Source organism: Nocardioides sp. NPDC023903 (genome assembly GCF_040639295.1).
Classification (GTDB): Bacteria; Actinomycetota; Actinomycetes; order Propionibacteriales; family Nocardioidaceae; genus Nocardioides.
In genome coordinates, this window is sequence record NZ_JBEZZS010000021.1 from 1 (window position 1) to 55,861 (window position 55,861).

At 69.5% G+C, this 55,861-nt stretch carries 56 protein-coding genes (1 of these 56 cut by a window edge); 43 read left to right on the forward strand and 13 right to left on the reverse strand.

Translation table 11 applies throughout. The features are described from left to right. The 3 genes from AB0F44_RS20045 to AB0F44_RS20055 form a co-directional block, all read left to right on the forward strand. Nucleotides 1-783, forward strand: a 783-nt coding sequence (locus tag AB0F44_RS20045; RefSeq protein WP_357358353.1) for a hypothetical protein, incomplete at its 5' end; no start/stop codon positions are given. Nucleotides 784-855: 72 nt separating this feature from the next. Further along, nucleotides 856-1,380 (forward strand): SigE family RNA polymerase sigma factor, encoded by a 525-nt coding sequence (locus AB0F44_RS20050; RefSeq protein ID WP_355019886.1) that lies wholly within the window; start codon nt 856-858, stop codon nt 1,378-1,380. Continuing rightward, nucleotides 1,377-2,447: a nitrate- and nitrite sensing domain-containing protein gene (locus AB0F44_RS20055; RefSeq protein WP_357358355.1), complete on the forward strand. Its 1,071-nt coding sequence runs from the start codon at nt 1,377-1,379 to the stop codon at nt 2,445-2,447. Before AB0F44_RS20050 ends, AB0F44_RS20055 begins: the two co-directional genes overlap by 4 nt. Before the next feature lie 106 nt (nt 2,448-2,553). Here AB0F44_RS20055 and rocD read toward each other — a convergent pair whose 3' ends face one another. Then, a complete protein-coding gene (gene rocD, locus AB0F44_RS20060) occupies nt 2,554-3,792 on the reverse strand; it encodes an ornithine--oxo-acid transaminase (RefSeq protein ID WP_357358357.1) in 1,239 nt (412 codons plus the stop codon). Between the two features lie 262 nt (nt 3,793-4,054). On the opposite strand from rocD, the gene AB0F44_RS20065 reads away from it, so the two are divergent. The 5 genes from AB0F44_RS20065 to glmM all read left to right on the forward strand — a co-directional run bounded on the left by AB0F44_RS20065 (nt 4,055) and on the right by glmM (nt 8,374). Further along, the gene (locus tag AB0F44_RS20065; protein WP_357358358.1) at nt 4,055-5,467 is read left to right on the forward strand and encodes a FlgD immunoglobulin-like domain containing protein; all 1,413 of its coding nucleotides are present in this window, start codon (nt 4,055-4,057) and stop codon (nt 5,465-5,467) included. Beyond that, nucleotides 5,464-5,682 carry a hypothetical protein gene (locus AB0F44_RS20070; RefSeq protein ID WP_357358360.1) on the forward strand — a complete coding sequence of 73 codons (219 nt, stop codon included), beginning with the start codon at nt 5,464-5,466 and terminating at the stop codon, nt 5,680-5,682. The genes AB0F44_RS20065 and AB0F44_RS20070 overlap by 4 nt, the downstream gene beginning before the upstream one ends. Before the next feature lie 273 nt (nt 5,683-5,955). After that, nucleotides 5,956-6,399, forward strand: coding sequence for a 50S ribosomal protein L13 (gene rplM, locus AB0F44_RS20075; RefSeq protein WP_350666670.1), 444 nt, complete (start codon nt 5,956-5,958; stop codon nt 6,397-6,399). A 14-nt stretch (nt 6,400-6,413) separates the two neighbouring features. Then, a complete protein-coding gene (gene rpsI / locus AB0F44_RS20080; RefSeq protein WP_357358363.1) occupies nt 6,414-6,914 on the forward strand; it encodes a 30S ribosomal protein S9 in 501 nt (166 codons plus the stop codon). Between the two features lie 104 nt (nt 6,915-7,018). Then, a complete protein-coding gene (glmM, locus tag AB0F44_RS20085) occupies nt 7,019-8,374 on the forward strand; it encodes a phosphoglucosamine mutase (RefSeq protein ID WP_357358365.1) in 1,356 nt (451 codons plus the stop codon). A 122-nt stretch (nt 8,375-8,496) separates the two neighbouring features. Here glmM and coaA read toward each other — a convergent pair whose 3' ends face one another. Further along, nucleotides 8,497-9,462 (reverse strand): type I pantothenate kinase, encoded by a 966-nt coding sequence (gene coaA, locus AB0F44_RS20090; RefSeq protein ID WP_355227017.1) that lies wholly within the window; start codon nt 9,460-9,462, stop codon nt 8,497-8,499. Nucleotides 9,463-9,532: 70 nt separating this feature from the next. Here coaA and glmS point away from each other — a divergent pair, with 70 nt between their 5' ends. The 10 genes from glmS (at nt 9,533) to tsaD (ending at nt 19,571) form a co-directional block, all read left to right on the forward strand. Further along, on the forward strand, nt 9,533-11,377 hold the full coding sequence (gene glmS, locus AB0F44_RS20095) for a glutamine--fructose-6-phosphate transaminase (isomerizing) (protein WP_357358367.1): 1,845 nt from the start codon (nt 9,533-9,535) through the stop codon (nt 11,375-11,377). After that, a complete protein-coding gene (locus AB0F44_RS20100) occupies nt 11,377-11,730 on the forward strand; it encodes a holo-ACP synthase (protein ID WP_357358369.1) in 354 nt (117 codons plus the stop codon). The genes glmS and AB0F44_RS20100 overlap by 1 nt, the downstream gene beginning before the upstream one ends. A 112-nt stretch (nt 11,731-11,842) precedes the next feature. Next, the gene (locus AB0F44_RS20105; protein WP_357358370.1) at nt 11,843-13,210 is read left to right on the forward strand and encodes an NAD(P)H-hydrate epimerase; all 1,368 of its coding nucleotides are present in this window, start codon (nt 11,843-11,845) and stop codon (nt 13,208-13,210) included. Nucleotides 13,211-13,230: 20 nt separating this feature from the next. Further along, nucleotides 13,231-14,418: an alanine racemase gene (alr, locus tag AB0F44_RS20110; protein WP_357358372.1), complete on the forward strand. Its 1,188-nt coding sequence runs from the start codon at nt 13,231-13,233 to the stop codon at nt 14,416-14,418. Next, nucleotides 14,415-15,512 (forward strand): alpha/beta hydrolase, encoded by a 1,098-nt coding sequence (locus tag AB0F44_RS20115; RefSeq protein WP_350666684.1) that lies wholly within the window; start codon nt 14,415-14,417, stop codon nt 15,510-15,512. The genes alr and AB0F44_RS20115 overlap by 4 nt, the downstream gene beginning before the upstream one ends. Continuing rightward, on the forward strand, nt 15,509-16,453 hold the full coding sequence (gene tsaE, locus AB0F44_RS20120) for a tRNA (adenosine(37)-N6)-threonylcarbamoyltransferase complex ATPase subunit type 1 TsaE (protein WP_357358374.1): 945 nt from the start codon (nt 15,509-15,511) through the stop codon (nt 16,451-16,453). Before AB0F44_RS20115 ends, tsaE begins: the two co-directional genes overlap by 4 nt. 10 nt (nt 16,454-16,463) lie before the next feature. Then, nucleotides 16,464-17,144 carry a tRNA (adenosine(37)-N6)-threonylcarbamoyltransferase complex dimerization subunit type 1 TsaB gene (gene tsaB / locus AB0F44_RS20125; protein WP_357358376.1) on the forward strand — a complete coding sequence of 227 codons (681 nt, stop codon included), beginning with the start codon at nt 16,464-16,466 and terminating at the stop codon, nt 17,142-17,144. Next, nucleotides 17,141-17,608: a ribosomal protein S18-alanine N-acetyltransferase gene (gene rimI, locus AB0F44_RS20130; protein WP_357358378.1), complete on the forward strand. Its 468-nt coding sequence runs from the start codon at nt 17,141-17,143 to the stop codon at nt 17,606-17,608. Before tsaB ends, rimI begins: the two co-directional genes overlap by 4 nt. 22 nt (nt 17,609-17,630) lie before the next feature. Next, nucleotides 17,631-18,194, forward strand: coding sequence for a hypothetical protein (locus AB0F44_RS20135; protein ID WP_357358380.1), 564 nt, complete (start codon nt 17,631-17,633; stop codon nt 18,192-18,194). A 315-nt stretch (nt 18,195-18,509) separates the two neighbouring features. After that, on the forward strand, nt 18,510-19,571 hold the full coding sequence (tsaD, locus tag AB0F44_RS20140) for a tRNA (adenosine(37)-N6)-threonylcarbamoyltransferase complex transferase subunit TsaD (protein ID WP_357358382.1): 1,062 nt from the start codon (nt 18,510-18,512) through the stop codon (nt 19,569-19,571). A gap of 15 nt (nt 19,572-19,586) precedes the next feature. On the opposite strand, the gene AB0F44_RS20145 is transcribed toward tsaD, so the two are convergent. After that, complete coding sequence (locus AB0F44_RS20145; RefSeq protein ID WP_357358383.1) at nt 19,587-20,768, reverse strand: class I SAM-dependent methyltransferase; 1,182 nt, start codon at nt 20,766-20,768, stop codon at nt 19,587-19,589. A 99-nt stretch (nt 20,769-20,867) separates the two neighbouring features. Between AB0F44_RS20145 and AB0F44_RS20150 the strand changes: the two genes are divergently transcribed. The 3 genes from AB0F44_RS20150 (at nt 20,868) to groL (ending at nt 23,679) form a co-directional block, all read left to right on the forward strand. Beyond that, the gene (locus tag AB0F44_RS20150) at nt 20,868-21,500 is read left to right on the forward strand and encodes a hypothetical protein (protein WP_357358385.1); all 633 of its coding nucleotides are present in this window, start codon (nt 20,868-20,870) and stop codon (nt 21,498-21,500) included. 187 nt (nt 21,501-21,687) lie between these two features. After that, nucleotides 21,688-21,981 carry a co-chaperone GroES gene (gene groES, locus AB0F44_RS20155; RefSeq protein WP_008362423.1) on the forward strand — a complete coding sequence of 98 codons (294 nt, stop codon included), beginning with the start codon at nt 21,688-21,690 and terminating at the stop codon, nt 21,979-21,981. Nucleotides 21,982-22,059: 78 nt separating this feature from the next. Beyond that, nucleotides 22,060-23,679: a chaperonin GroEL gene (groL, locus tag AB0F44_RS20160; RefSeq protein WP_357358387.1), complete on the forward strand. Its 1,620-nt coding sequence runs from the start codon at nt 22,060-22,062 to the stop codon at nt 23,677-23,679. Between the two features lie 84 nt (nt 23,680-23,763). On the opposite strand, the gene AB0F44_RS20165 is transcribed toward groL, so the two are convergent. Next, the gene (locus tag AB0F44_RS20165) at nt 23,764-24,513 is read right to left on the reverse strand and encodes a GH25 family lysozyme (RefSeq protein ID WP_357358389.1); all 750 of its coding nucleotides are present in this window, start codon (nt 24,511-24,513) and stop codon (nt 23,764-23,766) included. A 20-nt stretch (nt 24,514-24,533) separates the two neighbouring features. After that, entirely contained in the window at nt 24,534-25,211 is a 678-nt protein-coding gene (locus tag AB0F44_RS20170; RefSeq protein ID WP_357358391.1) for a DUF305 domain-containing protein, read from the reverse strand. 180 nt (nt 25,212-25,391) lie between these two features. Here AB0F44_RS20170 and AB0F44_RS20175 point away from each other — a divergent pair, with 180 nt between their 5' ends. The 9 genes from AB0F44_RS20175 to AB0F44_RS20215 all read left to right on the forward strand — a co-directional run bounded on the left by AB0F44_RS20175 (nt 25,392) and on the right by AB0F44_RS20215 (nt 34,961). Continuing rightward, the gene (locus tag AB0F44_RS20175) at nt 25,392-26,858 is read left to right on the forward strand and encodes a hypothetical protein (RefSeq protein ID WP_357358393.1); all 1,467 of its coding nucleotides are present in this window, start codon (nt 25,392-25,394) and stop codon (nt 26,856-26,858) included. A gap of 141 nt (nt 26,859-26,999) precedes the next feature. Then, nucleotides 27,000-27,755 (forward strand): hypothetical protein, encoded by a 756-nt coding sequence (locus AB0F44_RS20180; RefSeq protein WP_357358395.1) that lies wholly within the window; start codon nt 27,000-27,002, stop codon nt 27,753-27,755. Between the two features lie 66 nt (nt 27,756-27,821). After that, complete coding sequence (locus tag AB0F44_RS20185; RefSeq protein WP_357358397.1) at nt 27,822-28,607, forward strand: DUF1684 domain-containing protein; 786 nt, start codon at nt 27,822-27,824, stop codon at nt 28,605-28,607. Nucleotides 28,608-28,673: 66 nt separating this feature from the next. After that, on the forward strand, nt 28,674-29,573 hold the full coding sequence (locus tag AB0F44_RS20190; protein WP_357358399.1) for a GNAT family N-acetyltransferase: 900 nt from the start codon (nt 28,674-28,676) through the stop codon (nt 29,571-29,573). A gap of 128 nt (nt 29,574-29,701) precedes the next feature. Further along, nucleotides 29,702-31,201: an IMP dehydrogenase gene (gene guaB / locus AB0F44_RS20195; RefSeq protein ID WP_357358401.1), complete on the forward strand. Its 1,500-nt coding sequence runs from the start codon at nt 29,702-29,704 to the stop codon at nt 31,199-31,201. 226 nt (nt 31,202-31,427) lie between these two features. Then, nucleotides 31,428-32,396, forward strand: coding sequence for an amino acid ABC transporter permease (locus AB0F44_RS20200; protein WP_357358403.1), 969 nt, complete (start codon nt 31,428-31,430; stop codon nt 32,394-32,396). After that, a complete protein-coding gene (locus tag AB0F44_RS20205; protein WP_357358404.1) occupies nt 32,396-33,157 on the forward strand; it encodes an amino acid ABC transporter ATP-binding protein in 762 nt (253 codons plus the stop codon). Before AB0F44_RS20200 ends, AB0F44_RS20205 begins: the two co-directional genes overlap by 1 nt. A 38-nt stretch (nt 33,158-33,195) precedes the next feature. After that, nucleotides 33,196-34,149: a transporter substrate-binding domain-containing protein gene (locus AB0F44_RS20210; protein WP_357358406.1), complete on the forward strand. Its 954-nt coding sequence runs from the start codon at nt 33,196-33,198 to the stop codon at nt 34,147-34,149. A 17-nt stretch (nt 34,150-34,166) separates the two neighbouring features. Next, nucleotides 34,167-34,961, forward strand: a complete 795-nt coding sequence (locus AB0F44_RS20215) for a DUF1684 domain-containing protein (RefSeq protein ID WP_357358408.1) — start codon at nt 34,167-34,169, stop codon at nt 34,959-34,961. 21 nt (nt 34,962-34,982) lie between these two features. Here AB0F44_RS20215 and AB0F44_RS20220 read toward each other — a convergent pair whose 3' ends face one another. From AB0F44_RS20220 to AB0F44_RS20240, 5 genes are read right to left on the reverse strand one after another with little or no spacing between them, the layout of a single operon-like run. Next, entirely contained in the window at nt 34,983-36,110 is a 1,128-nt protein-coding gene (locus AB0F44_RS20220) for an LLM class flavin-dependent oxidoreductase (protein ID WP_357358410.1), read from the reverse strand. After that, entirely contained in the window at nt 36,107-37,192 is a 1,086-nt protein-coding gene (locus AB0F44_RS20225; RefSeq protein WP_357358411.1) for an LLM class flavin-dependent oxidoreductase, read from the reverse strand. The genes AB0F44_RS20220 and AB0F44_RS20225 overlap by 4 nt, the downstream gene beginning before the upstream one ends. Beyond that, nucleotides 37,189-38,556, reverse strand: a complete 1,368-nt coding sequence (locus tag AB0F44_RS20230) for an NtaA/DmoA family FMN-dependent monooxygenase (RefSeq protein ID WP_357358413.1) — start codon at nt 38,554-38,556, stop codon at nt 37,189-37,191. Before AB0F44_RS20230 ends, AB0F44_RS20225 begins: the two co-directional genes overlap by 4 nt. After that, nucleotides 38,553-39,779: an LLM class flavin-dependent oxidoreductase gene (locus AB0F44_RS20235; protein ID WP_357358415.1), complete on the reverse strand. Its 1,227-nt coding sequence runs from the start codon at nt 39,777-39,779 to the stop codon at nt 38,553-38,555. The genes AB0F44_RS20230 and AB0F44_RS20235 overlap by 4 nt, the downstream gene beginning before the upstream one ends. A gap of 27 nt (nt 39,780-39,806) precedes the next feature. Next, nucleotides 39,807-41,228: an MFS transporter gene (locus tag AB0F44_RS20240; RefSeq protein ID WP_357358417.1), complete on the reverse strand. Its 1,422-nt coding sequence runs from the start codon at nt 41,226-41,228 to the stop codon at nt 39,807-39,809. Between the two features lie 118 nt (nt 41,229-41,346). Between AB0F44_RS20240 and AB0F44_RS20245 the strand changes: the two genes are divergently transcribed. After that, complete coding sequence (locus AB0F44_RS20245) at nt 41,347-42,168, forward strand: helix-turn-helix transcriptional regulator (RefSeq protein WP_357358419.1); 822 nt, start codon at nt 41,347-41,349, stop codon at nt 42,166-42,168. Here AB0F44_RS20245 and AB0F44_RS20250 read toward each other — a convergent pair. Next, nucleotides 42,165-42,962 (reverse strand): helix-turn-helix domain-containing protein, encoded by a 798-nt coding sequence (locus AB0F44_RS20250; RefSeq protein ID WP_357358421.1) that lies wholly within the window; start codon nt 42,960-42,962, stop codon nt 42,165-42,167. The genes AB0F44_RS20245 and AB0F44_RS20250 overlap by 4 nt on opposite strands. Before the next feature lie 63 nt (nt 42,963-43,025). On the opposite strand from AB0F44_RS20250, the gene AB0F44_RS20255 reads away from it, so the two are divergent. Further along, nucleotides 43,026-43,499 carry a DUF3224 domain-containing protein gene (locus AB0F44_RS20255; protein ID WP_357358423.1) on the forward strand — a complete coding sequence of 158 codons (474 nt, stop codon included), beginning with the start codon at nt 43,026-43,028 and terminating at the stop codon, nt 43,497-43,499. On the opposite strand, the gene AB0F44_RS20260 is transcribed toward AB0F44_RS20255, so the two are convergent. Beyond that, nucleotides 43,484-44,149 carry a helix-turn-helix domain-containing protein gene (locus AB0F44_RS20260; RefSeq protein WP_357358425.1) on the reverse strand — a complete coding sequence of 222 codons (666 nt, stop codon included), beginning with the start codon at nt 44,147-44,149 and terminating at the stop codon, nt 43,484-43,486. The two genes, AB0F44_RS20255 and AB0F44_RS20260, sit on opposite strands and share 16 nt — an antisense overlap. 201 nt (nt 44,150-44,350) lie before the next feature. On the opposite strand from AB0F44_RS20260, the gene AB0F44_RS20265 reads away from it, so the two are divergent. The 10 genes from AB0F44_RS20265 to AB0F44_RS20310 all read left to right on the forward strand — a co-directional run bounded on the left by AB0F44_RS20265 (nt 44,351) and on the right by AB0F44_RS20310 (nt 54,245). Then, nucleotides 44,351-45,169 carry a methyltransferase domain-containing protein gene (locus AB0F44_RS20265; protein WP_357358427.1) on the forward strand — a complete coding sequence of 273 codons (819 nt, stop codon included), beginning with the start codon at nt 44,351-44,353 and terminating at the stop codon, nt 45,167-45,169. Between the two features lie 72 nt (nt 45,170-45,241). Beyond that, nucleotides 45,242-46,348, forward strand: coding sequence for a GuaB3 family IMP dehydrogenase-related protein (locus AB0F44_RS20270; protein ID WP_350665549.1), 1,107 nt, complete (start codon nt 45,242-45,244; stop codon nt 46,346-46,348). Nucleotides 46,349-46,571: 223 nt separating this feature from the next. Then, the gene (locus AB0F44_RS20275) at nt 46,572-47,327 is read left to right on the forward strand and encodes an SDR family oxidoreductase (protein ID WP_357358429.1); all 756 of its coding nucleotides are present in this window, start codon (nt 46,572-46,574) and stop codon (nt 47,325-47,327) included. Further along, entirely contained in the window at nt 47,327-48,103 is a 777-nt protein-coding gene (locus AB0F44_RS20280) for an SDR family oxidoreductase (RefSeq protein ID WP_357358431.1), read from the forward strand. The genes AB0F44_RS20275 and AB0F44_RS20280 overlap by 1 nt, the downstream gene beginning before the upstream one ends. Next, entirely contained in the window at nt 48,100-49,083 is a 984-nt protein-coding gene (locus AB0F44_RS20285) for an NADPH:quinone oxidoreductase family protein (protein WP_357358433.1), read from the forward strand. Before AB0F44_RS20280 ends, AB0F44_RS20285 begins: the two co-directional genes overlap by 4 nt. Continuing rightward, entirely contained in the window at nt 49,080-49,715 is a 636-nt protein-coding gene (locus AB0F44_RS20290; protein ID WP_357358435.1) for an HAD family phosphatase, read from the forward strand. Before AB0F44_RS20285 ends, AB0F44_RS20290 begins: the two co-directional genes overlap by 4 nt. Continuing rightward, nucleotides 49,712-50,746: a phosphotransferase family protein gene (locus tag AB0F44_RS20295; protein ID WP_357358437.1), complete on the forward strand. Its 1,035-nt coding sequence runs from the start codon at nt 49,712-49,714 to the stop codon at nt 50,744-50,746. Before AB0F44_RS20290 ends, AB0F44_RS20295 begins: the two co-directional genes overlap by 4 nt. A gap of 3 nt (nt 50,747-50,749) precedes the next feature. After that, nucleotides 50,750-51,982 (forward strand): acyl-CoA dehydrogenase family protein, encoded by a 1,233-nt coding sequence (locus AB0F44_RS20300; protein ID WP_357358439.1) that lies wholly within the window; start codon nt 50,750-50,752, stop codon nt 51,980-51,982. Next, a complete protein-coding gene (locus tag AB0F44_RS20305; protein WP_357358441.1) occupies nt 51,979-53,166 on the forward strand; it encodes an acyl-CoA dehydrogenase family protein in 1,188 nt (395 codons plus the stop codon). The genes AB0F44_RS20300 and AB0F44_RS20305 overlap by 4 nt, the downstream gene beginning before the upstream one ends. Next, the gene (locus AB0F44_RS20310; RefSeq protein ID WP_357358443.1) at nt 53,163-54,245 is read left to right on the forward strand and encodes an acyl-CoA dehydrogenase family protein; all 1,083 of its coding nucleotides are present in this window, start codon (nt 53,163-53,165) and stop codon (nt 54,243-54,245) included. The genes AB0F44_RS20305 and AB0F44_RS20310 overlap by 4 nt, the downstream gene beginning before the upstream one ends. 20 nt (nt 54,246-54,265) lie before the next feature. Here AB0F44_RS20310 and AB0F44_RS20315 read toward each other — a convergent pair whose 3' ends face one another. Beyond that, a complete protein-coding gene (locus AB0F44_RS20315; RefSeq protein WP_357358445.1) occupies nt 54,266-55,408 on the reverse strand; it encodes a helix-turn-helix domain-containing protein in 1,143 nt (380 codons plus the stop codon). A 228-nt stretch (nt 55,409-55,636) separates the two neighbouring features. Here AB0F44_RS20315 and AB0F44_RS20320 point away from each other — a divergent pair, with 228 nt between their 5' ends. After that, on the forward strand, nt 55,637-55,861 hold the beginning of the coding sequence (locus tag AB0F44_RS20320) for an ABC transporter ATP-binding protein (protein WP_357358447.1). It continues 594 nt past the right edge of the window; the window shows 225 of its 819 coding nt (coding positions 1-225); it begins with the start codon at nt 55,637-55,639; its stop codon lies beyond the right edge, outside the window.

Sequence of the window (55,861 nt, forward strand, 5' to 3'; positions counted from 1 at the left end):
TGGACCGTCGAAGGCGAGGACGGTCTCGGGATGGTTCAGCTGGCCGTCGGGCCAGGTTGGGATGGAGCCGGCCTCCTGTGCGAGGACCCCGGTTGGACCTGTGAGGACGTCGACCACCCGAGGGCGAAGGTGGCGAGAATCGCGACGCACGACGGTGCACGCACCTATGCCGTCGAGCGATCCGACGGGACGGTCGTCGCGATCACGCTCGACTCGCTGTTCGGCAACAACTCGACGATCCCCGTCTCCGGTGTCGACCTCGGGGCGAAGGAGGTCATGGAGGCCGCAGCCGACCCCCGGCTGGTCGTACCGGAGCTGGATCTGCCGCCTGAGGTCGACGCCAAGGAGCTGGGCAAGGCCGCACTGAAGGCGCTGGTCCCGCCCGGAACCCCGGCGAAGTCGTACGACGGCATGCCGACGCGCTTCGACCACGAGGCCTACGTCGTTCTCACCGACGTCAAGAAGGACATGGCGGACGGCTACTCCAGTGGCGAGCCGGGAACTGTCGACGTGCGGCTGGAGGAGACGCTCAACCCGATCCAGATGGACAAGGCGTGCGATCGCGCGGTCTACAAGCGCTGCATCATCCGCACCGTCGATGGCAGCGAGGTCTTCATCGGGCTCGGCAAGAAGCGTCGCTGGATGGGCAAACCAGCTGACCCGGTGAACCTCGTCGTCTTCCAGGGTCCCGTCTACACCGTCAGCGTGTACGGCGACGGCGCGATCCCGGTGGACCGCGCCGTCGACTTCGTACTCGATCAGAGGTGGCAGCCGAAGGGCTGAGGCGCCCCCAACCGATCGGCGACCGGTTACGTCAATAGGGCGTCGGGGGTTGGAATCGGAGGAGGAGAGACGTTGAGCAGGGACGAGGAGTTCACCGCCTACGTCAGGGACAGACGCGCGCACCTGTACCGCGCGGCTTACCTGCTGTGCGGTGACGAGCATCGCGCCGAGGACATCGTGCAGCTGACGCTGTCGAAGGTGTACGCGGCATGGCGAAAGGTGCGGAAGGCCGACAGCGTCGATGCCTACGTGCGCAGGGTGCTGGTCAACAGCCACCTGGACGAGGGCCGTCGTCCGTGGCGGCGTGAGCGGGCCGGCGAGATCGTCGACCGGCCGGCGCCGAGCGGCCCGGACACCGAGGACCTCGACGAGCTCTGGACCGCGCTGCGTGCGCTTCCCGCAGGTCAGCGCCGAGTCGTCGTGCTCCGGCACTACTGGGGTCTGTCGGTCGAGGAGACCGCTGCCGACCTCGGCATCAGCACCGGGACGGTCAAGAGCCAGACCTCGGCCGCCCTGGCCAGCCTGCGCCGCGCCCTCCGTCCCGGCCTCGCTGTCCCCGACGTTGCCCCCGACGCTGCCCGAGGAGGCCGGCGATGAACACCTTCGACGACGACACCCTGCTGCGCGAGCGCCTCTACCGCATCGGCGCCACGGTTCCGGTCCCGCTCCCGGACCCCTCCGAGGACGTACGCCGCGGCCGCCGCCGCGTGCGCTCGGCGCGACTGCTCACCGCCGCCGGGACCATCATGGCGGCCGGGATCATCGCCATCGCCGGGGTCGCGCTGCGGCCTCTCGTTGCGGATCGGGCCACCGACCCGGCCGTGTCGCCCACCTCCACATCTTCCTCGTCGGTGCGCCGGGCCGAGTCGGTCGCGCAGGCGCTGCCCAGCACGTTCGGCCTTGCGGTCAACCTGATCTTCGAGCGCGACGCTGCCCTCGCGGACGTCCCTGACGTGGTGATGAAGCCGATCCAGGAGCAGACCGACGAGGCCGTCGTTACCTGGACCGCGAAGGCAGAGCAGATCGACGGCGGGGACCAGGAGCTCGCTGACCTCGTCTCCGAGATCCAGCAGTCGTTGGCCGCCTTACCGGAGACGCGATCCATGATGCGTACGGAGGAGACTCGGCTGCAGGGGGCGCTGGCCTTGTCGGCACTCTCCAACGACCTCCTCGCGATCTCGACGCTCGTGCCGTATGTCGGTGACGCCGAGATCGACGCCGAGATCGAGGCGCTCGGCCACCTGGGCCCGGTCTTCCGGTCGCTCGGTACGCAGCGGAACATCATGATGCCTGCACTCGCCAAGCGTGAGGCCATGCAGAGTGCGGGCGCTGCGGGCGCGGATGCTCTCAGCAAGGAGGAGTTCGCCGAGCTTGCTCGGGCCGAGGCTGAGTGGCGACTGTCGCTCTCGGCGCTCTACACGTCGAGCTCGGAACCTCAGCGCGACTCCCTCGACGAGATCACCAAGAAAACTGCCACCAACGGGGCCATCGGGGTCCCCGCGCAACGGGCGGTCAACCAGGTCCTGGCCAACGGCAACCTGGACCGGGTCACGATGACGCCGGACCAGCATGTGGCGTCCTGCACCGAGCTGATCCGCGGGCTGCAGAACGTGGCCGTCGCTGCGGCGAACGAGCTCATCGACGACCTCGCCGAGGTCGACTGAGCCCGGCACGGCGAAACGGCCGAGATGGTAGTTGTGGGCGACGAAAGTAGAGTTTCGTCGCCCACAACTACAGATTCGGCCTGCCAGAACTGCAGGCTCGCTTGGGTCAGGCCGAGACTGCCGCCTCGAGCTGGTCGAGGGCCCAGTGGAGGTCCTCCTCGGCGATCACCAGGGGCGGCGCGAGGCGGATGGTGGAGCCGTGGGTGTCCTTGGCGAGTACGCCGCGGGCCAGGAGGCGCTCGCAGATCTCGCGGCCGGTGCCGACGGCCGGGTCGATGTCGACGCCGGCCCACAGGCCGCGGGAGCGGAAGCCGACGATGCCCTTGCCGACCATGGCCAGGAGACGATCGCGCAGGACCTGGCCGAGCGCCTCGGCGCGGGCCTGGAACTCGCCGGTCTCGAGCAGGTCGATGACGGCGGTGCCGACGGCGCAGGCGAGCGGGTTGCCACCGAAGGTGGAGCCGTGCTGGCCGGGACCGATGACGCCGAGCACGTCGCGGTCGGCGACGACGGCCGAGACCGGGACGATGCCGCCGCCGAGCGCCTTGCCGAGGATGTACATGTCCGGCTTTACCCCGGCGTGGTCGCAGGCGAAGGTGTAGCCCGTACGGCCCAGGCCGGCCTGGATCTCATCGGCGGCGAAGAGCACGTTCTCGCGGGTGCAGACCTCGCGCAGCCCGATCAGGAAGTCGTCGGCGGGGATGACGACGCCGGACTCGCCCTGGATCGGCTCGACCAGCACGGCCACCGTGTTGGGGGTGATGGCGGCCTCGATCGCGGCGAGGTCGGCGTAGGGGACCATCACGAAGCCGGGGGCGAACGGGCCGAAGCCGTCGCGCGCGTCGGCGTCGTCGGAGAAGCCGACGATCGTGGTGGTGCGGCCGTGGAAGTTGCCGGCCATCACGATGATCTCGGCCTGGTCGGCGGGGACGCCCTTGACGTCGTAGCCCCACTTGCGGGCGACCTTGATCGCGGTCTCGACCGCCTCGGCGCCGGTGTTCATCGGCAGCACCATGTCCTTGCCGCACATCGCGGCGAGGCGGGCGGTGAACTCGGCGAACTGGTCGTGGACGAACGCACGCGAGGTGAGAGTGACCTTGTCGAGCTGCTCACGGGCCGCGGCCAGCAGCGCGGGGTGACCGTGACCGAAGTTCAGCGCGCTGTAGCCGGCCAGCATGTCGAGGCAGCGGCGACCGTCGACGTCGGTCACCCAGGCGCCCTCGGCGTGGCTGATCACCACCTCGAGGGGGTGGTAGTTGTGCGCGGAGTGCGCCTCGGCGGCCGCGAAGGCGGCGGGGGTCAAGCTGGTCGCAGCGGTGGCCTGAGCCTCGTTGAGCAGGGTCATCGCACTCCTCCATCTGTGGGGCGTTCTCGGTGATCTGAGCCAAGATCATCTGATTGTCAGACAATCCTACGATCAGGCTACGCCAGATGTCTCATCGTTGTCGTCCGGTCGGCAACGCGACAGAGAACACGGTTGAAAATACGGATGCCGACGTTGCGCCCGGGGGTATAGGTTCCGTCAGCCATCTCGGCCCCGCCTCGCGTTCTCTGGCAGCGAAGCGACCCAGACACCATCTCGGGCAAGAGACTCGGAGGAACCACAGATGCGCATCCGCGCCCTGGTGGCGGCTGCTGCCGTCGCCCTGATCGTGCCGGCAGTGCCGGCCTTCGCGACGGAGACCCCGTCGCCCACGACGGACCCGTCGGAGGCGGCCACCGTCGAGCCGGCGCCGACCCCGGACGGGGCCGAAGAGACGGTAGAGACCGGCGAGACGGACGAGCGGCCGCCGGCCGAGACCCAGCCCGAGCCTGACACCGAGGCGCAGCCCGAAACCCAGGCGGAGACCCTGGTCGAGGAGCCGACCGAGCCCGTACGCACTGGCCTGGTCATCACCGTCCCGACCCCGACGCCGGCTCCCGGCACGACGTTCACCGTGACGTACGACGTCGAGGACCCGACCGTCCTCGGCACCACCATCAACGCCACCTGGTGGATCCTCGCCTCGGACGGCACCACGCAGGACGGTCCGCAGACCACGCCGATCACCCTCGACGCTGACGGCGTCGGGACGATCCAGGCCACGATGCCGGCCGCGATCGGGGCGTACCGCTTCTGGGGTTACATCGAGGGTGACACCGGCGCGACCGAGTCCTACTCGGCCGACCTGGGCTCCAACGACGTCACCAAGCCGGGCATCACCCTGAGTCGCAGCCTCTCCACCTTCTACCCCTACCCCGACGGCTACCGGGACACGATGTCGGTGAAGATGACCTTCAACGAGGTCGTCAGCTACACCGCGAAGGTGGTCACCGAGGGCGGCACGCTGGTGCGTACGCTCGGCTCCTCCTCGAGCTTCCAGGGCGCCAAGACCTACACCTGGAACGGGTACAACAACGCCGGCAACCGGGTCTCCGGCATCTACTACATCCGCGTCGACGCCAAGGACGTGGCCGGCAACGCCAACGCCGCCCGGATCTCCGTCGGCGCGTCGGCCAAGAAGCTGACCTGGAAGACCTACAGCAAGACCCTCACGGCCAGCGACGCCCTGAACTACAAGTACGTCGGCTCCTGCTCCACCCTCAAGGCGCCCGCCCGCAGCGACTGGACCGGCTCGCGCGGCCTGCGCTCGAACGTACGCTGCAAGGCCCCCGCCACCAGCGCCCGGGCGACCGTCCACACCGAGAACGTCAAGTGCCTGCCGAAGTCGGTCGACGGCAACTACCGCAACCTGTCCCTCAAGCACTACGGCGGCCGTCCGAAGGGCTACACGAAGGACGTCTACCTGGTCACCCACGTCCTGCGTCCCTCCGACTGGACGTCGCGCCAGCGTCACCAGTTCGGCAACTCGATCAAGTGGAAGACGATGGCGTCCGTCTCCACGCCCAACAGTCTGATCCAGAACCGTTTCTCGACGCAGTACTGCCCCGCCGTGTGGTGGACCGCCGGGCTCAACTCGAGCTCGCGCTACGACGTCTGGAAGTACTCCGTCGGCATCCAGTACCGCGTGCTCGCGTGACCATGTCGAGCAAGCTGATCCTGGCCGGCGCCGCGGCGGTGCTGGTGGCCGGCGGCGCGTTCGGCGGCGCCCTCGCCCTCACCGGCGAGGACGAGCCGAAGCAGCCGGTCGTCGAGAAGAAGCAGTCCACCCCGCCCGGCCCCGAGAAGCACGCGGACCCGGAGGAGGCCACCGACCTGTACGCCCCCGAGGGTGAGGTCGGCGTCGACCACTAGTCGACATCGAGCAGAAGAAGACGTACGCCGCCGGGCACGGTCCCGGCGGCGTACGTCTTGATTTGTCTCTGCCGTGCGGGGGCTCGTAACCTTGTGAGGTCGTGACTCCTGCCGCGTCCTGATCATTTCGCACGGTCAGGGACGCAGATCCGGATGACTGCCACTGGGAACACACCAGAGGACAGGGCAAGCCGGGCCGTGTTCGTCAGAAGCCACGCAGCACCATCCCGGTGCGCATCCGTGCGCCGGGTCCAACGAACTAAGAAGGCACACGTGCGTACTTACGCTCCCAAGCCGGGCGACATCGAGCGCGCCTGGCTCGTGATCGACGCGGCCGACGTCCGTCTCGGCCGCCTCGCTGTCCAGGCCGCTGAGCTCCTCCGCGGCAAGCACAAGGCGATCTTCGCGCCCAACGCGGACACCGGCGACTTCGTCATCATCATCAACGCCGAGAAGGTCTCCCTCTCCGGCAACAAGGCCAAGACCAAGCTGGCTTACCGCCACTCCGGCTACCCGGGTGGTCTGACCGCGACCCCGATCGGCGAGATCCTCGAGAAGGACGCTCGCAAGGCGATCGAGACCGCTGTGTGGGGCATGCTGCCGAAGAACAAGCTCGGCCGCCAGATGCTCAAGAAGCTCAAGGTCTACTCCGGTCCGACGCACCCGCACGCCGCGCAGCAGGCCGTTCCGTTCGAGATCAAGCAGATCGCCCAGTGAGCCAGGACCAGGACATGACTGAGAACACCGTAGAGGTCGAGGAGACCTTCGAGACCGACGAGCAGGGCCTCGCGTACACCTCCGAGAGCTCCCCGTCCGCCGACACCCCCGAGCGTCCGGCGACCATCGCCCCGGCCGCCGCCACCGGTCGCCGCAAGGAGTCCGTCGCCCGCGTCCGGATCGTCCCGGGCACCGGCGAGTGGACCATCAACGGTCGCACCATCGAGGACTACTTCCCGAACAAGCTGCACCAGCAGATCGCGAACGAGCCGTTCGCCGCGCTGCAGCTCGAGGGCCGCTTCGACGTGATCGCCCGCATCGACGGCGGCGGCATCGCCGGCCAGGCCGGCGCGCTGCGTCTCGGCGTGGCCCGCTCGCTCAACATCGTTGACGAAGAGGCCAACCGCCCGACCCTGAAGAAGGCCGGTCTGCTGACCCGCGACGCCCGCGTCGTGGAGCGGAAGAAGGCCGGTCTCAAGAAGGCCCGCAAGGCCTCGCAGTTCAGCAAGCGCTGATCGCCCAGGCGATCGCCTAGCATTGTTGGGGTGCCTCGGCTCGCCGAGGCACCCCGACTCATTTTTCGGGCGGGGGCCGACGTACGAAAGAAGGTCACACGGACGTGGCACGCCTTTTCGGCACTGACGGAGTTCGTGGTCTCGCGAACGGCGAGATCCTCACCGCCTCGCTCGCCCAGAACCTGGCGACCTCGGCGGCACTGGTCCTGACCGAGGAGCTGCGTGACTCCGGCAGCGGACGCAAGCCGCTGGCGGTGGTCGGCAACGACTCGCGCGTCTCCGGGCAGTTCCTGCAGGCGACGGTGGCCGGCGGCCTGGCCTCGGCCGGCTGCGACGTGATCGACGTCGGCGTGCTGCCGACGCCCGGCGTCGCCTACCTGACTGCGGCCCTCCAGGCCGACCTCGGCGTGGTCATCTCGGCCTCGCACAACCCGATGCCCGACAACGGCATCAAGTTCCTCCAGCGCGGCGGGCACAAGCTCGACGACGTGCTCGAGGACCGGATCGAGGCCCACCTCGACGAGCCCTGGGACCGCCCGACCGGCGCGTCGGTGGGGCGGATCTCCTCCCACGAGAACCCCGTGGAGACGTACGCAGCCCATCTGATCTCCACGCTGGAGCGGCGCCTCGACGGGCTGACCGTCGTCGTCGACTGCGCCAACGGCGCGGCCGCTGCCGCAGGCCCGCTGGCCCTGGACCAGGCCGGCGCGAAGGTGATCGCGATCAACGACGTCAACGACGGCCTCTCGATCAACGACGGTGTCGGCTCGACCCACCCCGAGATGCTCCAGAAGGCGGTCGTCGAGCATGGCGCCGACGTCGGGTTCGCCTGGGACGGCGACGCGGACCGCTGTCTGGCCGTCGACGGTGAGGGCAACCTCGTCGACGGCGACCAGCTCATCGCGATCCTCGCCCTCGGGCTCCACGACGCCGGTCGTCTTCCGGACGACACCGTGGTCGTCACCGTGATGAGCAACCTCGGTTTCGTGAAGGCGATGGACGCCGCGGGCGTCCACGTGAAGCAGACCGCCGTGGGCGACCGCTACGTGCTCGAGGAGATGCGCCGGGGCGGTTACGCCATCGGCGGCGAGCAGTCCGGCCACATCATCATGAGCGAGCACGCCACCACCGGTGACGGCATCCTCACCGCGCTCCACGTCCTGCAGCGGATGTCTCTCACCGGGCGTACTCTCGCCGACCTCGCCTCCGTGGTCACCCGCCTCCCGCAGGTCCTGCTCAACGTCAAGGGCGTCGACAAGGCCCGCTGCAAGACCGACGACGGCCTCCTCGAGGCCGTCGCCACCGAGGAGAAGGCCCTCGGCGGCTCTGGGCGGATCCTGCTGCGCCCGTCGGGCACCGAGAACCTCGTACGCGTCATGGTCGAGGCCCCCACCCACCACGAGGCCGAGGCCTGCGCCGAGCGGCTCGCCGACGTCGTGCGCGTGCGGCTCGCTCTCTGATCATTCGTCACACTGGCCACAGGAATACCCGGTTAACAGGGTATTCCTGCACTTCTCTGGCAATGCAACACCCATTAAGTGCAGGGATACCCGGTTAACCGGGTATCCCAACAACCCCGACCCTAGATCTTCCGCAGACGTACATAGCGGACGGAGTGGTCGCGGTCCTTGCGGAGGACGAGGGTGGCGCGGGAGCGGGTGGGGAGGACGTTCTCGCGGAGGTTGGGGCCGTTGATCTCGTTCCAGATCTCGGTGGCGCGGGTGATGGCCTCGTCGTGGCTCAGGGCCGCATATTTCGTGAAGTAGGACGAGGGGTCGCGGAAGGCGGTCTCGCGCAGCCGCAGGAACCGCTCGACGTACCACTGCTTGATGTCGCGCGAGTCGGCGTCGACGAAGACGGAGAAGTCGAAGAAGTCCGAGAGGGCGAGGGAGATGGTGCCGTCGGCGCGGACCCGCGAGGGCTGCAGGACGTTGAGGCCCTCGAGGATGACGATGTCGGGCTTCTTGACCAGCACGGTCTGGTCGGTGACGTCGTAGGTCAGGTGTGAGTAGATCGGCGCGCGCACCTCGTCCTCACCCGACTTGAGGTCGACGAGGAAGCGGAGCAGGGCCTTGCGGTCGTACGACTCCGGGAAGCCCTTGCGCTCCATCAGACCGCGACGCTCGAGCTCGGCGTTGGGGTAGAGGAACCCGTCGGTGGTGACCAGGGCGACGTTGGGGTGCTCGGGCCAGTGGGCGAGCATCTGCTGGAGCACACGAGCCGTGGTCGACTTGCCGACGGCGACGGATCCGGCGACCCCGATGACGAACGGCGTACGTTCCGGCATCGTCTTGCCCAGGAACAGCTCCTGCTGGTCGTGGAGCTTGTCCGAGGCGCTCACGTAGAGGCTCAGCAGCCGGCTCAGCGGCAGGTAGACCTCCTCGACCTCCTTGAGGTCGATCTGGTCGCCCAGGCCCCGCAGCGACTCGATCTCTGCCTCGGTCAGCGGACTCTCGGTCTCGGTCGCGAGCTCGGCCCACGCGCTACGGTCGAGCTCGACGTAGGGCGAGGAGCCGCGGTCATCGCCGTGTGGCCCGGGGTGTGACATGGCAACGATTGTTACGCACATGCGCCGCCGCTTCCTGCTGGGGTCCACGAGAGCCGTAGGATCATCGGCCATGTGCGGCATCGTTGGGTACGTCGGAGACCGGTCGGCGCAGGACGTCGTGATCGATGGCTTGCGGCGGTTGGAGTACCGCGGCTATGACTCGGCGGGGATCGCGTTGATCACTGCCGATGGGCTGGCGGTGGACAAACGGGCCGGCAAGCTCGCCAACCTGGAGAAGGCGATCGCGGACACGCCGCTGCCGGCGTCGACGACCGGGATCGGCCACACCCGCTGGGCGACCCACGGCGGCCCGACCGACGGCAACGCCCACCCGCATGTCGGCCGCACCGGCCGCGTCGCGGTCGTGCACAACGGCATCATCGAGAACTTCGCCGAGCTGCGGGCCTCGCTGGAGACCGACGGACACGAGTTCACCTCGCAGACCGACACCGAGGTGGCCGCCCACCTGCTCGAGCGCGAGGTCGTCGGCGGGGCCGACCTGACCATCGCGATGCAGAAGGTCTGCTCGATCCTCGAAGGCGCGTTCACCTTCGTCGCGATCGACGCCCAGGACCCGTCCCGGGTCGTCGCCGCCCGGCGCAACAGCCCGCTCGTGGTCGGTCTCGGCGAGGGGGAGTCGTTCCTCGGCTCCGACGTCGCCGCCTTCATCGAGCACACCCGCGAGGCGATGGAGCTCGACCAGGACCAGGTCGTCACCATCACCCGCGACGGCGCGACCGTCACCAACTTCGACGGCACCCCCGCCGAGGGCCGCCGCTTCCACGTCGACTGGGACCTCGCCGCCGCCGAGAAGGACGGCCACGACTGGTTCATGCGCAAGGAGATCCTCGAGCAGCCTCGTGCTGTTGCCGACTCGCTGCTGGGGCGGCGTACGCCTTCGGGGTCTCTGCACCTCGACGAGATGCGGCTCGACGACGACGAGCTGCGCGAGGTCACCAAGATCATCATCATCGCCGCGGGGACGTCGTTCTACGCGGGCATGGTGGCGAAGTACGCCATCGAGCACTGGTGCCGGATCTCGGTCGAGGTGGAGCTGGCCTCCGAGTTCCGCTACCGCGACCCGATCCTCGACAACTCCACCCTCGTGGTGGCGATCTCGCAGTCCGGCGAGACCGCCGACACGCTGCAGGCGATCCGGCACGCGCGCTCGCAGCGCTCGAAGGTGCTGGCGATCTGCAACACCAACGGCTCCACGATCCCGCGCGAGTCCGACGCGGTCATCTACACCCACGCCGGCCCGGAGATCGGGGTCGCCTCGACCAAGGGGTACCTCACCCAGCTGGTCGCCTGCTACCTGCTCGCGCTCTACCTGGCCCAGGTCAAGGGCACCATGTACGGCGACGAGATCGACGGCGTGATGACCCAGCTCGAGGCGATGCCCGCGGCGGTCGAGAAGGTGCTGGAGACGGCGCCGCAGGTCTACGACCTGGCCCGCGAGTACGCCGACCGCCGCGCCTTCCTGTTCCTGGGCCGCCACGCCGGCTACCCGGTCGCGCTCGAGGGTGCGCTCAAGCTCAAGGAGCTCGCCTACCTGCACGCCGAGGGGTTCGCCGCCGGCGAGCTCAAGCACGGGCCGATCGCACTGGTCGAGGAGGGCCTGCCGATCTGGTGCATCGTGCCCCCGCGCGGCCGCGACTTCCTGCACGACAAGATGCGCTCCGGGATCATGGAGGTGCGCGCCCGCGGCGCCCGCACCATCGCCTTGGTCGAGGAGGGCGACGACTCGGTCGACTCGGTCTCCGACACGATCATCCGGCTGCCCAAGGTGCCGGTGCTCCTGCAGCCGCTCGTCGCGGTCGTGCCGATGCAGCTCTTCGCCTGCCAGCTCGCGACCGAGCTCGGCTACGACGTCGACCAGCCGCGCAACCTCGCCAAGTCCGTCACGGTCGAGTGATGGCCGTCCTCGGAGTCGGCATCGACGTCTGCGACCTGGAGCGCTTCGAGGAGTCGCTGGAGCGTACGCCGCGGCTGCGGGAGCGCCTCTTCACGCCCAACGAGGCGACGAAGCCGATGGCCTCACTGGCTGCCCGGTTCGCCGCCAAGGAGGCGCTCGCCAAGGCGCTCGGCGCGCCGCAGGGGATGGAGTGGCACGACGCCGAGGTGATCTCGGAGTCCTCCGGGCAACCGCGGTTCGAGCTCCGCGGCACGGTGCTGGCGCAGGCCACGAAGCTCGGCGTCGTCACCGTCCACCTCTCGCTCTCCCACGACGCCGGCATCGCCTCGGCGATGGTCGTCCTGGAGGACTGACGGGGCTTGTTCGAGCCCTTCGGCCCAACCCAGCCAGCGCATTGGCGCGTAGGCTTGGACCATGCGGCGTGCGCACTCGGTTGAGCAGGTCAGAGCGGCAGAGAAGGCCCTGATGGCGAGCCTGCCGGAAGGGGCCCTGATGCAGCGTGCGGCAGCGGGCCTGGCGTACGCGGTCATCGGTCACCTTCGCGGGCGGGGTCTCGGCGGGGCTTACGGGAAACGAGTCGTCCTGCTCGTCGGCAGCGGGGACAACGGCGGAGACGCGTTGTACGCCGGGGCGATGCTCGCGCGTCGAGGGGCGCGGGTCGAGGCGTGGTTGCTGTCGGATCGGGCGCATGTTGGCGGGCTGGCGGCCCTGAGGGCGGCCGGAGGGATCTTGTCCTCGGGGTGCCCCACCAGCCTGACGGCGAATGTCGCCGCCGACGTGGTCGTCGACGGGATCGTCGGGATCGGCGGAAAGCCCGGGCTGAGGCCGGACGCCGAGGAGGCGCTGGCCCTGCTCGCCGGGATCCCGGTCGTCTCCGTCGATACGCCGAGCGGGGTCTGCGTCGACACCGGAGAGGTCGATGGCGCTCATGTGACCGCCGACCTGACGGTCACCTTCGGGACGTACAAGCCGTGTCATCTGCTCGATCCGGCCGCTTCGGCCTGCGGGAAGGTGGAGCTGGTCGACATCGGCCTCGATCTCCCGGCCCCGGTCATCGAGAGCCTCGAGGCCGCTGATGTGGCCGCGCTGATGCCGCGACCTGCGCCCGACGTGCACAAATACAGCCGCGGGGTGGTCGGCCTGCGGGTCGGCAGCGCCACCTACCCCGGTGCCGCGCTGCTGGCCGTCGCCGGCGCGAACACCGGACTGGCCGGGATGGTCCGCTACGTCGGCACCGCCTCGGAGTGGGTCAAGCGGCACAACCCGGAGGTCGTCGGCGACGGCCAGACACAGGCGTGGGTGGTCGGCTCCGGGAGCGCCGACGGCGCCAACAGCGCGCTCGCGTTCGCCCGAGCGAGCGGCGTACCTCTGGTCATTGACGCCGACAGCCTGCGCGCGCTGAACGGGCCGCTCGGGGTGCCCGCGATCCTGACGCCGCACGCGGGCGAGCTCGCGACGCTGATCCGGGAGGATCGCGGCGACGTCGAGGCACGTCCGCTGCACTACGCACGGCTCGCGGCCCAGCGGTTCGACGCGGTGGTGCTGCTCAAGGGGCGGCGTACCACGATCGCCTCGCCCGACCCCGACACGCCGGTACGGGTCAACACGACCGGCACCTCCTGGCTGGCCACCGCCGGCTCGGGGGATGTGCTGGGTGGGCTGATCGGCTCGCTCCTCGCCGCCGGGCTCGCTCCCATCGACGCCGCCTCGGCCGGCGCCTGGTTGCACGGCGCGGCCGCCACTCTCGCCAGCGATGGCGGGCCGGTCACCGCGAGCGGGGTCGCCGCGGCGATTCCCGCCGTTATCCGGTCCCTTCCTGCTGTCTGTAGTTAGCACGAACTATCCTTGACACCATGTCACCGAGCCCAGCGCCTCGGGCTCCGCTTCGGCGAGCCGAGATAGTCATCGACCTCGCCGCGATCCGGCACAACGTCTCGCGGCTGCGGGAGCACCTGCGTACGCCGATCATGACGGTGGTCAAGGCCGACGGCTACGGGCACGGCCTGGTCGAGGCCGGACGGGCCGCCCGCGAGGGCGGCGCGGACTGGCTCGGCGTGGCGTCGGTCGACGAGGCGCTCGCGCTGCGCGCGGCCGGCGACGAGGGCCGGCTGCTGGCCTGGCTGATCATGCCGAGCGAGCCCGTCGAGGAGCTCGTGGCCGCGGACATCGACATCACCGCCTACACCGTGTCCGACCTGGAGAAGTTCGCCGCCGCGGGCGATGCCCTGGGCCGTACGCCGCGGGTGCAGCTCAAGGTCGACACCGGACTCTCCCGGGGCGGCGCGGCCTTCGCGGACTGGTCGAACCTGGTCGCGCTGGCCCGCATCCTGGAGGCCGAGGGAGCGATCCGGGTCACCGGGATCTGGTCGCACTTCAGCGCCAGCGAGAACACCGCTGACCCGGCCAGCGCTCTCCAGGAGAAGGTCTTCGGCGAGGCGCTCGCTGTCGCCGAGGACGCCGGGCTCCGGCCCGAGGTGCGTCATCTCGCCAACTCCGCCGGAGCGCTGCTGCGCCCCAGCGCACGGCTCGACCTGGTGCGGGTCGGGATCGCGACGTACGGTATCGACCCGGCGCCCGGCGTCGACGGGTCGCCGTGGGCCGAGCTCGGACTCGTCCCCGCGATGACCGTGCGGGCCGAGCTGGCGCTGGTGAAGCCGATCGAGGCCGGTGCGGGCGTCTCGTACAACCACACCTGGGTGGCCGAGGAGCCGACGACGATGGGGCTGATCCCGGTCGGCTACGCCGAGGGGATCCAGCGTAGTGCCGGGAATCGCGCCGAGGTGTGGGTCGACGGAGCCCGATACCCCGTGCGCGGCACCATCTGCATGGACCAGATCGTCGTCGATCTCGGGGACGCCTCGGTCGAACGCGGTGCCGAGGTGCTCCTGTGGGGCACCGGCGCCGATGGCGAGCCGACCGCCCAGGACTGGGCCGAGGCGAGCGAGACCATCGCCTACGAGATCGTCACCAGAATCGGAGGACGGATGAAGCGCCGTTATGTTGACACAGACGTCGACACCGAGCAGGGAGACGACACATGAGCAGCATCGCAGCACGGATCGGCCAGATCGCGGCAGGGACCCTGGGAGCGGCGGCGGTCGCTGCCGCGGCTCGCGGCGCGGTGGTGGTCAGGAAGCGCCGCCGCGCGATAGAGGAGCGCCCCGAGGACCGGACCCCGCTCGGTACGCTGCGGTCCTGCCCGGTCACCGTGGTGACCTCCGACGGCGTACCTCTTCATGTCGAGGTCGATGAGGTCGACCCGGCCCACTCGCACCCCGGCGGGGCGAGCGGGGTGACGCTCGTCTTCGTGCACGGCTACTGCCTCAACCTCGACTGCTGGCACTTCCAGCGCGCCGCCTACCGGGGCCTGGTGCGGTCGGTCTTCTACGACCAGCGCAGCCATGGCCGCAGCGGCCGCTCCTCGCTCGGCAACGCCACCATCGACCAGCTCGGCGACGACCTGCTCCGGGTGCTGGACGCGGTCGTGCCGGAGGGTCCGGTGATCCTGGTCGGACACTCGATGGGCGGGATGACGATCGCCGCGCTCGCCGAGGACCACCCCGAGCTGTTCGCGCCCTACAACGAGGGTGGCCGCATCATCGGCGCTGCACTGATCTCGACGACGGCCGGTGGTCTCGACCCGAGCCGGCTGTTGATCCCGGTGCTTCCGGCCAAGCTGTCCGGCGGGATCGCCAACAGCACCATGCGGACGCTGGCCAGGGGGCATGGGATCGTCGACCGGTTCCGCGCCATGGGGTCCTCGGTGGCCACCGTCTTCACCGACGTTTTCGCCTTCGGGGACGAGGTGCCGGAGGCGTACGTCGACTTCGTCGACGGACTGCTCTCGCAGACGCCGTTCGAGGTGGTCGCGGAGTTCTTCCCGAGCTTCCGGAGCCTGGACAAGTTCGCGTCGATCACCATGCTCGGACGGGTGCCGACCACGATCATCTGTGGCACCGACGACCGGCTCACCTCGATCGGCCACAGCCGCAAGCTGCACTCCTACATCCCGGGCTCCCGGCTGGTCGAGTGCGAGAAGGCCGGACACATGGTCATCCTCGAGCGGCACGGTCAGGTCAACGCCGAGCTCGACCAGCTGCTCGCCTCGGCCACCCGGGATGCGGCTTCGGCATGACGCTCGTCTTCGAGCGGGTCGGGCCGGAGGCCGCGACCGAGGTGCTCGGTATCGTCCGGGCCGCCTTCTCCGCCCGCCCGCCGCTGGATCCGCCCGCGGATGCGCTCGGCGAGACCGAGGGGTCGATGAAGGAGCGCCTCGGCGGCTTCGGCGGAGTGGTGGCGCGGTTGGACGGGGTCGGTGTCGGGACCGTCCTGATGGATCCCGCGGACTCGACCCTGTGGCTACGTCGTTTCGCTGTTCTGCCTGATCAGCAGGGTCATGGGGTGGCGCACAAGATGGTGACGTACGCCGCCGGGGTCGCGCGCGCGGAGGGTTTCGGCGATCTCGCGGTGATCGCTCGCGAGGAGCTCCCGGAGACGTTGCGGTTCTGGGAGCGGCAAGGATTTCGGGAGATCTCCCGGGAGTCGCCCGCGGTGCGGCTCCATCGTCCGCTGAACGAGCATGTGGTCGAGGCGCTCGACGCCGACGCCATGTCCGAGCTCGGCCGACGGGTGGCCGGCTTGGTCGCCGCCGGTGACGTACTCGTCCTCTCCGGCGGTCTCGGCGCCGGCAAGACCACCTTCACCAAGGGCCTCGGGGCGGGCCTCGGGGTACGCGGCGAGATCACCTCGCCGACCTTCGTGATCGCCCGGGTGCATCCCTCGACAGTCAGCGGCCCGGAGCTCGTCCACGTCGACGCCTATCGGCTCGGCGGGATCGAGGAGCTCGACGACCTCGACCTGGACACCGATCTCGACGACGCGGTGACCGTCGTGGAGTGGGGCGAGGGCCTGGCCGAGGGTCTCTCCGAGTCACGGTTGGAGATCCGGATCGTACGCGCCGAGGCCGACGAGGCTCCGCTGGATCTGGTCGAGGCGCCCGACGGCGCGGATCCTCGGCGCGTGGAGATCGTCCCGGTCGGGGCCCGCTGGCGCGGCGTGGACCTCAGCGCGCTCTAGGGTGTGAGTTGTGCTTCTCGCCTTTGACACCGCCACGCCCCAGGTGACTGTGGCGCTCCACGATGGCGACGACGTCGTCGCCGAGGTCGTCTCCGACCGCACCATGAAGCATGGTGAGCAGCTCGCGCCGCTGATCTCTGACGTCCTCGCGGAGGCCGGGATCGTACGCCAGGATCTGACCGCCATCGCCGTAGGCGCCGGCCCCGGGCCGTTCACCGGCCTCCGGGTCGGGTTGGTCACCGCCCGGACGCTCGGCTTCGCGCTGGAGATCCCGGTCTATGCGGCCTGCACGCTGGACGTGCTGGCGGTTGAGGCCGTGGTCTCGACAAGCTCGACCACCAAGGACATCGGGGGCGGGTTCTTCGTGGCGACGGATGCGCGGCGCAAGGAGGTCTACCTGGCCTCCTACGACCCCGAGGGCGTACGCCTCGAAGGCCCCGTCGTCGCCCGCCCTGCCGAGGTCGCCACCTCGATGCCGGTCGTCGGGGAGGGAGCGTTGCTCTATCCCGACGCGTTCCCGACACCGCTCGGCCCGGTGCGGCCGTCCGCCGGCTGGCTGGCGCGGGCGGTTGCCGACGAGCAGGTCGAGCTGATGGATCCCGAGCCGCTCTACCTGCGCCGGCCCGATGCGGTGGAGCAGGCTGCCCAGAAAAAGGTTCAGCAGAACGTCCAGAAGAAGGTCTCCCAGTGAACGTACGCCCGGCCGGCCCGGACGACGTCGACGCGATCGCCACCCTCGAGCTCGAGGCGTTCCCCGACGATGCGTGGACGCCCGAGTACCTGCAGGTGGCGATCGACGGGAAGATGCCGACCGTCCGGATCCTCGTCGCCGTCGATGATGCGGGAACGATCGTCGGCCATGCGCTGGTGAGCGTCGTCTACGAGATCGCCGAGCTCCAGCGGATCGCGACTGCCGAGGAGCAGCGCCGCCGCGGGATCGGCGGGTCGCTCCTCGCCGCGTCGATCGACCTCGCTCGGAGCGAGGGAGCCGAGCGACTTCTCCTCGAGGTGCGCGAGGGCAACGTCGGGGCCATCGAGTTCTACCGCCAAGCCGGGTTCGTTGAGATCGACCGCCGCGAGCGCTACTACCGCGATGGGGCGACGGGGATCGTTCTGGCTATGGAGCTCGCCGGGCCGACCGCGACTTCCGGCTGAAGTGTCGGTGGTCTGTGGTGCGATGAGCGCCATGGGCTTCAACCGCAACAGATTCGAATCCAAGACTGCCGGCGTCGCTCTGGCCAGGACGATCGGTCGCGATGGCTTGCGTGCCCCGACCCTCAAGGTGGTCGCCGAGGAGGCGAACATGGGGGTGTCGACGCTGCACCAGTGGTTCGCTGGGCAGCAGAACATGGTGCCCCACGCAGCGGCTGGATTCGCCGGCATCTTTTGGGAGCAGGTCGCTCAGCGGGTGAATGGACAAGGATGGACCGGCTACCTGCCCGCGACCGAGGACGAGCTGTTCTTTCTCCGGGCCTGGTTGGGGATCGAGGAGCTCGCTCGGTCGAACGACGATGTCGGCGAGGCCGTCCGAGACCTGTGGCACGACGTGAGGTTCTGGCTCCATTCCTCGATCGGCCGCGATCTCACCGACTTCGATTCGGAAGGACTGGTGATCTTGCTTCGTGGGCTGTGGGACAGCCTCTGCTCCGCAGATCCGATCGAGTCTGGCATTGCGCAGCAACTCTGGGCCGCCGCCTACTCAGCGCTGCGCGACGATCAGGGCAGCGGCCAGGCAGCCTGACCAACACTTCGAGAGGGAGCATCGGTCGGGCATGGCCTTGCGAGCGGCGAACGAAAATTCGTTCGTCCAGGGCGATCGCCTGGCGTTGATGTCTCGGCATCGGAGGCTTGGACCCAGGCGAACGAAAATTCGTTCGCCTGCCAACGTGCCCTCTCGACGTGGTCCAGGACACGGTGTTCGCGGGCGAACGAAAATTCGTTCGCCCAAAAGGCAGGGTTGGCCCAGCGGTGGTTCGTGCCCACGCCATGCGCGGCAAGCAGCCCGGAATCCAGGCTGCTACCGAGTCCCGGATCGGCGGGGAGGCAGAATGAGCTCATGACTGCTGGTGCCCTCGTTGATGAGCCCTTGGTCCTTGGCATCGAGACGTCCTGCGATGAGACGGGGATCGGGGTGGTGCGCGGGCACACGCTCCTGGCAGATGCGGTGGCGAGCAGCGTCGAGGAGCATTCCCGGTTCGGTGGGGTCGTGCCTGAGGTCGCCAGCCGGGCGCACCTGGAGGCGATGGTGCCGACGATCGAGCGTGCCTGCGAGGAGTCGGGCATCAAGCTCCACGACGTCGACGCGATCGCCGTCACTTCGGGACCGGGCCTCGCGGGTGCCCTGCTGGTCGGGGTAGCAGCGGCCAAGGCGCTCGCCCTCGGGCTGGACAAGCCGATCTACGGGGTCAATCACCTGGCCTCCCACGTCGCGGTCGACCAGCTGCAACACGGGCCGCTCCCCGAGCCCTGCGTCGCCATGCTCGTCTCCGGCGGTCACTCCAGCCTGCTCAAGGTCACCGACATCACCGAGGGCGTTGACCCGATGGGCGCGACCATCGACGACGCCGCGGGCGAGGCCTTCGACAAGGTCGCGCGCCTGCTCGGCCTCGGCTTCCCGGGCGGTCCGGTGATCGACAGGACCGCCACGTCGGGGAGCTCGATCGCGATCGACTTCCCCCGCGGGCTCAGCAGCCGCCGCGATCTGGAGCGACACCGGTTCGACTTCTCCTTCTCCGGCCTCAAGACCGCGGTCGCCCGCTGGATCGAGGCCAAGGAGCGCAGTGGCGAACCCGTCCCGGTTGCCGATGTGGCCGCCAGCTTCCAGGAGGCCGTGGTCGACATCCTGGTGCGAAAGGCCCTCGACGCGGCGTCCTCAGAAGGCATCGAGGACATCATTATCGGCGGCGGGGTCGCGGCCAACAGCCGGCTCCGGGTGCTCGCCGAGGAGCGCGCCACTAAGCTCGGCATCCGCGTCCGGGTCCCGCGCCCGGGACTGTGCACGGACAACGGCGCGATGGTGGCGGCTCTGGGGGCGGAGATGGTGGCCAGGGGACGTACGCCTTCGGCACTGGACCTCCCGGCGGACTCCTCCCAGCCGATCACGACCGTTCTGGTCTGAAGCTCGGTCTGATCCTCAGAAGGGCCGCACCAACAGACACGTCCCCTCGCCGGCAACCCGGGTGAGCACGATCGTGGCCTCCTCGGAGCCGGACAGCGCGAGTCGCTTGCGGAGCTGCTCGGGGACGACCTGTACGCCGCGCTTCTTGATCGTCAGCTTCCCGATCCCGCGCTCGCGCAACGCCGCCTTGAGCTGCTTCTCCCGGTAGGGGAGCTCCTCGAGCAACTGATACCCACGGGCGAACGGTGTCTCGAAGGAGGCGGAGGAGGCGACGTACGCGATGTGCTCGTCGACCAGATGACCCTGCACCCCGGCGGCGACCGCGGTGACCAGCCCGGCACGGATCACGGCCCCATCGGGCTCATAGAGGAAGTCCGCGACCGGGCCGACCTCGGCGCCAGGGTCGTCCTCGGAGGTGAGCGTCGCCAGGCCGCGCTCGCCGATCACGGTGGCCCGCCGGTGCGTGCTGGCCAGCGAGCCCGACCACAGCGCGGCCTCCTTGACCTCGCCGCGGTCGCTGACCCATTCGGCCTCGACCTTGTCGGGTACGAGGTCGTGCGGGATCCCGGGTGCGACCTTCACGCACGCATCGCGCGCGAAGAGGGTCTCGACCCACGACCACGGCGGCGTCCACCCCTCCGCGGAGAAGACCCGGCCCTTGGCGCCGCGACGTGCCGGATCGGCGTACGCGACGTCGAAGGGGGAATGGTCGACGCCTGTCGCGTCGGCAACGGTGACGGCCCCTGGCAGCCCGAGGGCGTCGAGGTTCGCCTGGGCGACGGCGACCCGCTCCGGGTCGTTGTCGACCCCGGCGGCGGTGAGCCCGGCGCGTGAGGAGGCGATCAGGTCACCGCCGATCCCGCAGCCCAGGTCGATGACGCTCGCCGCGTCGAAGGCACGTAGCCGCGCCGCTCGGTGGTGGGCGACGGCGAGGCGGGTGGCCTGCTCGAGTCCGTCGGGGGTGAAGTACATCCTCGGCGCCAGGTCGCCGAACTTGGCGGCCGCCTTCCGGCGCAGGTCGACCTGGGTCATCGCCGCGGCCACGCGCTCGGCCGCCTCGTCCTTGCGCAGGGCGGTCTGCACCGCCAGGTCCGAGTCCTTGCCGTCTGATTCCGCCGAGAGCGACATCTCGGTGGCCCGCGCCAGCAGCCGCTGCCCGTCATCGGTCAGCAACCAGGAGAAGGCGTCGAGGTCCATGCGACCGATCCTCTCAGGCCGGTTTCCGGTCCGGGCAAACTCCATTACCCCACTGGGTGTTTGTGATCTAGGATCCGCCGGGTGCGTAGATCCCCCCGCATGACCTCTCTGACCTTCTCGGCGGCCGCGGCCGTCATCACCCTGCTGTCACTGCTGCTCGCCGCGCCGGCTTCGGCCGACTCCGCGACTCCGGTGGGCCAGTGCTCCTCCGGGGACCGCACCTACTCGTCGGTGGGCGCCACCTCGGCCACCGCGACTGCCCCCGAGGGCTACCGGATCGCCTCCTTCTGCGTGGTGGGCCGCGGCAACGCGGGCGCGGAGATGCACACTCTGTCCGCGCCGCAGCGGACCGCGGTCGTCGCGCACAGCTCCGGCAAGCAGCTGGAGAGCTACTCGGTGACGTACGTGCAGGCCCCGGTTGCGAGCGTGCCCGAAGCGGCCGAGGAGACGGCGACGGAGAAGGAAGAGGCGAAGGCGGAACGTACGCCGAAATCGGAGGAGTCGGAGCCGGAACCGAGCCGCTCGGCCCCTGCCGAGAAGTCGGCCGCCCCGGGGGAGACGACGCTGTTGCCGTCCCAGCTGAGCGACGGGGAGGAGCTCCAGATCACCACTTTCGAGGAAAAGGACGACAGCGAGGATCGCTGGTCGTTCCTGGTGGTCGGCGGGATCATCGTCGTCGGTCTCATCGCGGGAGCGATCGCGCTGCTGGTGAGGATCCCGGGGCAGCGATAGACCGGCCTTGCTGGCACTCATTGCGGGCGAGTGCTAACGTCTGCACTGGCACTCTCCCCCTGAGTGTGCCAGCGCTTGCGAGCCGGGTGCGACCCCCGCGACGGCGTACGTGGCAGATCGCAAGCACAGACGTAGCAACACCCACCGAAGTCTGACTCCGTAGAAAAGAAATGGGGAGGTCGACACAGTGTCGGTCAACATCAAGCCTCTTGAGGACCGGATCGTCGTCAAGGCCGTCGAGGCCGAGCAGACCACCGCCTCCGGTCTGGTCATCCCGGACACCGCCAAGGAGAAGCCCCAGGAGGGCGAGGTCCTGGCGCTCGGCCCGGGTCGCATCGACGACAAGGGCAACCGCGTCCCGCTCGACGTCGCCGTCGGCGACAAGGTCATCTACAGCAAGTACGGCGGCACCGAGGTGAAGTACGCCGGCGAGGAGTACCTCATCCTTTCCGCCCGCGACATCCTCGCGGTCATCGCCTGACGATCATCCGTCTCGCACATCTGACGCGGCCGGGCCAGCCGGCCCGGCCGCGTCCGTGCGTACAAGGGAGTATGTGAAATGCCGAAGATCCTGGAGTTCGACGAGAACGCCCGCCGCGCCCTCGAGCGTGGCGTCGACGCCCTCGCCAACGCCGTCAAGGTGACGCTGGGCCCCAAGGGCCGCTACGTCGTCCTCGACAAGAAGTGGGGCGCTCCGACCATCACCAACGACGGTGTCACCGTCGCTCGTGAGATCGAGCTGGACGACCCGTTCGAGAACCTTGGTGCTCAGCTCACCAAGGAGGTTGCGACCAAGACCAACGACATCGCTGGTGACGGTACGACCACCGCGACCGTCCTCGCCCAGGCGATGGTCCACGAGGGTCTGCGCGCGGTTGCCGCCGGCGCGAACCCGATGAGCCTCAAGCGCGGTATGGACGCCGCCGCGGCCGCCGTCGGCGACGCCCTGCGTGCCGCCGCCCGTGAGGTTGTCGACGAGTCCGACATGGCCTCGGTCGCCACCATCTCCTCCCGCGACGCGAAGATCGGCGAGATCCTCGCCGAGGCCTTCGCCAAGGTGGGCAAGGACGGTGTCATCACCGTCGAGGAGTCCAACACCACCGGCACCGAGCTCGAGTTCACCGAGGGTATGCAGTTCGACAAGGGCTACATCTCTCAGTACTTCGTGACCGACCAGGAGCGGATGGAGGCCGTCATCGACGAGCCGCTGATCCTGCTCGTCCAGGGCAAGATCAGCTCCATCCAGGAGCTCCTGCCGCTGCTGGAGAAGGTCATCGCCGCCGGCAAGCCGCTGTTCATCATCGCCGAGGACGTCGAGGGCGAAGCCCTCTCGACCCTGGTCGTGAACAAGATCAAGGGCACCTTCAACGCGACCGCCGTCAAGGCGCCCGCGTTCGGTGACCGCCGCAAGGCCATGCTGCAGGACATCGCGATCCTCACCGGCGCGCAGGTCGTTGCCGAGGAGGTCGGCCTCAAGCTCGACCAGGTCGGCCTCGAGGTGCTCGGCACCGCTCGCCGGATCACGGTCACGAAGGACAACACCACGATCGTCGAAGGCGGCGGCGACGCTGCCGCGGTCGAGGGTCGCGTCAACGAGATCAAGTCCGAGATCGAGCGGACCGACTCCGACTGGGACCGCGAGAAGCTCCAGGAGCGCCTCGCCAAGCTCGCCGGTGGCGTCTGCGTGATCAAGGTCGGTGCTCACACCGAGGTGGAGCTCAAGGAGAAGAAGCACCGCATCGAGGACGCTGTCTCCGCGACCCGCGCCGCGATCGAAGAGGGCATCGTCGCCGGCGGTGGCTCCGCGCTGATCCACGCCGTCTCCGTTCTGGAGAAGGACCTCGGCCTCGAGGGCGACGAGGCGGTCGGCGTACGCGTCGTCCGCAAGGCCGCCGACGAGCCGCTGCGCTGGATCGCCGAGAACGGTGGCGACAACGGCTACGTCATCACCACCAAGGTCCGCGAGCTCGGCGTCGGCCAGGGCTTCAACGCCGCCACGGGTGAGTACGGCGACCTGGTCGCCCAGGGCGTCATCGACCCGGTCAAGGTCACCCGCTCCGCGCTGATCAACGCCACCTCGATCGCGGGCATGCTGCTCACGACCGAGACCCTGGTCGTCGACAAGCCGGAAGAGGACGAGGCGCCCGCGGGCGGTCACGGCCACGGTCACGGCCACTGACGAATAGCCGAGTCGGCGCATCTTGCCCCGTGCTTCGCGAAAGCGAAGCGAGCGAAAGGGGCGGGATGCGCCGATTCGGCCATTTCAGCGAAGGGTGAGCTCGGCGAGGTCCACGTCGTCGGAGAGCACGTTCATATCGACGTACGCCTCGTCCTCGCTGCCCACGCCGTCGAGCCGGTCGCGGTTGGAGTACTGCCAGACGGTCCAGTCGCGTCCGTCGGGGACTCGGGGCGGCCAGGCGACGGAGCGGAACCAGATGGGGTTGTCGGGGTAGAGGTCGACCAGATAGGCGCGGTAGGCCGACGGGGTGGTGTAGATGACCGGCGCGATGCCGTAGTGCTCCTCGAGCGTGGACAGCAGCGGGTCGAGGATCGCGCGGACCTCGGTGGCGGGCGGCAGGTCCCCCTTGAAGGAGCCGTACGGCTCCAGGTCGACGACCGGGGCGAGCGTGCCGGTCACGCGCGGCACCGTGGCGATCATGTTGTGCGCTTGGTCGGCGCCGGGGCTCTCGAAGCTCATGAAGTGGTAGGCACCCGTCGCGATCCCGGCCCGCTGCGACTCGGCCCAGTTGGCGGCGAAGCGTGAGTCGACGTGCGAGGAGCCCTCGGTCGCCTTGATCCAGGCGAAGTCGATGTCCTGCTCGGCGACCCGCGGCCAGTCGACGGTGCCGTTGTGGTGGGAGACGTCGATGCCGCGTACGTCGTACTTGGCCGCGAACATTCGGGTGGGCATCACGACGCCGGTGTAGACCAGCGCGGTCGTGATCAGGGCGAGGCAGACGACGACGGCGGAGCCGATCAGCACGCGTCGACGACGGGCGGGGGCGAGGGGCACCCGCCGAAACGTACCGGTTCTCACAACTCCGCGAGCAGCTTCTCCATGATGTCGATCTCGACCGACTGTGTGGCCTCGACGTCCATCGCCATCTCGATGGCCAGCGCATCGCTGCCCTTGGAGGCCATCGGCTCGGCCATGGCCAGGGCGCCCTGGTGGTGCTGGATCATCCCGGTCAGGAAGAGCCGGTCGAACTCCTCGCCACGGGCCTCGCCGAGCTCGCTCATCTGAGCCGGGGTGAGCATCCCGGCCATGGTGTGCGCCGGGTCAGAGGCGCGCGGCACCCGTAGCCCGCGGGTGTTGAGCCATCCGCTCATCGCCACGATCTCGGGGCCCTGGGCCGACTCGATGCGCTTGGCCAAGGACACGACCTCGGGGTGCACGCCACGCTCGCGCGCCAGCCGGGTCATCTCCAGCGCCTGGGCGTGGTGCGGGATCATCATCGTCACGAAGTCGGCATCGGTCTGGGTCCACGGGTCCGTGGCAGCGGCCGAAGGCGAGATCGTCGCCGCGGCCTCACCCGGCGCTCCGCCCTGGACCACGGGTGCCGACTGGGTGGCCGCCTCCGGGCTGGGCGAGTGCCCGCCGTGCCCGCCGTGCTCGCCTTGCGCGTCGTCCGAGGAACCTCCGCAGCCGCCGAGCGAGATCGCCGCGAACACGACACCCGCCGTGATGACACCCAATCGCCTATCGCGCACGTGTCTCCTTCCGAGATCCCGCAGAGGTGAACAATTTATTCATATTCCATGCCTCCCGTGTACGACTTTTACTAAAGTTGAGAGGTCCTGCCCGTGCCACCCCACGGCGGCCGACTCGGAAGGCTTGCGAACATGAGGCTTAGACGACCCACCCAATACCTGGCCCCCATCGCGGTGGTCATGGTTGTCGCAGGAGGGCTGGCCGTCGCCGCCCCGTCCTCCGCAGACGAGTCCCACACCCACGGCACCGAGACCACCGAGGCTCCCGAAGCCCAGACGAGCTGCACGGCCGAAGAGAAGCAGGCGATCACCAAGCTCGGTGACAACTTCGCCTCCGCCTGCGTCGCCGGCAACGACCTCGCCCAGCTGGGCGCCAACAATCCGGTCGTGCCCGCCGGCGAGTCCGACGGCACACCCAACCTGCACCTGATCGCCAACATCCCCAAGTCGGGTGCCTTCACACCCACCAACGCGCTCAACAGCGACCTCGCCTTCCAGGGCAACTACGCCTTCGCAGGCAACTACAACGGGTTCAACGTCATCGACATCAGGAACCCGGCCAGCCCACGACTCGTGAAGCAGTACGTCTGCCCCGGGTCCCAGAACGACATCTCCGTCTATGACGACCTGCTGGTCCTCTCCGTCGACTCCAGCCGCAGCAACAACACCTGCGACAACGTGGCCCAGTCGGCCGAGATCAAGGAGTCGTGGGAAGGCCTCCGCGTCTTCGACATCAGCAACCCGAGAGACCCGGAGTACGTCGCGGCGGTCGAGACCAAGTGCGGCTCACACACCCACTCGCTGGCACCGAGCAAGGACGGGCGATCGGTCTACGCGTACGTCTCCTCCTACGGTCCCCGCGCGACCTACCCCGACTGCCAGCCCCCGCACGACAAGATCAGCATCGTGAAGATCCCGAAGCGGGCGCCCGAGCGGGCCGCGGTGGTCAACGAGCCGGTGCTGTTCCCCGACGGCGGCTACACCAACACCGCTGGCTGCCACGACATCACCACCTACCCGTCCAAGGACATCGCCGCCGGCGCCTGCATGGGTGACGGCATCCTGATGGACATCTCCGACCGCGAGAACCCGGTGGTGACCGAGCAGGTCACTGACACCGCGAACTTCGCGTTCTGGCACTCGGCCACCTTCAACAACACCGGCACCAAGGTCGTCTTCACCGACGAGCTCGGTGGCGGCGGTGCGCCGACCTGCAACCCGGAGACCGGGATGGAGAAGGGCGCCAACGGCATCTACGACATCGAGGGCGGACAGCTCGTCTTCAAGTCCTACTACAAGATCCCGCGCACCCAGTCCAACACCGAGAACTGCGTCGCCCACAACGGCTCGCTGATCCCGGTCAAGGGCAAGGACATCATGGTGCAGGCCTGGTACCAGGGCGGTGTGTCGGTCTACGACTTCACCGACTCGGCCAACCCGAAGGAGATCGCCTGGTTCGACCGCGGTCCGTTCGAGGACACCACGACCATCGCCGGTCCCTGGTCGACCTACTACTACAACGGCTACATCTACTCCAACGAGATCCAGCGCGGCTTCGACGTCTTCGACCTGCGCGACCCACGGGTCGCCTCGGCGAAGCGAGTCAGGTTCGATGAGCTGAACGTCCAGGCTCAGCCCTCCTACTAGGAAGCTGAGTCGGCGCATCTGACCCCGTGTCTCGCGAAGCGAAGCGAGCGAGAGGGGTCGGATGCGCCGACTCGGCGATTTCAGCGAATGACCAGCTGGTCGCAACCTCCTGGCCACCAGGAGACGCCATGGTTCTCCTCGATGACCGAGACCGTTGCCGCCGCCCGGACCGGCTGGGCACACGTGACCCGGCTGACCAGGCGCGGTCCGCTCGAGTGGCTGGCGGCAGGCGTGCTCGCCCTCCTTCTCCTGAGGGTCCTGTGGAGCCTGATGAGGAACGAGAACCTGCTCCCGGACGCAGTGGTCGGCTATCTGCTCCACGCGGACGTCCTCGCCGGGGTCTGGCTCACGATCCGGCTGACCGTGCTGGTCTTCGCGGCGGCCTGGGCGATCGGGCTCGTCGCGATCTGGATGGAGAGGTCGGGCAACCTGCTGCTGGGTGGGATAGCGGCGGCGTACGTCTGGGTCTTCGGCAGCATCCCGGTGCTCGTCCAGCTGCTGCTGTGGAGCAACATCGCGCTGATCTTTCCCGACATCACCTTCGGGATCCCGGGTGTGCACATCGACGCGGTCCGGCTGGTCACGCCGGTCTACGCGGCGATCGCGGGGCTGGCGCTGGCGATGGGAGCGTACGCGGCGAGGGCTCTCCCGAGCGGTGACCGGCTCGCCGCGCTGGGCGATCTCCTGGTGACGACACTTCAGGCCACGAGCCTGGTCTCGGTGCTCTCGATCACCGACCTGCTCGGCGTCGTCCAGGCGCTCGAGGAGCGCAACCATCTGATCATCCCGCTGCTGGTGGTGGCGGCGATCTGGTACCTCGTCCTGGTCACCGCGGCGCGCAGCGCGATCCGTCTTGCCCGGCTCGCACGCGGGAAGGGTCAGGCGCCCCGACGGTGAACCCGAGGGTAAAAGTCGACGACCATTGCAAGACCTGGCAACGCAACTCTTTGTAGAGTGCAGCGCGTGACTTTCGAGCGGGCTTGGCAACGGTGGCGCGATGAGCGGGAAGCCGAGCTGAGAAGCCCCGAAGGTTTCCTGGCGATCACCGGCCTGCACTGGCTGGGCCGCAGGCCGGTTCGGTTTCCCGGAATCCCGGGCGTCTGGTCGACCGGTCCCGAGGGCGCCGTCGTCGAGCTCGGTGAGGGTGAGTGGCTCGAGCTCGGCGGTGCCAAGCTCGCCGGTCGACACGTCTTCGGTCACGTGGATCCCGTCGGCGTGATCGCGACCTTCGACGGCGGGACGGTCGAGGTCGCCGACCGCTTCGGCACCCCGGTGCTGCGGCCGCGGCAGCCCGACGGACCGTTCCTGCGCGACTACACCAGCACGCCGACGTACGCTCCGGACCCGTCGTGGCAGGTCAGTGCCACCTTCACCGCATACGAGACGAGCCGTCCGATCTCGGTCGGCTCCGTGGTCGAGGGCCGGTCGAGCGTCATCGACGCCGTGGGGGAGGTTGCGTTCGAAGTCGGTGGTCGGCCGCAGCGACTGATCGCCTTCGATGGCGGCGACGACGAGCTGTGGCTGCTGTTCACCGACGAGACCAGCGGCGTGACGACCTACGCGGCCTGCCGCCAGCTCGCCGTCGAGCCACCGGTCGACGGCACCGTCGTCCTCGACTTCAACCGCGCCAAGAACATGCCCTGCGCCTACACGATCCATGCCACCTGCCCGCTCCCGCCCGCGAGCAACCACATCGACGTGCTCGTCGAAGCCGGCGAGCAGACCCCGCCGCGTCCGCCCGCGGACTGAAGGTTTAACCGTGAGTAACGGACCAGAAACAGCGAAACAGGCAGACTAGGGCTCATGGTGGGGACGATGTTGTGGAGAGTGCGTACGACGCTGCCGGACCGACCAGGCACACTGGCGGCGCTGGCACAGCGCTGCGGTGAGGCCGGGGTCAACATCCTGGGGATGCAGATCTTCCCAGGGCTGGCGCAGGTGACCGACGAGTTCGTGCTGCGTACGCCCGAGGGTTGGGGCGAGAAGGAGATCTGTGACCTGATCTCCTCCGCAGGTGGCGGCGCGATCGTGATCCAGACCGCCACCGAGGCGGCGCTGGCCGACCAGCCGACGCGCTACGTGCAGGCGGCCCGCCACGTCCTGGAGCGGCCGATGGCGTTCCCGGAGGTGGTCGCCCAGCTCTTCGACGCCGAGGCCGAGGCCCCGCCCGGGGTCGTCCACGACACCATGGAGCTGCGGGTCGCCGATGTCGACGTCCAGCTGCACCGCACCGCCCCCTTCACCGCGACCGAGCACGCCCGCGGCTCCGCGATGGCCGACCTGGTCAACGACGTCCTCGACCGCAGCCGCGAGTCGGCGGCGATCGGCACCACCCCTCCCGTACGCCGCCTGGGCACCGGGAGTACCCCCGACCTCGTCGTCACCGGCGAGGCCGTCACCGCCCTGATCGACGGCGTCGCCGTCGGCATCGGCGAGGTCCTGGCGCCGACCGAGGAGGAGAAGAACGTACGCATCGTCAACCTGCGCGTCGACCCGGCCTGGCAGCGCCGCGGCATCGGCACCCGGCTGCTGGTCGACACCGCCAGGCTCGCGCACATGCTCGGCGCCGACGAGATCCTGCTCACCACCCAGTCGGACAACCAGGCCGTCCTGCCCATGGTCCTCGCCGCCGGGATGCGCGGACGGATCCGGATGGCCGGCGACCTGCTGACCGTCAAGGTGCCGGTGCGGGACCTCAAGCCGCTGAGCAGGTAGTGCAGGAATACCCGGTTAACCGGGTACTCCTGCACTTCTCTGGCGTTGCAACACCCGAGAAGTGCAGGAAAAGCCAGAGAAGTCTCGCCGTTTCGGCGATCTCCGGGGCCCGGCCGTAACATTTCTCCATGGAGATCCCGGAGAAGTTCGCGACGCTCGGCCTCACCTACGACGACGTACTCCTGATGCCTGGATACTCGGATCTGGCGCCGTCTGACATCGATACGACCTCCCGGCTGACCCGCGAGATCAACCTGCGGGTCCCGCTGATCTCCGCGGCGATGGACACCGTGACCGAGTCCCGGATGGCGATCGCGATGGCCCGCCAGGGTGGGATCGGGGTCCTCCACCGGAATCTGAGCATCGAGGATCAGGCCTACCAGGTCGACCTGGTCAAGCGCACCCAGACCGGGATCATCTCCAACCCGGTCACCATTGGGCCCGACGCGACGCTGGAGCAGCTCGACAAGCTCGCCGGTGAGTACCGGATCTCCGGGTTCCCCGTGGTCGACGTCGACCAGAAGCTGATCGGCATCATCACCAACCGCGACCTCCGGTTCACCCCGGTCGCGGAGTGGGCGACCACGAAGGTCAACGAGGTGATGACCTCCAAGGACCTGATCACCGGCCCCGCCGAGATCTCGCGCGAAGAGGCCACCAAGCTGCTGCGTCAGCACAAGCTCGAGCGGCTTCCGCTGGTCGACACCGGCGGCCGCATCACCGGCCTGATCACCGTCAAGGACTTCGTGAAGTCCGAGCAGTTCCCCGACGCCTCCAAGGACGCTCAGGGCCGGCTGCTCGTCGGTGCGGCGATCGGCTACTTCGGCGACGCCTGGGAGCGGGCCACCACGCTCATCGAGGCCGGTGTCGACGTGCTCGTCGCGGACACGGCCCACGGCAACGTACGCATGCTGATCGACATGGTCCACCGCCTCAAGACCGACCCGGCGACCAAGCACGTCCAGGTCATCGGCGGCAACGTCGCGACGAAGGAAGGCGCGCAGAGCTTCGTCGACGCGGGCGCCGACGCGGTCAAGGTCGGCGTCGGCCCGGGCTCGATCTGCACCACCCGCGTCGTCACCGGCGTCGGCGTACCGCAGATCTCCGCGGTCTACGAGGCCTCGCTGGCCTGCAAGCCCGCCGGCGTCCCGGTGATCGCCGACGGCGGTCTGCGCTATTCCGGCGAGATCGGCAAGGCCATCGTCGCCGGTGCCGACACGGTGATGCTCGGCTCGATGCTCGCCGGCACCGAGGAGACCCCCGGTGACACGGTCCTGATCAACGGCAAGCAGTTCAAGGCCTACCGCGGCATGGGCTCCATGGGCGCGATGTCGAGCCGCGGCAAGAAGTCCTTCTCCAAGGACCGCTACTTCCAGGCCGAGGTCACCGACGACGACATGATCGTCCCCGAGGGTGTCGAGGGCCAGGTTGCCTACAAGGGCTCGCTGGCCACCGTCGCCCACCAGCTCACCGGCGGTCTGCACCAGACCATGTTCTACGTCGGCGCGCGCACCATCCCCGAGCTCCAGACCCAGGGCCGCTTCATGCGGATCACCTCGGCCTCGCTCAAGGAGTCGCACCCCCACGACGTCCAGGTCACCGCCGAGGCGCCGAACTACCACGTCTGAGGCAGCGCCCGCGAGCTTGCTCGCGGTCGCGTCGCCGAAGAGATCGAGCAGCGGCGCGGCTGAGCTTGCGAAGCCGCGACCCGCGTGTCGAGGTCTACGCCCCCCGCCGTCGAGCCCCGAACCCCTTGGGTTCGGGGCTCGTCCCATTTCTCGGATGCCTCACCCGGGAACACCCACTACAGCTAGAATGTCGAGCAAGTTACTCGACATATAGAGGTGGTCGCGCGTGAGTGTTGATGAGGCCGTACGTCGCTACCCCCTGCTCGCTCGCGACGGAGACGACGAGCTCCTCGCTGCCCGACTCGTCGGGCGCCGCAAACCGGGACAGTGGATCTCGGCGGTGCTCGCGCTGCTGGTCGTCGCCGGGATCGTGAAGAGCCTGGTGACGAACCCGCGGTACCACTGGGACGTGGTCGGGGCGTTCTTCCTGCGCCCCTCGATCCTCGACGGGCTGGTGCTGACCCTGTGGCTGACCGCCGCGGTGCTGGTGAGCTCCTACCTGCTCGGCATCGTGCTCGCGGTCATGCGGCTCTCCTCGAACCCGGTGCTGAGCTCGGTGAGCGCGGTGTACATCTGGTTTTTCCGGAGCGTGCCGCCGCTGCTGCAGCTGCTCTTCTGGTTCCAGATGGCCTCGCTGTATCCGCAGATCAGCCTGGGGATCCCGTTCCTGAAGCCGTTCGTCACGATCGAGACGGCGCACCTGTTCAGCGGTCTGCTCGCCGCGTTCGTCGGACTCACCTTCGACATCGCCGCGTTCGCCGCCGAGATCATCCGCGGCGGCCTGGTCTCGGTCGAGGCGGGCCAGACCGAGGCGGCCAAGGCGCTCGGCCTGTCCAGGGCCCGGATCTTCTGGCGGATCGTCCTGCCGCAGGCGATGCCGGCCATCATCCCGGCCTCCGGCAACCTGCTGATCGGACTGCTCAAGGGCACCTCGATCGTCTCGGTGATCGCGGTGCAGGACCTGCTCTATTCGGTCCAGCTGATCTACGCCCAGAACTACCTGGTCATCCCGCTGCTTCTGGTCGCGACCATCTGGTACCTGATCCTGGTCACGATCCTGTCGACGATCCAGTTCTTCGTCGAGCGCTACTACGCCCGCGGCAAGGGCGCGCGCACCGGCTTCTGGCGGCTGTGGCGGGGTCAGCTCCCGCTCGTGCCGCGCTCGCCTCGGCGACGTGAGCTGGAGGTGCTCTGATGAGCGATCCTCTCGTCCGGGTCCGCGGCTTGACCAAGCGGTTCGGCCCCAACACGGTCCTCGACGGCATCGACCTCGACGTCGCGCGGGGCTCGGTGGCGGTCGTCCTGGGGCCGTCGGGCTCGGGCAAGTCCACGTTGCTGCGTACGGTCAATCATCTGGAGAAGCCCGATGCCGGCTTCGTCGAGGTGGACGGCGAGGTCATCGGCTACCGGCGCGAGAAGACCCAGCTGCGGGAGCTCTCCGACCGGGCGATCACCCGGCAGCGCAGCCGGATCGGGATGGTCTTCCAGCAGTTCAACCTGTTCCCGCACAAGACCGCGCTGGAGAACATCCTCGAGGGCCAGCTGGCCGCAGGCGTACGCCGCCGGGCGGCCGAGGCGCGCGGGCGCGAGCTGCTCGACCGGGTCGGCCTCGCCGACCGGGAGCGCTCCTACCCGCGGCAGATGTCGGGCGGTCAGCAGCAGCGCGTGGCGATCGCGCGTGCGCTCGCGGTCGAACCCGACCTGATGCTCTTCGACGAGCCGACCTCCGCGCTCGACCCCGAGATGGTCGGCGAGGTGCTCGGCGTGATGAAGGACCTCGCCCAGACCGGGATGACGATGATCGTGGTCACCCACGAGATCGGCTTCGCGCGCGAGGTCGCCGACCAGGTCGTCTTCCTCGACGAGGGCCGGCTGGTCGAGGCCGGGGCACCCGGCGACGTACTCGTCTCTCCCACCCATGAGCGCGCTCGGGCGTTCCTCTCCGCTGTGTTGTGAGCACCCAGACTGTGACCTCCTAGACAAGGAACCGAACCATGAAGCTCAAGCTCGCCCTGGTCGCCGTCGCGGCCCTCGCCCTCGCCGGTTGCGGCAACGCCTCCGACACGCTCAGCGACGCCGAGCGTGGCATCGGGGCGGACGGTTCGGCCTCCGCCGAGCCGGCCGCGATCCCGACCCAGGACGTCGTCTCGGACGTCGAGGCGGACCCTGCGCTGACCGAGCGGCTGCCCGCCGACGTACGTAAGTCAAAGACGCTCGTCCTCGGCACCACCGAGGCGACCGGTGAGCAGGGGCTCCCGCACGGCGGCTCGGACCAGTCCGGCGAGCAGATCGGTCTCGACATCGACCTGCGCAACGCGCTCGCGGCCAAGCTCGGGGTGACCTGGAAGACGGAGTTCGGCAGCTTCGAGACGATTGTCCCGGGCACCCAGAGCGGGAAGTACGACGTCGGCCAGGCCAACTTCGCGGTCACCTCAGAGCGGATCAAGGTGGTCGACTACGCCACCTACCTGCTCGACGGGCAGTCGTTCGTCACCCGCGAGGACAGCGACCTCGATCAGGTCGAGAAGCTGACCGACATCTGCGGGCACACGGTCGCGACCTCGCCCGGCTCGAGCTTCCAGCAGATCCTCGAGGACGGCGCCGCGGAGTGCGAGAAGGCGGGCAAGAAGGCCTACGAGGTCGAATACTTCAAGGACAACGCCGCGATCCTGCTCGGTCTGCAGAACGGCAAGACCGACCTCTACTTCGGACCGACGCTGTCGCTGAAGTATCTGGTGTCCCACCAGCCCGGTCTGAAGTACCTCGGCGAGCTCAGCCTCACCGACGTCGGCTTCGTCGTCGCCAAGAAGTCACCGCTGGCGCCGCTGCTCGTCGACGCCGTCAATGCGCTCATCGCCGACGGGACTTACAACAAGATCTTCACGAAGTGGGACGTTTCGGACATAAAGCTCGACAAGTCGGAGTTCAATCCGAAGCCGGCATTCTGAACCTTCCGGGAGGACACATGACCGTCACCGACACCGACACCTTCGTCCAGGACTGGACCGCCTGGCACGAGGAGCACGAGAAGAAGCGCGCCTCGGCCCACGGGTTTCTCGCGATCACCTCGATCCGTTGGCTCGGCGAGGAGCCGGAGACGTACGACGACGTGCCGGGCGCCTGGTCGAGCGGCCCCGAGGGCATCGTGGTCTCGCTGGCCCCGGGTGAGTCGCTGGTCGTCGACGGCGTCGAGGTCACCGGCCGGCACTCGTTCGGCGTCATCGACGAGCGCGGCGGGATCACCGCCGAGTTCGGCGACGCGGTCGTCGAGATCGCCAAGCGCGGCGGCAACGACATCATCCGCCCCCGCCACCCCGACAACCCGGTCCTGACCGGCTACCAGGGGACCGAGGCGTACGCGCCGGACCCGAGCTGGGCCGTGCCCGGGCGCTTCGTCGCGTACGAGACTCCGGTGCCGACCACCGTCGGCTCGGTCGTCGACGGCCTCGAGCACGTCTACGAGGCCGTCGGCGAGATCGAGTTCGAGGTGGGCGACGCGGTGCACAGCCTGATCGCCTTCCCCGGCTTCGCGCCCGGCTCTCTGCACGTGCTGTTCGTGGACGAGACCTCGGGGAAGACGACGTACGCCGCCAACCGCTCGCTCTCCGTCGGCGAGCCTGACGCGGAGGGCAACGTGGTGATCGACTTCAACCGCGCGACGAACCTGCCGTGCGCCTACACCGACCACGCCACCTGCCCGCTCCCTCCGGCCGGCAACCGGCTTCCGGTCGCGGTCGAGGCGGGGGAGAAGAAGCCCTGACGCGTGCGGCCCGCCGCGGCCTCAGCGACCGCGGCGGGCCCACTCCTCGGCGATCAGCTCGTAGGAGCGGACCCGGTCGGCGTGGTCGTGGGTGATGGTCGTGAGGACCAGCTCATCCGCGTCGACGGCGCGCTGGAGGATCTCGAGTTGATCGGCGACCTGCTCAGCAGTGCCGACGAACTGGGTGTCGAGGCGGTCCTGGACCAGGGCCCGGTCCTCCTCGGTCCACTCCCAAGCACGGGCCTCGTCGGGGGTCGGGAACGGGATGGCGCCCTCGCCGGTGCGGATGGAGCGGACCCATAGGCCGTAGCCCGTGGCGAGCTCGCGGGCTTCCTGCTCGGTCTCGGCGACCACCACGTCGGCGGATACCGCGACATGGGGCGCGGTCAGGGTGTCGGAGGGCGCGAAGGCGGTGCGGTAGGAGTGGGCTGCCTCGAGGACGCCGGATGGGTTGACGTGGTAGTTGGTCGCGAACCGGAGGCCGCGCTTGCCGGCCACCTCGGCGCTCTCGCCGCCGCTGCTCCCCAGCACCCACAGCTCGAGCTCGGCGCCCTCACCGGGGACGACCCGTGCCGGGGTGCCGGCAGCATCGCGGTAGGTGCCCTCGATGAAGGCGAGGATCGTGTCGATCTGCTCGCCGTAGTCGGCGGAGGTCGCTCCGGGAAGCTGCAGGAGCTCCTTCTGGAGCTGGAACCGCGGCGACCCGAGCAGCCCGCTCGGATCGAACTTGGGTGGAACGAGCAGACCCTCCGGGGTGCGTCCGTCTACCAGCTCCACCGGGGCACCGACCGCGCCGGCAGACCCGGGCCTGCCGCCGGAGCGGCCCAGGCCGAGGTCGATCCGGCCCGGGAAGGCGGCGTCGAGCAGCCCGAACTCCTCGATCGTCGACAGTGCCGTCCGGTGTCCCATCAGCACCGCCCCGGAGCCCAGCCGGATGCGCGAGGTCGCCGCGCCCAGCAGGGCCAGCACCACCGCCGGTGAGGTGCCGGCGACCCCGGGGTTGAGGTGGTGCTCGGCGACCCAGTAGCGGTGGTAGCCGAAGGACTCGGTCGCCTGCGCGAGCGCGATGGCGTTGCGTACGGCATCGGGGCCGGAGGCCCCGGAGGAGACCGGCACGAGATCGAGGACTGACAGGGGAGTGCGGCTCATCGGTGTGCTCCGATCGTGGCGATGCTCTCGGCCGGGGAGCCCCAGCCCCAGGGCGGGTCGGGGAGGGCGGTCCGCAGCGGTGCGGCGACCTCGGTGGCGAAGAGCTCCAGACTGTCGCGGTGCTGCTGCTCGGTGAGGCCGCTGGCGTCGGCCTGGACGTGGACGACCTGGTGCCCGAAGCGCTCGTGGTAGCGGTGGACCTTCTCGACCACCTGCTGCGGCGACCCGACCAGCGCCGAGGACCGCTCGACGAAGTCCTCCAGGGTCGGGAAGACCGGCTCGAGCCCGAGGCCCGCCGGGAAGGCGAGCTGGCCCTCGAAGACCGGCCGATAGGCGGCGTACGCCTCCTGGCTGGTCGGAGCGACGAACAGCCCTGCCGTTCCGGCGCCGATCGCGATGTCGGCGGGGTCGTGGCCGTGGGCGACCCAGCGCTCGCGGTAGTGGTCGACCAGCTCGCCGTAGGGCTCGATCGGGTTGGTGACGTTGGCCGAGAACAGCGGGTCGCCGTAGCGCGCGGCGAGGTCGACGGACTCCTTCGAAGTGGCGCTCCCGTGCCACACGCGCACCGGCTGCTGCAGCGGCCGCGGCCACACCTCCGCTTCGACCAGCTCGGGGCGGAAGCGAGGCGAGGCGGTCACCCGATCCTGTCGCCAGAGCTTGCGGAAGATCTCGTACGACTCCGCGTTCCGGTCCCACTGATCCTCCGGCGTCACCTGGAACAGGTCGCGCTGGGCGGAGCCGTTGCCCTTGCCGATGATCAGCTCGAGCCGGCCGCCGGAGAGGTGGTCGAGGGTGGCGTAGTCCTCATAGGCCCGCACCGGGTCCAGCAGCGCCAGCGTCGTCACCGCGGTGAAGAGCCGGATGCGCTGCGTACGGGCGGCGAGGTGGGAGAGGACCACCGTCGGGGAGGAGGAGATGAACGGCCGCTCGTGCCGCTCCCCGACCCCGAAACCGTCGAACCCCAGCTCCTCGGCGAGGACGGCGTTGGTGACGACCTCCTGGAACCTGTCGTACGTCGCCTTCTGCTGCCCCGTCACCGGATCGGGCCGATGGACGATGAGCGTGATCGCCAGGAACCTCATCTGGTCGGCTCCCGCAGGCCGAGGTTCTGGCGGAGCGTGGTCCCTTCGTAGGCGGTGCGGAAGACGCCGCGCTCCTGGAGCAGCGGGACGACGTGGTCGACGAAGGGCGCCAGGCCGCCGGGGGTGATGTGGGAGACCAGGATGTAGCCGTCGGCGGCCTCGTTCTGTACGTAGGTGTCGATCGTGTCGGCGATCGTCTCCGCCGAGCCGATGAAGCTCTGCCGGCCGGTGACCTCGACGATCGTCTCGCGGGTGCTCAGCCCCTTCGCGCGGGAGACCGCCCGCCAGTGCTCGGCCTGCTCGAGCCGGTCACCGTGGCTGCGGGCGCTGGCGCGGCCCTTGGCGATCAGGTCCTCGTCCTCGCTCGGGTCGACCGTGGGCAACGGGCCGTCGGGGTCGTGGTCGGAGAGGTCGCGGTTCCACAGCTGCTCGAGCAGCTTGATCGCGGTCGCCGGGGAGACCTGCTGCAGCCTGATCTCACGGGCCAGCTCGACGGCCTCGGGGTCGGTGTCGGCGAGGACGAAGGTGGCCGCGGGCAGGATCAGCAGGTCCTCGTGGCGGCGACCGTACTTCTCCAGGCGTCCCTTCACGTCGACGTAGAACCGCTGGCCGTCCTCCAGGTGGCTGTGCCGGGAGAAGATCGCGTCGGCCTTCTGCGCGGCGAATTCGCGACCCTCCTCGGAGTCGCCGGCCTGGAAGATCACCGGGCGGCCCTGCGGGCTGCGTGGCACGTTGAATCGGCCGCTGATGTCGAACTGCGAGTCGTGGTGCTCGAACGCGCCCGGCGTCGGGGTCACAAGGAACTCACCGGAGGCCTTGTCGGTGAGGATCTCGTCGCCCTTCCAGGTGTCCCACAGCCGGGTCGCGGCGTCGAGGAACGTCTTGGCCCGCTCGTAGCGCTCGCCCTGCGGCAGGTAGCCGCCGCGCCGGAAGTTCTCGCCGGTGAACGCGTCCCAGGAGGTGACCACGTTCCAGGCGGCGCGCCCGTCGGAGAGGTGGTCCAGGGAGGCGAACTGGCGGGCCACCTCGTAGGGCTCGTTGAAGGTCGAGTTGATCGTGCCGGTCAGCCCGAGGTGGTCGGTGACCGCCGCGAGCGCGGCCAGGATCGCGAACGTGTCCGGCCGCCCGACCACGTCGAGGTCGTAGATCTTCCCGGCCTGCTCACGCAGCCGCAGCCCCTCGGCGAGGAACATGAAGTCGAACAACCCGCGCTCGGCGATCTGGGCGAACTCCACGAACGAGTCGAACTCGATGTGGCTGCCCGACGCCGGGTCGCTCCACACGGTCGTGTTGTTGACGCCGGGGAAGTGGGCGGCGAGGTGGATCTGCTTCTTCGGCCTGTCGTTGCTGCGCGGCGTGCTCATGCGGGCGTCCCCTCGGTGGTGGCGTAGCGGCTGGTGGGACGCGGCAGACCGAGCGCGCCCCGCAGGGTCGCGTCGGCGTACGCATCGTGGAAGAGCCCGCGCCTCTGCAGCTCGGGCACTAGCCGGCGGGTGATCTGCTGCAGATCGTCGGGGAGCACCGCCGGCCGCAGCCGAAATCCGGAGAGCCCGGCGGCGTGCCAGGTCGCGAGCAGGTCGGCGAGGTCCTCCGGAGTGCCGGTGAAGACCAGGGCGTCCGAGGCGTACGCAGCCCCGGCCGCCTCATCGAGGCGAGCCAGCCGTTCCTGGGCAGCTTGCTCGGTCTCGTCGAGGAGGACGACGATGTCGCCGAAGACGTGGACCGTCTCGCCACCGCGTCCGGCGGCGTCCTGCGCGGTCCGGATCTTGGCGGTGATCGAGGCGATGTCGGCCGCCGTCCGAGGGGTCACGAACCCGACGTCGGCCGAGGTCCCGACCAGCGCGAACGGCCGGTCGCGGTGGGCGAGGGCGGCCACTACCGGCTGACCCTGCGGCGGCCGCGGGGTGATCGAGGGCCCCTTCACGTCGAAGTAGCGGCCTTCGAAGTCGATGTAGTGGATCTTGTCCCGGTCGATGAACCGCCCGGTCGCGACGTCGCGGATCTCCGCGTCGTCCTCCCAGGAGTCCCACAGCCGCCGCAGCACCTCGACGTAGTCGGCCGCCTCGGCGAAGGCATCCCGGATCAGTGCCTTCCCCTCGGGCGTCTCCAGATCGGTGTACGAGATCTCCGGGAACTCGCGCCGGCCGAACAGCGCCGCGTCCCGCGGTCGCGGCGCGACCTGGACACGTACGCCGGCCCGGCCCCGGCTCACGTAGTCCAGCGTCGCGATCGCCTTGCTGAGATGGAACGGCTCGGTGTGGGTCACGATCGCCGTCGGCACGATGCCGATGTGCCTGGTCAGCGGGGCGATCCGGGATGCGATCAGCACCGCGTCGAGCCGCCCGCGCACCCGGTCGGTGCGCTCGTCGTCCTCGGTGCCGAACGGTGAGTCGGTCTGGATCGAGAGCGAGTCCTCGATCGTGACGAAGTCCAGCAGGCCGGCCTCGGCCTCCTGGACCAGACCGGCCCAGTAGCCGGGCTTCAGCAGATCTGCGGGCCGGGCGTTCGGCTCCCGCCAGGCGGCCGGGTGCCACCCGGCGCCGTCGAGAGCCACGGCGAGTCGAAGACGAGGTATGGGGGCACTCATGAGTAAAAGTCTACTGACTTCATCAACTTAGTGTGGAGAGTTTCGGAGGATGGACGGCGCCCGGGGCAGTCCGACGGCCACGAGCAGCGCCGCGACCAGGACCAGGACCGCGTTGACCGCGATCGCCACCTGGAGTGCCCCGAGCGAGGCGACTCCGCCGGCGGCGGTGGCGACGGTGGACATGATCGGGATGCCGAGCGCGATCGCGACCTGCTGGGTCATCATCGCCAGCCCGGTGGCCAGACCCTGCTCGTGGTCGGGGAGTCCGGAGGTCGCGGCGACCATGAACCCGACGATCGCGGCGACGTGTCCGATGGCGCCGATGAAGTTCATCAGGCCGATGAACCACAGCCAGCCGACCGAGGGCCCGATCAGGACGAGTGCGCCGGTCGTCACCGCCTGGAGAGCGAGTCCGCCCGCCACGGTGTTGCGTACGCCGAAGGCCTCGATCACCCGCGAACCCACGGATCCGCCGATGATCGCGCCCGCGCCCATCGCGACGAGCATCAGCCCGGTCTGCAGGGCGTCGAGGCCGAGGACGTGCTGGAGGTACATGGTCAGCACGAAGACCAGCGACGACTCGAAGGCGAAGGTCGCGAAGCCGGCGATGTTGCCGAAGCCGATGGTCCGTCGGGTGAGGATGTGCAGCGGCACCAGCGGGTGCGGGTGCTTGGTCTCGGCCCGCCAGAACGCGACCAGCAGCACCACCGCGGCGGCGATCGCCGCCAGCCCCCACCCGTCGGCGATGCCGGCCTCGCCCAGCCGGGTCGCGCCGTAGACCAGTGCGAGCAGCCCGGACGTCACCAGCACAGCACCCGGGAGGTCGAGCCGCGACCGCTCCCGGTCGGCGGAGTCACGCAGCACGAACGGCGCGACGGCGACCACCAGCAAAGCGATCGGGACGTTGACCAGGAATGCCCAGCGCCACGACAGCAGATCGGTGAGTACGCCACCGAGCACCGCCCCGGCGGTGAACCCGGTTGACATCACCACGCTGTTCAACCCCAGGGCACGCTGGCGCAGCGGCCCCTCCGGGAAGGAGACGGTGAGCAAGGAGAGTGCCGCCGGCGTGACCGCGGCGGTCGCGAGCCCCTGGGCGACCCGGGCCGTGAGCAGCAGTTCCGGCGAGGTGGCGATCCCGCCGAGCAGCGAGGCGGCGCCGAGCGCGACCATGCCGATCAAGAAGACCCGCCGCCGGCCGACGTAGTCACCGATCCGGCCGAAGAGCAGCGTGAACCCGGCCGCGCACAGCGCGAACGCGGTCGCGATCCACTGCACGTCGGCCTCGGCGAAACCGAGGCTCGCGCCGACGGTCGGCAGCGCCACGTTGAGGATCGAGAAGTCGACGGTGAGGGTGAACTGGGAGGCGAGCAACAGCAGGAGCACCAGCAGCTGTCCGCGGGTCATGGCGGCCGGGCGTACGGGCTCGGCCTGCGTAGTGAGGGTCATGACACCAACGCTCTGGCAGATGGCGTACGTCAGCCAGACACCTGTCCTGCCACCCACCCGCATGCCTGTCACTGACAGGGTCAGGAAGAAATCGCCGTGCGGCCGCACTATAGGAACCATGACGACCGAGCTCGGAGAGTTCCTGCGCAGCCGCCGGGCGGCGATCAGTCCCGAGGACGCCGGGCTGGTGTCCTACGGCGCCCGCCGCGTACCCGGGCTCCGGCGTGAAGAGCTGGCGATGCTGGCCGGCGTCTCTCCGACCTACTACACCCGGCTCGAGCAGGCCGACCACCACAACGCCTCCGACTCGGTGATCGACTCGCTCGCCCGGGCGCTGCGGCTGAGCGCGGAGGAGCACGACCACCTACGTCGCTTGGCGCGCCCTGGCACCGCCGCGCCGGCCCGCTACCGCGTCGAGCGGCCGAGGCCGAGCACGGTGCGGCTGATCAACGCCACGCCCGGGCCGGCGCTGCTGATCGACCATCGCAACGACGTGCTCGCCTGGAACCGGCTCGGCCACCTGCTGATCGCTCCCGAGCTGCCCTTCGAGCAGCCCGAGGACGTCGAGAACCGGCCCAACCTGACCCGGCGGTTCTTCCTGGAGCCCGGGGGTCGCGACCTGTGGGTGGAGCAGGCGGCCACCGCCTACTCCCACGTCGGGTTCATGCGCTACTCCTCCGGCCTCCACCCCGACGACCACCTGCTCAGCTGCCTGGTGGGCGAGCTGACCCAGAAGAGCGACGAGTTCGCCGAGCTGTGGGCGCAGCACCCGGTCAACGACTGCGGCTACGGCGTCAAGAAGTTCCAGCACCCGCTCGTCGGGCGTTTCGACCTCGAGTACGAGGCGCCGGTGATGCCCGAGACCAGCCACCGGATGTGCCTCTACCACGCCGAGCCCGGCAGCCCTGCCGCCGACGCCCTCGAGCTCTTGGCGCGCTAGAGGTCCTTCGCGTAGGTCGCCGGGGGAGCGCCGACGACGTCCCGGAAGGTACGCACCAGGTGGGCCTGGTCGCTGAAGTCCAGCTCCGCGGCGACCGCGGCCCAGTCGACCTCACCGGAGTGGGCGCGGGCGGCGACCTCCAGCACGCGGAACCGCTGCACGACCCACTTCGGGCCGATCCCGACGTACTCGCTGAACAGACGCTGCAGCGACCGCAGGCTCACGCCGGCACGCTCGGCGAGCTGCTCGGCGCGAGTGATCGAGCGGTCTTCCTCGGCGAGGGTCGCCCAGCGGCGTACGTCCTCGGCGACCGGGTCCGCGGGGAGGCCGACCTCCAGGAGGTAGGACTCCATCGCGGCGGCCATCTGTGCCGGGTCCGTCGAAGCGAGGATCCGCTCGGCCGCCGGCCGGTCGTCGACGCCGAGCAGCTCCTCCGCCGGAACCACCTGGTCGGCGATCGCGCTGACCCGGCTGCCGAGCACCGGGCGGAACAGACCGGGCAGGAACGAGACGCCGAGCGTGTGGCCGCGGCCGGTCAGATGCCGGATGAACGGGCGCCGGCCGATCCCGTGCACGAGCAGCCGGCCGTCTTCGGCGGCGACGTGGATCCGGGGCTGCGGGATGACCTGCTGATCGTGCGGGTGCTCGAGCTCCCAGGCGACGTACCAGTGGTAGTCCACGTGTCCCGCCAGCTCTGGTGAAACTGCGAACCGCTCGGTGGTGATCTTCCGGGCCGCCGTCACCGGGCGCACGATCGCGTCGGGATAGCCCCTGCCCTGTGTGTCGTCGGCCATGCCGCCAACGATATGGCGCGTTCCTTCAATCCCGCGTCCCTGTTCCCGGAGCAGGCTGGAGCCATGACCGAACAGACCACTGAGAAGACCTACGGCAACAAGGCGAGCACCACGATGACCGTCGCGCGCTGGCACGAGGCGGCCTACGTCGACATCGACGGCGAGGGCACCAAGATGGGCGACGATGTCTACATCCCGCACCGCGGCCTGACCACCGCCGAGACCGACTACACCTACGCCGGCGAGATCCAGGGCACGGGCGTCGCGAGGATGATCGGCGCCTACGGCAACCCCGTCGGCGGCGCGGTCTTCGAGGCGTACGAGCAGTTCACCGGCTCCATCGCCGGGCAGGAGGGCTCGTGCGTGTGGCGGATCAGCGGGACATACGCCGACGCCACCGTCCGCTCCCACCTCACCGTCATCCCCGGCCTCGGGACCGGCGGCCTCGAAGGCCTCGTCGGCGAGGCCGACATGGTCCTCTCCGAGGAGGGCGGCGGAGAGGCGTACGGCTTCGTCCTCTCCTACGACTGGAGCTGAACCCGTCCCGCCTCGATCCGGGGGCGGGGGACGTGGGCGGCGGAGGACTGGCCGAGCCAGGAAGGCAGGGCGTGGCGTACGTCGTGGGCGGCTGCGATGGTGACCCTCTCGGTGCGGAGCGCCATCGGCCAGGCGACGTCGCCGCGCCAGATCTCGGTGAGCGTACGCAGGCTGGCGGTGAGGCGCGCGTCGACCTCGAACCCTGGGTCGAAGTCGCAGACCTCGGCCTGGTCGGCGGCCACCATGAGCCACCAGCGGGCGACCTTCGGGTCGACATCGGTGAGCCGGAACTCGACCACCGTGCGCTGCTCCGGCCACACGTCGATCGGGATCGTGCGGCGCATGTCCCACAGGAGCAGATGGGGGTCGAGGTCGGCCTGGCCCAGCGAGCCGACCCAGCGCGCACCCCACTCGTTGAGCGCGGTGACGACCGTGGCGAGCTCCTGGCCGCTGGCGGTGAGGTGGTAGGACGTCCGCTGCCCCTCGCCGCGGCGCTGGATGATGCCCGCGCGCTCCAGCGTCCGCAGGCGCTTGGAGAGCAGGGCCGGCGACATCTTGGGCACTCCCCGGCGCAGCTCGTTGAAGTGGGTGCTGCCGAGCAGAAGCTCGCGTACGACGAGCAGCGTCCACCGTTCGTCGAGCACCTCCATGGCTTTCGCCATCGGACAGAACTGGCCGTATCCCGCCATCGAACCGCCTCCCCCTTGTGCAGTCCGAGATCCCTGTCCTTTCAGTAGACCGCTATCGGCGGCGGGCAGCAAGTACAGATAAGGAACTATCCGGGGCGGCGGCGCGGCGCGATGCTGGAGGCTCCAGATCTCCTCTCGGGTCAAACGTCCTTGGAGGATGACATGACCGCAACACCCGTCCAGCCGGAGCTGAAGGCCCGCCACCGCGTGATGTGGGGCCTCGGGAACTATGCCCGGGTCGCCGACGAGCTCATCCCCGAGCTTGGCCAGGTGCTCGTCGAGGCCTGCGAGATCGGGCCCGGCGACCGCGTACACGACATCGCCGCCGGCACCGGGAACGCCGCCATCCCTGCCGCCCTCGCCGGCGCGGACGTGACCGCGAGTGACCTGACGCCCGAGCTGCTCGAGCTCGGCCAGTCCCGTGCGGCCGAGGCCGGCGCCGACTCGATCACCTGGCGCGTCGCCGACGCCGAGGCGCTGCCGTTCGGCGACGCCGCCTTCGACGTCGTCATGTCCTGCGTCGGCATCATGTTCGCGCCGTTCCACGAGAAGGCCGCTGCCGAGCTGGTCCGGGTGGTGCGGCCCGGTGGCCGGATCGGCCTGGTCAGCTGGACCCCGGAGGGCTTCATCGGCCAGATGTTCGCGGCGATGAAGCCGTTCATGCCGCCGCCGCCCGAGGGCGCGCAGCCGCCTCCGCGGTGGGGCGACGAGACCCACGTACGCGGCCTGCTGGGGGAGAGCGTGACCTCCGTCCGTGCCGAGAAGCGGCTGGTCGCCATCGACTCGTTCGAGACCGGCGCGGAGTTCCGTGACTTCTTCAAGGCCTGCTACGGCCCGACGATCGTCGCCTATCGCGGCATCGCCGAGGACGCCGCCCGGACGGCGGAGCTCGACGCCGCGCTCGCGGACCTGGGGGACCGCTACCTCGCCGACGGCGTGATGAAGTGGGAGTACCTGCTGCTGACCGCGGTGCGTAGCTAGCCCGGTCGGTGGTGTGGCTCGGTGCGTGTGGCCTTTCCGATCTCGATCGGGTCCCGTGGAACAATCCGTCATGTGACTGAGATCGAGATCGGCCGGGCCAAGCGAGCACGACGGGCGTACGCCTTCGACGACGTGGCGATCGTGCCGTCCCGGCGCACCCGCGACACCACCGAGGTGAGCACCGACTGGCAGATTGACGCCTACCGTTTCGAGATCCCGCTGATCGCGGCGCCGATGGACTCGGTGATGTCGCCGTCGACCGCGATCGCGATGGGCAAGCTCGGCGGCCTCGGGGTGCTCAACCTCGAGGGCGTGTGGACCCGGTACGATGACCCCCAGCCGCTGCTCGACGAGCTGGCCGAGCTGAGCGGTGTCGACGCGACCCGGCGTCTGCAGGAGATCTACGAGGCCCCGATCCGGGCCGAGCTGATCACCGAGCGGCTGCGTGAGGTGCGCGCCTCGGGCGTCACCGTGGCCGGGGCGCTGTCCCCGCAGCGTACGAAGGAGTTCGCCAAGGCCGTCGTCGACGCCGGCGTCGACCTCTTCGTCATCCGCGGCACCACGGTCTCGGCCGAGCACGTCTCCTCGCAGGCCGAGCCGCTCAACCTCAAGGAGTTCATCTACGAGCTCGACGTGCCGGTGATCGTTGGCGGTTGCGCGACCTACCAGGCCGCCCTGCACCTGATGCGCACCGGCGCGGCCGGCGTCCTGGTCGGATTCGGCGGCGGTGCGGCCCACACGACCCGGACCGTGCTCGGCGTGGCCGTGCCGATGGCCTCGGCCGTGGCCGACGTCGCAGCCGCGCGGCGCGACTACCTGGACGAGTCCGGCGGCCGCTACGTACACGTCATCGCTGACGGCGCCGTCGGCCGCTCCGGCGACATCGCCAAGGCGATCGCCTGCGGTGCCGACGCGGTCATGGTCGGTAGCCCGTTCGCGCGGGCGACGGATGCCCCCGGCAAGGGATTCCACTGGGGCAACGAGGCCCACCACGCCGACCTGCCCCGCGGCGAGCGCGTCGCCTTCGAGCCCGTCGGCACCTTCGAGGAGGTCCTCTTCGGTCCCTCTCACGTCGCCAACGGCACCATGAACCTCGTCGGCGCCCTCAAGCGCGCCATGGCCACCACCGGCTACACCGACCTCAAGGAGTTCCAGCGGATCGAGGTCGTCGTCGGCTGACGATCGAGTCCTCGGTTCTGGCGAGCCGAATCCGCAGTTGTGGGTGACGAAACTGTCGTTTCGTCGCCCACAACTGCGTTTTCGGCAAGGTCTCGGCCGACGTACCTGACTTCTCGGCATTGCTTGGACGCCGACCTTCCATGTTCTTGGGCTACCCCGTAGAGTGACCGCTGTCACCACCTAAGCAAGCGCTTAGATTAGCCGAGCACACGAGGGAATGAGCATGTCGAGGTTCGAGGGACGTACGGCGATCATCACCGGGGCCAGCCGGGGCATCGGTCTGGGCATCGCCCAGCGGCTGGTGGACGAGGGGGCGAAGGTCGTCATCACGGCGCGCAAGCCCGAGGCGCTGGCGGAGGCGGTCGAAGGGCTGGGCGGCAAGACTGTGGCCCTCGGTATCGCCGGTAAGGCCGACGACCCCGAGCACCAGGAGGAGGTCGTCAAGGCTGCGATCGACACCTTCGGCAGCGCCGACCTGCTGGTCAACAACGCCGGCATCAACCCGAAGGCCGGCGGCCTGATCGACATGGACCGCGAGTCGGCCCGCAAGACCGTCGAGGTCAACTGCCTCTCGCCGATCGGCTGGACCCAGCAGGTCTGGCGGGAGTGGATGTCCGAGCACGGCGGCGCGGTCGTCAACATCTCCTCGGTGGCCGGCCTGGCTCCGACCCCGCTGATCGCGACGTACGGCGCGAGCAAGGCGATGCTCAGCTACATCACCCAGGAGTTGTCGGTCGAGCTCGGCCCGAAGGTACGCGTCAACGCGATCCTCCCGGCGGTCGTGAAGACCAAGTTCGCCGAGCTCCTCTACGAGGGCCGCGAGCAGGAGGTCTCGGCGGCCTACCCGCTCAAGCGCCTCGGCACCCCCGAGGACATCGCCGGCGTCGCCTCGTTCCTCCTCTCAGAGGACGCCGGCTGGATGACCGGCCAGCTCGTCACCGTCGACGGCGGCCTCACCCTCGCCGGCGGACGCGTCTGATGGCGCCGGCTCCAGGCAGCACCGCCGTCGTCACCGGCGCCGCGGGTGGGATCGGCCGTGCCCTGGCCGCCCGCCTCGTCGCCGAGGGCGTCCGCGTCGTGGTCAACGACATCGACGACGTACGCCTGGCCGAGACGGCCAAGGAGATCGGCGCCCACCCGGTGGCCGGCGACGCGGCTTCGGTCGAGGGCGTGGCCCGCCTCGTCGAGGCGGCGAAGGACCACCTCGGTCAGATCGATGCGTGGTACGGCAATGCCGGCATCGACCGCGGTATCGGCCTGGACTGTCCCGAGGAGGACTGGCAGGCGTCGCACGAGGTCAATGTCATGGCGCACGTCCGGGCGGCGCGGCTCCTCGTCCCCGACTGGGTCGAGCGGAAGGGTGGTCGCTTCGTGGTGACGGCGAGCGCGGCGGGGCTGTTGATGATGGTCGGTACGCCGACCTACTCGGTCACCAAGCACGGCGCGGTCGCCTTCGCGGAGTGGCTCTCGGCCACCTACCGCCATCGCGGGATCGTCGTCCAGGCGATCTGCCCGCAGGGCGTACAGACCGGGATGCTCGAGCGGTCGGGACAGATGGCGGGTCTGCTCAGCCGTGACGGCGCGCTGACTCCCGAGCAGGTCGCCGACGTCGCCTGGGAGGCGACCAAGGACGACCGCTTCCTGGTGCTGCCGCACCCGGAGGTGGCCGACTACTACGCCGCGCGGGCCACGCAGACCGACAAGTGGCTCGGCGGGATGAATCGACTCTGGCAGCACGTGGAAGGACAGGTATGAAGGCGTGGCGGATCGGCTCGCTCGGCGAGCCCAAGGACGTGATGCGGCTCGAGGAGGTGCCCGACCCGACCCCCGGGGCCGGACAGCTCGTCGTGAAGGTGCTGGCCAGCCCGGCCAACTTCCCGGACGTCTTGATGGCCCGAGGTCTCTACCAGGTCAAGCCCGAGCTGCCGTTCACCGCCGGCGTCGAGCTGTGCGGTGAAGTCGTCGCGCTCGGCGAAGGCGTGGAGGGGTTCCAGGTCGGCGACCGCGTGATCGGCGGCGGATCGCTGCCGTACGGCGGCTTCGGCGAGCTCGCGCTGATGGACGCGGCGACCACCTTCCCGGCTCCGGAGGCGCTCACCGACGCCGAGGCGTCGAGCCTCTACATCGGCTACCAGACCGGCTGGTTCGCGCTCCACCGCCGCGCCCACATCCAGCCCGGCGAGACGCTGCTCGTGCACGCGGCCGCGGGCGGGGTCGGCAGTGCTGCGATCCAGCTCGGCAAGGCCGCCGGAGCCACCGTGATCGGTGTCGTCGGTGGGCCGGAGAAGGCCGAGGTCGCCAAGCAGCTCGGCGCCGATGTGGTCATCGACCGCCACACCGAGGACTTCGTGAAGGTGGTCAAGGAGGTCACCGGCGGCAAGGGCGCCGATGTGATCTACGACCCGGTCGGCGGCGACACCTACGACCGCTCCACCAAGTGCATCGCCTTCGAGGGCCGGATCCTGATCATCGGCTTCGCCGGCGGTCGCATCCAGGAGGCCGCGCTCAACCACGCGCTGATCAAGAACTACTCGATCGTCGGGCTCCACTGGGGCCTCTACAACATGCTCGGACCCGAGCTCGTCAAGGAGTGCCACGCCGAGCTCACCCGGATGGCGGACGAAGGCAAGATCAAGCCGCTGGTCAGCGAGGAGCTGTCCCTGGACGAGGTGGCCGACGGCGTACAGCGTCTTGCCGACGGCACCACCGTCGGACGGGTCGTGTACGTCGCATGAAGGCTGTCATCTTCGACTACGGCGGGGTGCTGACCACGCCCATCGGCGACTCGATCCGAACATGGCTGGAGGCTGACGGCATCAAGCCGGAGAGCTTCACGAAGGTGCTCAAGGAGTGGCTGGGCCGCTACGCCGACGCCGGCACCCCGATCCACCGCCTCGAGCTCGGCGAGCTCTCGGTCAAGGAGTTCGACAAGCTCCTGGCCGCTCGCCTGGAGACGTACGACGGCAGCCCGGTCCATCCCGAGGGCGTCCTTTCCCGGCTCTTCGCCGGGATGCGGCCCAACCCGGAGATGTTCGCGCTGGCCGAGGAGCTCCGCGACGCCGGCATCCGGCTCGCCCTGCTCTCCAACAGCTGGGGCAACTTCTACCCGCGCAAGCAGGTCGACGCGCTGTTCGAGGTGGTGGTGATCTCCGAGGAGGTCGCGATGCGGAAGCCGGAGGCACCGATCTTCGACCGCACCTTGAGCAAGCTCGGTCTCCCGGCCGAGGAGTGCGTCTTCATCGACGACGCCGAGCCCAACGTCCTCGGCGCCCGGGCGGTCGGTCTCGACGCACTGCTGCACACAGACCCGGCGAGCACGCGTGCAGCGCTCGCCCGAATGATTCCCACACTCGGAGGTGCCGCGTGACGACCGAACCGCTGCCCGGACTCGACCTGGACCGGCTCGGCCCCTGGCTGGCCAAGAACCTCGAGGGCGCCGGCGCCGACCTGAGCGCCACCCACATCTCCGGTGGCAAGTCCAACCTGACGTACGCCGTCTCCGACGGCACCCACGAGTGGATCGTCCGGCGCCCGCCGCTGGGGCACGTGCTCGCCACCGCGCACGACATGAAGCGTGAGCACACGGTGATCACCGCGCTGCGCGACACCGACGTGCCAGTGCCGCACACCTACGCGTTCTGCGACGACGAGGAGGTGCTCGGGGCGCCGTTCTACGTGATGGAGAAGGTCGACGGCCGGCCCTACCGCTACGCCCGCGAGCTCGAGCCGCTCGGCGCTGAGCGGACCAGGGCGATCTCGGAGCAGCTCATCGACGTGATGGCCTCGCTGCACGCGGTCGACCCGGCCGCGGTCGGGCTGAGCGAGTTCGGCCGCCCCGAGGGGTTCCTGTCGCGGCAGGTCAGGCGCTGGAAGAAGCAGCTCGACGCGTCGTACTCCCGCGACCTCCCCGCCGCCGACGAGCTGCACGCGCTGCTGGAGGCGCGGGTGGAGGCTGCCGAGGCCGCCTCCACCGGGCCGGGGATCGTGCACGGCGACTACCGGCTCGACAACGTACTCACTGATGGCGAGGACCGGATCCGCGCCGTCGTCGACTGGGAGATGGCAACGCTCGGCGACCCGGTCACCGACCTGGCGATCCTGCTCACCTACCAGCGGATGGCCGAGGTCTCCGGCGACGGCACCGTGACCGATGTCAGCAACGCACCCGGCTGGCTCTCCGAGGACGAGATCATCGCCCGCTACGACGCGGCCAGCCCGCGCGACCTGAGCGAGTTCGGCTTCTACCTCGGGCTCGCCGCGTACAAGCTCGCCGCGATCCTCGAGGGGATCCACTATCGCTACCTCAAGGGCCAGACCGTAGGGCCCGGATTCGACAAGATCGGGGACGGGATCCACCCGCTCCTGGACATGGGACTGTCTGCAATGAAGGAGAAGTGACGCATGGATTTCGCACCCGACGCCAGGACCGAGGAGCTCGTCGCCTCGGTATGGGACTTCCAGAAGACGTACGTCGAGCCCAACGAGGCCGTCTTCGAGGAGCAGCTCGCGGCCCAGGACGACAAGTGGGCCTGGGACAGCGTCCCGGTCCTCGGCGAGATCCGCGCCGAGGCCCGCAAGCGCGGCCTGTGGAACCTCTTCCTTCCCGGTGAGGGCGGGGCCGGGCTGACCAACCTGCAGTACGCCCCGCTGGCCGAGATCACCGGCCGCAGCCACCTCGCGCCGGCCGCGTTCAACTGCGCCGCGCCCGACACCGGCAACATGGAGGTGCTGCACGACTTCGGCAACGAGGCGCAGCAGAAGGAGTGGCTGGAGCCGCTCCTGGACGGGCAGATCCGCAGCGCCTTCGCGATGACCGAGCCGGCCGTCGCCTCCTCCGACGCGACCAACATCGAGACCTCGATCGTGGCCGACGGCGACGAGTACGTCATCAACGGCCGCAAGTGGTGGATCACCGGCGCGATGAACCCCAACGCCAAGATCCTCGTCGTGATGGGCAAGACCGACCCGTCCGCCGAGCGCCACAAGCAGCAGTCGATGATCCTGGTGCCTCGCGACACTCCCGGCCTCATGATCAAGCGCGGCATGGAGGTCTTCGGCTACGACGACCACGACCACGGCGGCCACGCCGAGCTGGTCTTCTCCGACGTACGCGTGCCCGCGGGCAATCTCATCGGGACCGAGGGCATGGGGTTCGCGATCGCCCAGGCCCGCCTGGGCCCCGGTCGCATCCACCACTGCATGCGCTCCATCGGCCTGGCCGAGCGGGCGATCGAGCTCATGTGTGCCCGGGTCGAGGAGCGGGTCGCCTTCGGCAAGCCGCTCTCCGAGCAGGGCGTGATCCGCGACTGGATCGCCGAGTCGCGGGTGCGGATCGAGCAGCTGCGGCTCCTCGTCCTCAAGACCGCCTGGCTGATGGACACGGTCGGCAACAAAGGCGCCCACACCGAGATCCAGGCGATCAAGATCGCCACCCCGGCGACCGTCCAGTGGATCCTCGACAAGGCGATCCAGGCCCACGGCGCCGGTGGTCTCTCCCAGGACTTCCCGCTGGCCAAGTCCTACGCCGGCATCCGTACGCTGCGGTTCGCCGACGGCCCCGACGAGGTGCACAAGAACGCCCTGGCCAAGGCCGAGCTGCGCAAGCAGGCCGCGCGGCGGGAGGGACGGCAGTGACTCCGGACGAGCTGCGTGGTCGGGTCGACGAGTTCCTCGCCGAGCACCCGGTCGAGACGACGGAGCCAAGCGCTTTCCTGCACGCCCGGTACCAGGCCGGGCTGGCCTGGGTCGCGTTCCCCGAAGGCCACGGTGGTCTCGGTGCCTCCCGGGCCCTGCAGCCGCTGGTCTCCGACCTCTTCGAGGCGGCCGGCGCCCCCGACAACAACCCGCGACGCAACGGGATCGGGCTCGGCATGGCCGCGCCGACGATCCTGGCCTACGGGACCCCGGAGCAGAAGGAGCGGTTCCTGGAGCCGCTGTGGTGCGGAGAGGAGATCTGGTGCCAGCTCTTCTCCGAGCCCGGCGCCGGCTCCGACCTCGCCGGCCTGGCGACCCGAGCCGTCCTCGACGGTGACGAGTGGGTCGTCAACGGGCAGAAGGTGTGGACCTCGGGTGCCCACAACGCCGACTTCGCGATCCTGGTCGCCCGCACCGACCCGGACGTCCCGAAGCATCGCGGCCTGACCTACTTCTTGTGCGATATGCACGATCCGGGCGTCGAGGTGCGGCCGCTGCGCCAGATCACCGGCGAGGCGGAGTTCAACGAGGTCTTCCTGACCGATGTGAGGATCCCTGACGCCCACCGGCTCGGCGCCGTCGGGCAGGGATGGGAGGTCGCCAACGCCACCCTCAACAACGAGCGCGTCGCCATCGGTGGCGCCGCCATGCCTCGCGAGGGCGGGATGCTCGGCGTGGTCGCCGAGTCGTGGCGTACGCATCCGGAGAACCACACCCCGGAGCTGCGCGACCGGCTGCTGAGGCTGTGGGTCGAGTCGGAGGTGGCCCGGCTGACCGGGGCACGGCTGCGGCAGAAGCTGGCCGTCGGCCAGCCCGGCCCCGAGGGGTCGGCGATGAAGCTGACCTTCGCCAAGGTCAACCAGCAGCTCACCGGTCTCGATCTGGAGCTGCGCGGCGAGGAGGGCCTTCGCTACGAGGACGGCGACGGCTGGGCGATGGTCCGGCCCGAGCATGTCGACTTCGGCGGCCGCGACGCCGTCTATCGCTACCTGCGCGCCAAGGGCAACTCCATCGAGGGCGGCACCTCGGAGATCCTGCGCAACATCGTGGCCGAGCGAGTCCTCGGTCTCCCCGGGGAGCACCGGGTCGACAAGGACGTTTCCTGGAAGGAGATTCCGAGATGAGCGATGTCGAACTGCTCGACAACGAGCTCGATGCCGACCTGCGTGGCACGGTCAGGTCGTTCCTGGCCGAGCGCTGCGCGCCGGCCGACGTGGTCAAGGCGTACGACGGGGACAGCTCGCTCACCCCTGTCCTGTGGAAGGGCCTCGCCAGCGAGCTCGGGCTCGCGGGGCTGCTGATCCCGGAGTCCTACGGTGGCGCCGGGGCATCCGCCCGCGAGGCCGCCGTGGTCCTGGAGGAGCTGGGTCGGGCGGTTGCCCCGGTGCCGTTCCTGACCAGCTCCGTCGTGGCGACCTCGGTCCTGCTGGCCGGGCCCACCGAGGCGGGTGCGGAGCTGCTGGCCGCACTGGCGTCGGGAGAGCGCACCGCGGCCCTGGCCGTGCCGCTCGCGACCACGACCGTCCAGCCGTTGGAGCCCGTCGAGACGGAGATCCGGTCGGTCGCCGGCGCCCTGGAGGCGGACACGCTCCTGGTGCCGGTGAGGACGCTCGACGGCATCGAGATCCGGGCCGTCCCCGCGGACCGGGCGACGATCGCCCCGGTGAGCTCGCTCGACATGACCCGCCAGCTCGCCGATGTCACCCTCGACCCGGCTGCTGGCGAGGTGGTCGTGGCCGCTGAGCACGGTGCCGAGGCCGTACGTTCCGGTCTGCTGGCCGGGGCCGCGCTGATGGCCTCCGAGCAGGTCGGGGTGGCGCAGTGGTGCCTGACCACGACGGTGGAGTACCTCAAGGTCCGACGCCAGTTCGGCCGGATCGTCGGTGGCTACCAGGCGCTCAAGCACCGGCTCGCCGACCTCTACACCAACGTCGAAGGTGCTGGCGCGGCTGCGCGCTACGCCGCCGGAGCGCTGGCTCTCGGAGATGCGAAGGAGACCGAGATCGCGACCCACGTCGCCGCCGCCTACTGCGGTGACCTGGCCGTCACCGCGGCCGAGGAGGCGGTGCAGCTGCACGGCGGCATCGGCATGACGTGGGAGCACCCCGCCCACCTCTACCTCAAGCGGGCCAAGGCCGACCAGATCGCGTACGGCCTCCCCGGCCTCCATCGCGATCGTCTGGGGGCTCTGGTCGACATCTGAACCGCTGGTCGAGCGAGGAGCTACTTCTCCAGCGCCATCAGAGCGAGAGCGAACAGGAGGCGGTCGCGCGGGTCGGAGATGCTCTTCCCGGTGAGGTCCTGGATCTGCTTGATGCGGTAGATGACCGTGTTGCGATGGCAGATCAGGTCCTCGGCGGCATGGGTGGGGGAGCCGCCGTGCGCGATGAGGGCGCGCAGCGTCGCCAGCAGCACGTCTGACTGGTGGGTCGGCTGCGCCTGGATCGGGCCGAGGGTGCGGCGTACGAGCAGGTGGGAGACCGCGGGGGAGGCGGTCAGCAGCACCTGCGGGAGGCGGTCGTCGACGACCGCTATGTCCGTACGCCCTCTGGGCACCGTCTCCACCGTGTGCGTGGCGAGCTGGAAGGCGGTGCCGAAGCCGCCGAGGTCGTCGGCGGTGGCGATCCCGACCCGGCCCGAGTTGCAGCAGGCGAGCTGCTCGACCAGGTCGGCGACGGCCTCCGCGACCGGGCGCGACCCCAGCGGGATCAGCCCGAAGTGGTGGTCGCCGCGGACGTGCCAGAACGACACCAGGCCGGCCTTCTCCAGCCGGTCGTCGGGGTTGCGCAGCGGTGAGTCGCGGTTGCCGTCGAAGGCGGCGACCACGCAGGCCATCCGCGCGTCGGCGGCGACCCCGAGGATGTCCTGCACCTCGGCGGCGAACGCGGGGTCGCCACCGCGGCCCTCCGCCAAGCCGTCGAGGAGCCGGCCCTGGAGCTGCAGGTCGCGGCGCTGCAGCAGCGCCGCCTCCTTCCGGTAGGCGGACGACATGACCGAGTTCTGCACGTCCAGGTCGGTCCACACCTGGCGCCCGGCGAGCACCATCACCCGGTCGTCGATCCCCAGGGCCTCCTGCTGGTGGACCATCGCCTCCCACAGCATCCGGGTGCCGACGGTGTAGGCGTTGAGGCAGTACTCCAGAGGTACGCCCTGCCGCGCGCGCCGTCGCCCGGTATCGCGCCACAGGTCGACCGGATTGGCTCCCGGGGTCATGCCGGCCATGGCCCGGATGCCGCGGCGTACGTGCTCCCGCGTGCTCGAGCGCAGGTCGGCGCGCACCGACGGATCGGCGTTCTGATGCCACTCCGGCTGGATCGCGATCAGGGTCAGCGTGATGTCGTCGGCGATCGCGTCCGCCTGGTTCACCAACGAAGCCCAGGCACGTTCCACCAGAGGGCGGAGTTCCGCGTCGGGAGCTGTGTCACTCGTCACACCCATGTGCGGAGCGTCCCATGCCCACTGCCGTATACGCCAGCAAACCAGGGAATCTCAGTCGGAGCGCCCGAAAGATTTTGTGCGCGTTGCCCATATCCCCAGTTGTGCGGAGAGTCCAAAGTGATAGCCGTCACAACAGGCGAAGGGAGCATGATGCAGATGCCTGGCGAAGACCCGCCGCTGTTCGCGGTGGAGGGAGTCTCGGTCCGGTTCGGGGGCGTGCGTGCCCTCGAGGACGTCTCCTTGGAGGTCGCGCCCCATGAGGTGCTCGGCGTCATCGGCCCCAACGGTGCCGGCAAGACCACCTTGTTCAACGTCGTGTGCGGCTTCGTCAGCCCCGCGGAGGGCGAGCTCCGCCTCCGCGGCGAGACGATCCACGACCTC

Coding starts and splice junctions, on each gene's coding strand:
- AB0F44_RS20055 (WP_357358355.1), top strand. CDS start 1,377: ATGAACACCTTCGACGACGACACCCTGCTGCGCGAGCGCCTCTACCGC.
- rocD (WP_357358357.1), bottom strand. CDS start 3,792: ATGACCCTGCTCAACGAGGCTCAGGCCACCGCTGCGACCAGCTTGACC.
- AB0F44_RS20065 (WP_357358358.1), top strand. CDS start 4,055: ATGCGCATCCGCGCCCTGGTGGCGGCTGCTGCCGTCGCCCTGATCGTG.
- rpsI (WP_357358363.1), top strand. CDS start 6,414: ATGACTGAGAACACCGTAGAGGTCGAGGAGACCTTCGAGACCGACGAG.
- coaA (WP_355227017.1), bottom strand. CDS start 9,462: ATGTCACACCCCGGGCCACACGGCGATGACCGCGGCTCCTCGCCCTAC.
- glmS (WP_357358367.1), top strand. CDS start 9,533: ATGTGCGGCATCGTTGGGTACGTCGGAGACCGGTCGGCGCAGGACGTC.
- AB0F44_RS20100 (WP_357358369.1), top strand. CDS start 11,377: ATGGCCGTCCTCGGAGTCGGCATCGACGTCTGCGACCTGGAGCGCTTC.
- AB0F44_RS20105 (WP_357358370.1), top strand. CDS start 11,843: ATGGCGAGCCTGCCGGAAGGGGCCCTGATGCAGCGTGCGGCAGCGGGC.
- alr (WP_357358372.1), top strand. CDS start 13,231: ATGTCACCGAGCCCAGCGCCTCGGGCTCCGCTTCGGCGAGCCGAGATA.
- AB0F44_RS20115 (WP_350666684.1), top strand. CDS start 14,415: ATGAGCAGCATCGCAGCACGGATCGGCCAGATCGCGGCAGGGACCCTG.
- tsaE (WP_357358374.1), top strand. CDS start 15,509: ATGACGCTCGTCTTCGAGCGGGTCGGGCCGGAGGCCGCGACCGAGGTG.
- AB0F44_RS20135 (WP_357358380.1), top strand. CDS start 17,631: ATGAGCGCCATGGGCTTCAACCGCAACAGATTCGAATCCAAGACTGCC.
- tsaD (WP_357358382.1), top strand. CDS start 18,510: ATGACTGCTGGTGCCCTCGTTGATGAGCCCTTGGTCCTTGGCATCGAG.
- AB0F44_RS20145 (WP_357358383.1), bottom strand. CDS start 20,768: ATGGACCTCGACGCCTTCTCCTGGTTGCTGACCGATGACGGGCAGCGG.
- AB0F44_RS20150 (WP_357358385.1), top strand. CDS start 20,868: ATGACCTCTCTGACCTTCTCGGCGGCCGCGGCCGTCATCACCCTGCTG.
- groL (WP_357358387.1), top strand. CDS start 22,060: ATGCCGAAGATCCTGGAGTTCGACGAGAACGCCCGCCGCGCCCTCGAG.
- AB0F44_RS20175 (WP_357358393.1), top strand. CDS start 25,392: ATGGTTGTCGCAGGAGGGCTGGCCGTCGCCGCCCCGTCCTCCGCAGAC.
- AB0F44_RS20180 (WP_357358395.1), top strand. CDS start 27,000: ATGACCGAGACCGTTGCCGCCGCCCGGACCGGCTGGGCACACGTGACC.
- AB0F44_RS20190 (WP_357358399.1), top strand. CDS start 28,674: ATGTTGTGGAGAGTGCGTACGACGCTGCCGGACCGACCAGGCACACTG.
- guaB (WP_357358401.1), top strand. CDS start 29,702: ATGGAGATCCCGGAGAAGTTCGCGACGCTCGGCCTCACCTACGACGAC.
- AB0F44_RS20205 (WP_357358404.1), top strand. CDS start 32,396: ATGAGCGATCCTCTCGTCCGGGTCCGCGGCTTGACCAAGCGGTTCGGC.
- AB0F44_RS20210 (WP_357358406.1), top strand. CDS start 33,196: ATGAAGCTCAAGCTCGCCCTGGTCGCCGTCGCGGCCCTCGCCCTCGCC.
- AB0F44_RS20215 (WP_357358408.1), top strand. CDS start 34,167: ATGACCGTCACCGACACCGACACCTTCGTCCAGGACTGGACCGCCTGG.
- AB0F44_RS20220 (WP_357358410.1), bottom strand. CDS start 36,110: ATGAGCCGCACTCCCCTGTCAGTCCTCGATCTCGTGCCGGTCTCCTCC.
- AB0F44_RS20225 (WP_357358411.1), bottom strand. CDS start 37,192: ATGAGGTTCCTGGCGATCACGCTCATCGTCCATCGGCCCGATCCGGTG.
- AB0F44_RS20230 (WP_357358413.1), bottom strand. CDS start 38,556: ATGAGCACGCCGCGCAGCAACGACAGGCCGAAGAAGCAGATCCACCTC.
- AB0F44_RS20235 (WP_357358415.1), bottom strand. CDS start 39,779: ATGAGTGCCCCCATACCTCGTCTTCGACTCGCCGTGGCTCTCGACGGC.
- AB0F44_RS20240 (WP_357358417.1), bottom strand. CDS start 41,228: ATGACCCTCACTACGCAGGCCGAGCCCGTACGCCCGGCCGCCATGACC.
- AB0F44_RS20245 (WP_357358419.1), top strand. CDS start 41,347: ATGACGACCGAGCTCGGAGAGTTCCTGCGCAGCCGCCGGGCGGCGATC.
- AB0F44_RS20250 (WP_357358421.1), bottom strand. CDS start 42,962: ATGGCCGACGACACACAGGGCAGGGGCTATCCCGACGCGATCGTGCGC.
- AB0F44_RS20255 (WP_357358423.1), top strand. CDS start 43,026: ATGACCGAACAGACCACTGAGAAGACCTACGGCAACAAGGCGAGCACC.
- AB0F44_RS20260 (WP_357358425.1), bottom strand. CDS start 44,149: ATGGAGGTGCTCGACGAACGGTGGACGCTGCTCGTCGTACGCGAGCTT.
- AB0F44_RS20265 (WP_357358427.1), top strand. CDS start 44,351: ATGACCGCAACACCCGTCCAGCCGGAGCTGAAGGCCCGCCACCGCGTG.
- AB0F44_RS20275 (WP_357358429.1), top strand. CDS start 46,572: ATGTCGAGGTTCGAGGGACGTACGGCGATCATCACCGGGGCCAGCCGG.
- AB0F44_RS20280 (WP_357358431.1), top strand. CDS start 47,327: ATGGCGCCGGCTCCAGGCAGCACCGCCGTCGTCACCGGCGCCGCGGGT.
- AB0F44_RS20285 (WP_357358433.1), top strand. CDS start 48,100: ATGAAGGCGTGGCGGATCGGCTCGCTCGGCGAGCCCAAGGACGTGATG.
- AB0F44_RS20290 (WP_357358435.1), top strand. CDS start 49,080: ATGAAGGCTGTCATCTTCGACTACGGCGGGGTGCTGACCACGCCCATC.
- AB0F44_RS20300 (WP_357358439.1), top strand. CDS start 50,750: ATGGATTTCGCACCCGACGCCAGGACCGAGGAGCTCGTCGCCTCGGTA.
- AB0F44_RS20310 (WP_357358443.1), top strand. CDS start 53,163: ATGAGCGATGTCGAACTGCTCGACAACGAGCTCGATGCCGACCTGCGT.